Source organism: Sphingobacterium sp. HMA12 (assembly GCF_002933815.1).
Lineage (GTDB): Bacteria > Bacteroidota > Bacteroidia > Sphingobacteriales > Sphingobacteriaceae > Sphingobacterium.
In genome coordinates, this window is sequence record NZ_BEYR01000007.1 from 288,357 (window position 1) to 338,537 (window position 50,181).

The 50,181-nt window shown below is 40.4% G+C and carries 40 protein-coding genes (1 of these 40 cut by a window edge); 22 read left to right on the forward strand and 18 right to left on the reverse strand.

Annotated elements, in window-relative coordinates:
• From alaS to HMAT_RS25180, 6 genes are all read left to right on the forward strand, one after another.
• Nucleotides 1-91: the end of an alanine--tRNA ligase gene (alaS, locus tag HMAT_RS25155; protein WP_104385581.1), read on the forward strand. It extends 2,525 nt beyond the left edge of the window; only the last 91 of its 2,616 coding nucleotides appear in the window; its start codon lies off the left edge, out of view; its stop codon occupies nucleotides 89-91.
• A 273-nt stretch (nucleotides 92-364) separates the two neighbouring features.
• Nucleotides 365-1,462 (forward strand): redoxin domain-containing protein, encoded by a 1,098-nt coding sequence (locus HMAT_RS25160; protein ID WP_104385637.1) that lies wholly within the window; start codon nucleotides 365-367, stop codon nucleotides 1,460-1,462.
• Between the two features lie 102 nt (nucleotides 1,463-1,564).
• Entirely contained in the window at nucleotides 1,565-2,260 is a 696-nt protein-coding gene (locus HMAT_RS25165; protein ID WP_104385582.1) for a response regulator transcription factor, read from the forward strand.
• A gap of 207 nt (nucleotides 2,261-2,467) precedes the next feature.
• On the forward strand, nucleotides 2,468-3,805 hold the full coding sequence (locus HMAT_RS25170) for a dihydroorotase (RefSeq protein WP_104385583.1): 1,338 nt from the start codon (nucleotides 2,468-2,470) through the stop codon (nucleotides 3,803-3,805).
• A gap of 11 nt (nucleotides 3,806-3,816) precedes the next feature.
• A complete protein-coding gene (locus tag HMAT_RS25175) occupies nucleotides 3,817-4,872 on the forward strand; it encodes an LD-carboxypeptidase (RefSeq protein ID WP_104385584.1) in 1,056 nt (351 codons plus the stop codon).
• Between the two features lies 1 nt (nucleotide 4,873).
• A complete protein-coding gene (locus tag HMAT_RS25180; protein ID WP_104385585.1) occupies nucleotides 4,874-6,289 on the forward strand; it encodes a M14 family zinc carboxypeptidase in 1,416 nt (471 codons plus the stop codon).
• Between the two features lie 48 nt (nucleotides 6,290-6,337).
• Here the strand turns inward: HMAT_RS25180 and HMAT_RS25185 are convergent, their stop codons facing one another.
• The 4 genes from HMAT_RS25185 to HMAT_RS25200 form a co-directional block, all read right to left on the reverse strand.
• Nucleotides 6,338-7,825, reverse strand: coding sequence for a RagB/SusD family nutrient uptake outer membrane protein (locus HMAT_RS25185; RefSeq protein WP_104385586.1), 1,488 nt, complete (start codon nucleotides 7,823-7,825; stop codon nucleotides 6,338-6,340).
• A gap of 18 nt (nucleotides 7,826-7,843) precedes the next feature.
• Nucleotides 7,844-11,056 carry a TonB-dependent receptor gene (locus tag HMAT_RS25190; RefSeq protein WP_104385587.1) on the reverse strand — a complete coding sequence of 1,071 codons (3,213 nt, stop codon included), beginning with the start codon at nucleotides 11,054-11,056 and terminating at the stop codon, nucleotides 7,844-7,846.
• A 213-nt stretch (nucleotides 11,057-11,269) separates the two neighbouring features.
• Nucleotides 11,270-12,325, reverse strand: coding sequence for a dipeptide epimerase (locus HMAT_RS25195; RefSeq protein ID WP_104385588.1), 1,056 nt, complete (start codon nucleotides 12,323-12,325; stop codon nucleotides 11,270-11,272).
• A gap of 6 nt (nucleotides 12,326-12,331) precedes the next feature.
• On the reverse strand, nucleotides 12,332-13,558 hold the full coding sequence (locus HMAT_RS25200; protein WP_104385589.1) for an NlpC/P60 family protein: 1,227 nt from the start codon (nucleotides 13,556-13,558) through the stop codon (nucleotides 12,332-12,334).
• Nucleotides 13,559-13,880: 322 nt separating this feature from the next.
• On the opposite strand from HMAT_RS25200, the gene HMAT_RS25205 reads away from it, so the two are divergent.
• Complete coding sequence (locus HMAT_RS25205; protein ID WP_104385638.1) at nucleotides 13,881-14,912, forward strand: N(4)-(beta-N-acetylglucosaminyl)-L-asparaginase; 1,032 nt, start codon at nucleotides 13,881-13,883, stop codon at nucleotides 14,910-14,912.
• Nucleotides 14,913-15,185: 273 nt separating this feature from the next.
• Nucleotides 15,186-15,701: a peptide-methionine (S)-S-oxide reductase MsrA gene (gene msrA, locus HMAT_RS25210; RefSeq protein WP_104385590.1), complete on the forward strand. Its 516-nt coding sequence runs from the start codon at nucleotides 15,186-15,188 to the stop codon at nucleotides 15,699-15,701.
• Nucleotides 15,702-15,887: 186 nt separating this feature from the next.
• On the opposite strand, the gene HMAT_RS25215 is transcribed toward msrA, so the two are convergent.
• The 5 genes from HMAT_RS25215 to HMAT_RS25235 all read right to left on the reverse strand — a co-directional run bounded on the left by HMAT_RS25215 (nucleotide 15,888) and on the right by HMAT_RS25235 (nucleotide 22,194).
• Entirely contained in the window at nucleotides 15,888-18,620 is a 2,733-nt protein-coding gene (locus HMAT_RS25215; protein ID WP_104385591.1) for a DNA gyrase/topoisomerase IV subunit A, read from the reverse strand.
• Nucleotides 18,621-18,763: 143 nt separating this feature from the next.
• Nucleotides 18,764-19,312, reverse strand: coding sequence for a GNAT family N-acetyltransferase (locus HMAT_RS25220; protein WP_104385592.1), 549 nt, complete (start codon nucleotides 19,310-19,312; stop codon nucleotides 18,764-18,766).
• A 27-nt stretch (nucleotides 19,313-19,339) separates the two neighbouring features.
• Nucleotides 19,340-20,017, reverse strand: a complete 678-nt coding sequence (locus HMAT_RS25225) for an ATP-binding cassette domain-containing protein (RefSeq protein ID WP_104385593.1) — start codon at nucleotides 20,015-20,017, stop codon at nucleotides 19,340-19,342.
• The gene (locus HMAT_RS25230; RefSeq protein WP_158656141.1) at nucleotides 20,014-20,928 is read right to left on the reverse strand and encodes a hypothetical protein; all 915 of its coding nucleotides are present in this window, start codon (nucleotides 20,926-20,928) and stop codon (nucleotides 20,014-20,016) included. Before HMAT_RS25230 ends, HMAT_RS25225 begins: the two co-directional genes overlap by 4 nt.
• A gap of 102 nt (nucleotides 20,929-21,030) precedes the next feature.
• A complete protein-coding gene (locus HMAT_RS25235) occupies nucleotides 21,031-22,194 on the reverse strand; it encodes an MFS transporter (RefSeq protein ID WP_104385595.1) in 1,164 nt (387 codons plus the stop codon).
• A gap of 264 nt (nucleotides 22,195-22,458) precedes the next feature.
• Between HMAT_RS25235 and HMAT_RS25240 the strand changes: the two genes are divergently transcribed.
• Nucleotides 22,459-22,842, forward strand: a complete 384-nt coding sequence (locus tag HMAT_RS25240; RefSeq protein ID WP_104385639.1) for a VOC family protein — start codon at nucleotides 22,459-22,461, stop codon at nucleotides 22,840-22,842.
• Nucleotides 22,843-22,864: 22 nt separating this feature from the next.
• Here HMAT_RS25240 and HMAT_RS25245 read toward each other — a convergent pair whose 3' ends face one another.
• Nucleotides 22,865-23,614 (reverse strand): RNA methyltransferase, encoded by a 750-nt coding sequence (locus tag HMAT_RS25245; RefSeq protein ID WP_104385596.1) that lies wholly within the window; start codon nucleotides 23,612-23,614, stop codon nucleotides 22,865-22,867.
• Between the two features lie 8 nt (nucleotides 23,615-23,622).
• Between HMAT_RS25245 and HMAT_RS25250 the strand changes: the two genes are divergently transcribed.
• A complete protein-coding gene (locus HMAT_RS25250; RefSeq protein ID WP_104385597.1) occupies nucleotides 23,623-25,974 on the forward strand; it encodes a BamA/TamA family outer membrane protein in 2,352 nt (783 codons plus the stop codon).
• A gap of 67 nt (nucleotides 25,975-26,041) precedes the next feature.
• Here the strand turns inward: HMAT_RS25250 and HMAT_RS25255 are convergent, their stop codons facing one another.
• Both HMAT_RS25255 and HMAT_RS25260 read right to left on the reverse strand, forming a co-directional pair.
• Nucleotides 26,042-26,569, reverse strand: a complete 528-nt coding sequence (locus HMAT_RS25255) for a hypothetical protein (RefSeq protein WP_104385598.1) — start codon at nucleotides 26,567-26,569, stop codon at nucleotides 26,042-26,044.
• Between the two features lie 231 nt (nucleotides 26,570-26,800).
• Nucleotides 26,801-27,682, reverse strand: a complete 882-nt coding sequence (locus HMAT_RS25260; RefSeq protein WP_104385599.1) for a hypothetical protein — start codon at nucleotides 27,680-27,682, stop codon at nucleotides 26,801-26,803.
• A 375-nt stretch (nucleotides 27,683-28,057) separates the two neighbouring features.
• Here HMAT_RS25260 and HMAT_RS25265 point away from each other — a divergent pair, with 375 nt between their 5' ends.
• Together HMAT_RS25265 and HMAT_RS25270 are read left to right on the forward strand one after the other, a co-directional pair.
• Nucleotides 28,058-29,062, forward strand: a complete 1,005-nt coding sequence (locus HMAT_RS25265) for a YhcG family protein (protein ID WP_104385600.1) — start codon at nucleotides 28,058-28,060, stop codon at nucleotides 29,060-29,062.
• Nucleotides 29,063-29,432: 370 nt separating this feature from the next.
• Nucleotides 29,433-29,693 (forward strand): hypothetical protein, encoded by a 261-nt coding sequence (locus HMAT_RS25270; protein ID WP_104385640.1) that lies wholly within the window; start codon nucleotides 29,433-29,435, stop codon nucleotides 29,691-29,693.
• A 246-nt stretch (nucleotides 29,694-29,939) separates the two neighbouring features.
• Here the strand turns inward: HMAT_RS25270 and HMAT_RS25275 are convergent, their stop codons facing one another.
• Both HMAT_RS25275 and HMAT_RS25280 read right to left on the reverse strand, forming a co-directional pair.
• On the reverse strand, nucleotides 29,940-30,353 hold the full coding sequence (locus HMAT_RS25275) for a hypothetical protein (RefSeq protein ID WP_104385601.1): 414 nt from the start codon (nucleotides 30,351-30,353) through the stop codon (nucleotides 29,940-29,942).
• Nucleotides 30,354-30,420: 67 nt separating this feature from the next.
• Nucleotides 30,421-31,035 carry a SprT-like domain-containing protein gene (locus HMAT_RS25280; RefSeq protein ID WP_104385602.1) on the reverse strand — a complete coding sequence of 205 codons (615 nt, stop codon included), beginning with the start codon at nucleotides 31,033-31,035 and terminating at the stop codon, nucleotides 30,421-30,423.
• A gap of 461 nt (nucleotides 31,036-31,496) precedes the next feature.
• On the opposite strand from HMAT_RS25280, the gene recN reads away from it, so the two are divergent.
• On the forward strand, nucleotides 31,497-33,158 hold the full coding sequence (recN, locus tag HMAT_RS25285) for a DNA repair protein RecN (RefSeq protein ID WP_104385603.1): 1,662 nt from the start codon (nucleotides 31,497-31,499) through the stop codon (nucleotides 33,156-33,158).
• Between the two features lie 67 nt (nucleotides 33,159-33,225).
• Here the strand turns inward: recN and HMAT_RS25290 are convergent, their stop codons facing one another.
• Together HMAT_RS25290 and HMAT_RS25295 are read right to left on the reverse strand one after the other, a co-directional pair.
• Complete coding sequence (locus tag HMAT_RS25290) at nucleotides 33,226-33,681, reverse strand: hypothetical protein (protein ID WP_158656143.1); 456 nt, start codon at nucleotides 33,679-33,681, stop codon at nucleotides 33,226-33,228.
• A 138-nt stretch (nucleotides 33,682-33,819) separates the two neighbouring features.
• Nucleotides 33,820-36,345: an ATP-dependent Clp protease ATP-binding subunit gene (locus HMAT_RS25295; protein WP_104385605.1), complete on the reverse strand. Its 2,526-nt coding sequence runs from the start codon at nucleotides 36,343-36,345 to the stop codon at nucleotides 33,820-33,822.
• A 185-nt stretch (nucleotides 36,346-36,530) separates the two neighbouring features.
• Here HMAT_RS25295 and ettA point away from each other — a divergent pair, with 185 nt between their 5' ends.
• The 9 genes from ettA to uxuA all read left to right on the forward strand — a co-directional run bounded on the left by ettA (nucleotide 36,531) and on the right by uxuA (nucleotide 47,167).
• Nucleotides 36,531-38,213, forward strand: a complete 1,683-nt coding sequence (gene ettA / locus HMAT_RS25300) for an energy-dependent translational throttle protein EttA (protein WP_104385606.1) — start codon at nucleotides 36,531-36,533, stop codon at nucleotides 38,211-38,213.
• An 8-nt stretch (nucleotides 38,214-38,221) separates the two neighbouring features.
• Entirely contained in the window at nucleotides 38,222-39,412 is a 1,191-nt protein-coding gene (locus HMAT_RS25305) for a PAS domain-containing sensor histidine kinase (RefSeq protein ID WP_104385641.1), read from the forward strand.
• A 19-nt stretch (nucleotides 39,413-39,431) separates the two neighbouring features.
• Nucleotides 39,432-40,499, forward strand: coding sequence for a response regulator (locus HMAT_RS25310; protein WP_104385607.1), 1,068 nt, complete (start codon nucleotides 39,432-39,434; stop codon nucleotides 40,497-40,499).
• 213 nt (nucleotides 40,500-40,712) lie between these two features.
• On the forward strand, nucleotides 40,713-41,132 hold the full coding sequence (locus tag HMAT_RS25315; protein ID WP_104385608.1) for a lactate dehydrogenase: 420 nt from the start codon (nucleotides 40,713-40,715) through the stop codon (nucleotides 41,130-41,132).
• The gene (hemN, locus tag HMAT_RS25320) at nucleotides 41,129-42,499 is read left to right on the forward strand and encodes an oxygen-independent coproporphyrinogen III oxidase (protein WP_233789601.1); all 1,371 of its coding nucleotides are present in this window, start codon (nucleotides 41,129-41,131) and stop codon (nucleotides 42,497-42,499) included. The genes HMAT_RS25315 and hemN overlap by 4 nt, the downstream gene beginning before the upstream one ends.
• Before the next feature lie 8 nt (nucleotides 42,500-42,507).
• Nucleotides 42,508-44,901 (forward strand): heavy metal translocating P-type ATPase metal-binding domain-containing protein, encoded by a 2,394-nt coding sequence (locus tag HMAT_RS25325; protein ID WP_104385610.1) that lies wholly within the window; start codon nucleotides 42,508-42,510, stop codon nucleotides 44,899-44,901.
• Nucleotides 44,902-44,915: 14 nt separating this feature from the next.
• Entirely contained in the window at nucleotides 44,916-45,068 is a 153-nt protein-coding gene (ccoS, locus tag HMAT_RS25330) for a cbb3-type cytochrome oxidase assembly protein CcoS (protein ID WP_371412063.1), read from the forward strand.
• A 107-nt stretch (nucleotides 45,069-45,175) separates the two neighbouring features.
• Nucleotides 45,176-45,994, forward strand: coding sequence for an SDR family oxidoreductase (locus HMAT_RS25335; RefSeq protein ID WP_104385612.1), 819 nt, complete (start codon nucleotides 45,176-45,178; stop codon nucleotides 45,992-45,994).
• A gap of 12 nt (nucleotides 45,995-46,006) precedes the next feature.
• Complete coding sequence (uxuA, locus tag HMAT_RS25340; RefSeq protein WP_104385613.1) at nucleotides 46,007-47,167, forward strand: mannonate dehydratase; 1,161 nt, start codon at nucleotides 46,007-46,009, stop codon at nucleotides 47,165-47,167.
• 130 nt (nucleotides 47,168-47,297) lie between these two features.
• On the opposite strand, the gene HMAT_RS25345 is transcribed toward uxuA, so the two are convergent.
• A complete protein-coding gene (locus HMAT_RS25345; RefSeq protein ID WP_104385614.1) occupies nucleotides 47,298-48,320 on the reverse strand; it encodes a LacI family DNA-binding transcriptional regulator in 1,023 nt (340 codons plus the stop codon).
• Nucleotides 48,321-49,295: 975 nt separating this feature from the next.
• Complete coding sequence (locus HMAT_RS25350) at nucleotides 49,296-49,652, reverse strand: hypothetical protein (RefSeq protein WP_104385615.1); 357 nt, start codon at nucleotides 49,650-49,652, stop codon at nucleotides 49,296-49,298.
• Nucleotides 49,653-50,181: the final 529 nt, after the last annotated feature.

The window sequence follows — 50,181 nt, forward strand, 5'->3', positions numbered from 1 at the left end:
CGGCGGGCAACCTTTCTTTGCGACAGCAGGGGGGAAAAATTCTGCGGGATTAAAAACAGCCATTGAGCGTGCGAAGGAATTTTTAAGTTAAATTTGCGTATTTAGATCGGAGACTTGGGATACTTACTTGAATAAGTTTCAAGCTTATCGGAAGTCTCTCCGAAAATTCTATGATATAAAACTATCCTATTTATCCCAACCGAGTGTGAAGAGGTCATAAATTTGACTGAAGAGCAATTTATGAATGAATAATCACAAGGGAAGAGAGTAATAAATAGGATAATTTCTTCAATTTAAAAGGAAACCGAGTGCAATTAACATCTAGTTATAGATGGACGTGGAGCGCTCACAAAACGATATACAGATGAAAAAGGCAATTTTTTTAGTAGTTGGAGTGGTTGGATTGATGTTTGGTTGCCAGAATAAAGAGCAGTTTACCATCGAAGGAAATATAGAAAACCCCGGTAATATAAAAGTTGTCTCCTTGTACGAAGGGGATACCAAGCTGGATTCTATGTTTTTTGGCGACAATAACAAATTTCAGTTTGTACGTCAGGCCAGTCAATCTAGGCTGTTGTCATTACGTGTTGGTAAAAATCGTTATGACCTGATCGCTTCTCCGGGTGAGACAATTTCATTTAAAGCAGATTTGCATAAGGACGTCAACGATTATCTTGTTGATGGATCTGAATTGTCGAAAACGATACAACCATTTGCTAAGGAACGAAACCATCGCGATCATGTGCAAGATTCTCTTCAAGCTGTCTTTTCCAAACTAACGGCGAATTCGACTGCTGACGAAATAGAAAAACTTCGTGCAGAATATAAAGCCAAATTTGCGGATGAACTTCGTAATTATACTAGTAAAGCAGTTGATTTTTCCAGTAAACATCATGATCTGGCTGGATTTTACGCCATCTCAACATTGGATCCTGAAGTAGCAGAAGCAGAAATTATAGCTTATGCAGATAAAATTAAAAATGAATTTACGGAAAACAGATATGTGACGCAGTTTAAGGAGGAAACCCAAAAACTGAAGAAAATGGCTATTGGTCAACCAGCACCGGAATTGATCTCCTTTACACCTACTAACAAAGAAGTGAAACTATCCAGTTTCAAAGGGAAGTATACTTTGGTTGACTTTTGGGCTTCGTGGTGTATGCCTTGCCGTCAGGAAAATCCAAACCTTGTCAGATTATATAATGCTTACCATACCAAAGGCTTCGATATTTTATCTGTTTCATTTGACGATAATCCGGGTTCGTGGATGCGGGCTATTACAGATGATAAGCTGACCTGGACTCATGTATCCGATTTAAAAGCCTGGAGTTCGCCGATCGTAATAGACTATCGTGTGAAGGCTCTGCCAACATCGTATATCCTCGATCCCAACGGTATTATCGTTGCAAAGAACCTGCGTGGCGAGGAGTTGGCCGATTTTCTGAAGAAAACAATTAAGTAATCAATGTGTTATTGTTAATTGAAATATTACTTAATAATTTGGTAACATTAGATTAACCGATTGTTATCATTTTGTTCATATTTTAGCAAAAAAATAAGACAAATGAGTTCTTCGAAACAAAAGATTTTAATTGTTGATGACGAAAAGGATATCTTGGATTTAATTGCATTCAACTTAAATCGTGAAGGTTATCAGGTCTCTACAGCGCAAAATGGGGAAGAGGCAATACAAGTTGCCAAGCAAGTAAACCCCGATCTGATCATCTTGGATGTGATGATGCCTAAGATGGACGGTATTGAAGCTTGTCGCATCATGCGCGCGATGCCTGAATTCAAAAGCACCTTTATGGTGTTTTTGACAGCCAGAAGCGAAGAATATTCGGAAATTGCCGGATTTCATGTTGGAGCGGATGATTATATCGCTAAGCCAATTAAGCCGAGAGCGCTGATGAGCCGTATCAATGCGATATTAAGAAGAAATACGTCGGAGGAGTCTGATTCTTCAGCACAAGATAAAATCGAGATTGCGGATCTGGTTATAGACAGAGATTCCTTCTTAGTCTACAAAGGAGAGCAAAAGATTGTGCTTGCTAAAAAAGAGTTTGAATTACTCTACTTGTTGGCATCCAAACCCAATAAAGTTTTCACAAGAGAACAGATCCTAAAAAGTATCTGGGAAGACTCAGTGGTTGTCACCAACCGTACAATAGATGTGCATATTCGGAAGCTCCGTGAAAAAATAGGCGACGATTATGTGACCACTGTAAAAGGAGTGGGGTACAAATTTGATAAAGAATAATAGAAGAGGCTTAGGCCTCTTTTTTATTTCCAGCCAAGATTCTTTGTGCTTCTTTTAGTAAAAGCAGTTACGCCTACGATCCGTTAGGCATAAGGATGGGTGTTCTCTGCTTTTTGTCGCCTTATTTAAACAACTCTTTGAGCAGATAACTTGATATCACGGCAACAAATCTTTACTTTTGACAGATACCAAAGTAAAGAGATCAACATGTCATCTATTCTTATAAAATCTGCGCAACTTGTTAACGAAGGTAAAGTTGAGGCTGCTGATGTATATATCAGTAATGGTCGAATCGAAATGATCGCACAGGAGATTAATCATCCTGCGGATCAGGAAATCAATGCTGAGGGGCTACATCTGTTTCCGGGATTAATTGACGATCAGGTTCACTTTAGGGAGCCCGGATTGAATTATAAAGCAGATATATGGCATGAAAGTCGCGCTGCAGTTGCAGGTGGGACAACCTCATTCATGGAGATGCCGAATACGGTTCCCAATACCTTGACACAGCAACTGCTTCAGGATAAATATGATATTGCAGCAAAGAATGCATTAGCCAACTATTCCTTCTTTATGGGAGCAGCTAACGATAATCTGGAAGAGGTCTTGAAAACCAATCCACGTGATGTCTGCGGTATTAAGATATTTATGGGATCATCCACTGGAAATATGCTGGTGGATAATGAGAAAGCATTAGAAGGTATTTTTGCCAACGCTCCCACATTAATTGCGACACACTGTGAGGACGAAGCAACGATCAAGGCCAACCTGGTAGCATTCAAGGAAAAATACGGTGAGGATGGATTGAAGATTGAGATGCATCCGTTGATCCGCTCTGCGGAAGCTTGTTATTTGTCTTCATCCAAGGCTGTGGAACTGGCTAAAAAACATGATACAAGATTACATATTTTACATATATCAACAGCAAAGGAGATTGAGCTATTTCGGAATGATATTCCATTAAAGGACAAGAAAATCACGGCCGAAGCATGTATCCATCACCTTTGGTTTTCTGATCAGGATTACACGGCAAAGGGAAATTTTATTAAGTGGAATCCGGCTGTTAAAACGGCCAATGATCGCGATCATATTCTTAAAGCGGTATTGGATGGGCATATTGACGTGATTGCAACAGATCACGCGCCGCATACGATCGAAGAAAAAATGCAGCCTTACAGCTCAGCTCCAAGTGGTGGCCCTCTAGTCCAACATGCTTTACAAGCATTATTGGATATGGTTAAAGCGGGTAAAATGACCTTAGAACAATTGGTTCAAAAGTCAGCACATAATACGGCAACATTATTTCAGGTCGAAGATCGCGGTTATATCCGTGAAGGTTATTGGGCGGATCTAGTGCTTGTAGACCTAAATAAACCATATCGCGTTTCAAAAGAAAATATCCTTTCTAAATGCGGATGGTCACCATTTGAAGGACATACGTTCAGTTCAACGATCGAGCATACCATCGTATCGGGTAAAGTCGCGTTTTCCAAAGGACAAATCATTGAGCAGGGGGCCGGTGAGCGTCTGTTGTTCAATAGGTAAGTTGGGGTAATATGGAAAAGAGGACTTTTATAAAATCAATTGCTTTGGGCGCATTGGCCATTCCGGTATTGGGGGCTGGGCGCGTTACAGAAACCGTGGCAGATTTAGCAGGACCGGTTACTTTGCTGGCAAAGAAGCTGCAGCTCGGGGATACGATCGGATTGATAACTCCCGCAGGCGTATTGGACGATGAGGAATCAATTGTTATCGCTCGCGAGATCTTTGAAGCATTGGGTTTTAAAGTGAAAGAAGGAAAACATATCCGTAGCCGTTATGGCAATTTGGCGGGGACAGATCAGGAGCGTATTGCCGATATACATGATATGTTTGCTGATAAGACTGTCAAAGCAATAGTCTGTGTAAGGGGAGGCTCGGGAACTTCCCGGCTTCTGGACAGGCTTGATTATAAGATGATCGCCCAAAATCCTAAGATTTTGTTGGGCTATTCGGACATAACGGCGTTAATTCTGGCTTTGTATGCGAAAACCGGACTTGTTGCTTTCCATGGTGCGGTCGGTATAAGCACATGGACAAAGAAGCTCGCCGATGCATTTAATGCGCAATTTGTAGCGAATAAACCTGCGGTATTTGAAAACCCTAAATCAAAGGGGGATAATATTGTACAGACTAAAGACCGTATTGCAACAATTTCTACGGGTACTGTCGATGGTGTACTGCTCGGTGGTAATATGACCGTCTTGACCGGATTGTGTGGTTCGCCTTATCTACCCGACTTTAAAGATAAGATCCTTTTTATTGAGGAGGTGGACGAAGATATGGAACGCGTTGACCGTATGTTTTGCCAGCTAAAAAATGCAGGGATATTAGCGGTGATCAAAGGTTTTATTTTTGGGAAATGCACCAATTGTAAGCCGTCGGGAGGCTATGGTTCTGTGACATTGGATCAGCTGTTCAATGATTATATCAGGCCCTTAAAGGTACCTGCTTATAGCGGCGCTGTCATTGGGCATATTGCAGATCAATTTATCCTTCCGGTAGGTGTAAAGGTGAGAATGGATGCATCGCAAGGAACGATTACCTTACTTGAGGCAGCCTTAAAAGATTAAGATGAATTTAGTAAAAGAAGATTTTCTCAAAGCCTTTTCTTTATATGAAGAAAAGGCTTTGCAGCATAGACGATTTAAACATGCTGATATCTTGCCACTTTTGCAAGGAAAAGAGAGCAGTAAGCAATTTACTGTTGAAGAAATTGGACAGTCAGTGGAGGAACGTTCGATTTTTAGATTGAAATATGGGCAAGGGGAGATAAAGGTTTTATTATGGTCGCAGATGCATGGGGACGAACCCACGGCAACAATGGCGCTATTTGATCTGTTTAATTTCTTAAATGGTGGGGCGGATGGCTTTGATACCTTACGAAAGGAGATCGCCGAGAAATTGACCTTATACTTTATTCCGATGCTGAACCCAGATGGCGCTGAGCGTTATCAGCGGCGGACGGCCATGAATGTGGATATGAATCGGGATGCGCGCTCGCTTGCAACTGTAGAAGGGGCCCTACTGAAAGCGCAGGCGATGCAATTAAAGCCAGACTTTGCTTTTAATCTCCATAATCAGAATAATTACTACAATATTCCCGGCACAGCCACACCCGTAACGATTTCTTTGCTGGCGCCAGCCTACGACTATGCGAGGAGTGTGAATGTAGTTCGGGCAGATGCCATGCGGGTAATCGTGGGTATAAATAAGATATTGCTACAATTTATACCAAATGCTGTCGCGAAATATGATGATGAACATACCCCGCGTGGTTTTGGAGACAATTTTCAAAAATGGGGTGCGCGTACCATTCTGATTGAGTCAGGAGCCTATGCTGGTGATCCTGAGAAACTGGAAGTGCGAAAATATAATTTCATTGCGCTCTTATACGCCTTTCAGGAAATCGCTTCGGGATCCTATCTGGTACATGATATTGCAGATTACAACGCTATTCCTTTTAATGATGAAAAGCTTCATGATGTTTTGATTCGAAACTTATCCATCGAAAAAAATGGTAAAAGGATGTTGGTGGATGTGGCTATTCGACAAAATGAAAAAACGGTTGCGAACGACTATTACGTAGAAGGAGTGATTGAGGATATCGGTGATTTGCAGGATTTCTATGGATATACCGATATGGATGTCGAAGGACTCCGATTTATTCCCGCAAAAATGTATACAGATCGGATATTTTCATTGGCGGAATTAACTTTGCCCATTGTGATTGAGTTGTTGAAACAGGGCTATGGGGCGTTACGGATTTCTGATAGGCCCAAGGGTGCACTAATGCATGCTTTTCCTATTCAGATCTTAACAGATGTTGATTTTCAATGTGCGGGCAGTACCTTCCCAGGAGATCAAGCTGACTTTTTTATCGGCTCGGAAGATGGAATTCGATTTGCATTAATCAATGGTTACTTATTGGATCTAACGGTTAATTTAGCTGAGCAAAATTGTAAAAATAAACTTTATCAAGCTAATTAAATACATTCAAAAAGGCCAATTATAGTGGCCTTTTTGAATGTATTTAATCTAGTACCCGGGGTTCTGCTGGTCTTTCAACGTTGGATTGGCATTAATCTCAGATTGTGGGATAGGCAAGATCGCTTTATCAAAAGTTCGGTCAATTTCCTTCGGACGCGTTTTGATCGTTAATCCCTGAAAGTCATCATTGAATGTGATTTTCTTATTGAGCCGGATCATATCCCAGTACCGATGCCCTTCACCGAACAGCTCTTTGCTTTTTTCATTAAGGATGGCATCTTCGTTGACAGTGGCTGAAGAGAATGCAGGACGGTTCGGAGCGCGTTTGCTGATGGCATTTAATAGTTCTGCCGATTTTGCAGGATCTGCACTTGGCTTTTTTAATGCTGCTTCCGCGGCGATGAGGTAAATTTCAGAAAGCCTGATTACCTTGATATTCACAGCCGTATTATTTGTGTTTCCTTTGTCCCCAAGTGAATTGAGTGGTAAGGAGGTATTGGTATTTACACTACCTAGATTTTTATAAACGGCACCCATGCGTGTTGCCGAACTTTCGTCTCTTCCCAAAATTGCCCAGCGCACATCGCTGTTATCTTCTTTCATGCGATTGAGGTAATAATCACTTGCGTAGAACATTCCGCCCTGTCCACCTGTTCTCCGCATCAGGTAATAACCCAAGCTTGCTGTACCTAAGTCAGCCTCACCTTCGTTAATACCGAGTTCATAGATAGATTCTGTGCCATACATGCTCGCCCAGGAAGATGCCCATTTCTCATTTTCATACAATTTATAGGTACCGCTTGTGATCACCTCATTTGCTTTTGAATAAGCATTTTCATAATCTGCCATTGTCAAATAAACCCTGCTTTGTATGGCTAAGTTCGCATAATAATTGATATACCCATTGTCAATAGCTTTATTTGCTCCAAGCAGCTCCTGGCCGGTTTTGAGATCTTTTAGGATCTGGGTATATACTTCCGCTACAGTTGCTCTGGCTGGTTTATTGTTATAGGATGCCGGACTGATAACGATGGGAACCCCTCGAGAAGCTTTGTCCTGTGTATATGATTTTCCATATAAACGAACGAGGTCAAAATAAAATAAGGCCCGTAGGGTAAGTAACTGCCCCTGCGCATTTGTATATTGCGCTTTGGAATCTGTAGCTACTTGGTCAATTTTTTCTAATACGTCATTTGTCTGGGCGATACAATAATAAATCTGTGACCAGAAGCCTGAAAAGTTGTTTGTTTCTGCATCTTGATTAAATGAATACAGTTGATCAAGCCCTCTTCCTTGGGAATAAACCGTTAGATCGCCACCTTTGACCTCTCCATACAGTTCGAAATTTCGACCGTAATAACTTGAAGAAGCAATCAGTCTGCTTAGTCCATTGATCCTATTCCGGGCATCACTGGCTCCATTGAGTGCTGTTCCTGCATCAACGGAATTGCCTGGCTCAACGTCTAGAAAATCTTTGCAGCTGCTGAAAGACGTTAACAGGGCTGCGGCTATAATAGATATTTTAAATATTTTCATTTCTTAAAAGATTAAGGATTAAAAACCCAGTTCTATACCAAATGTGTAGGTCTTCCCTAGCGGTGTTTCCCAGCCGCGTGTTGCGTATTGACCAACCTCAGGATCGGCAATTTTATATTTTGATGCGGTCAATAGATTAGTTCCGTTGAAGTATACACGTGCATTGCTAAATCCGATTTTGTTCAAAACAGTTTTAGGCAATCTGTAGCCAAAATTGATATTTTTTAATCTGAGGAATGAAGCATCGTGTAATTGTCTGGAGCTATATTTTTGAGGGTCGGTCAAGTCGTTTCCGTCTAATTTCGGTAAGGTGCCAGATGTATTGTTTTCGGTCCACATATGCTCAAAGGCATATTCCGAGCGAATCCTTTCCCAATAGTAACCATCGTCGGCTACATCTTTGAACGCTCCATCATATAGTTTGCCACCAAGTTTATATATGAAATTGAACCCAAGATTGAAATTTTTGTACTCAAAATCAGTATTTATACCACCGCTGACATTGGGAATACCATTTCCGATAATTGTATAATCGGCTTGGTTAAAGTCATAAGTTGCTTTTCGGCCATTGTAATCAAATATACCCGAACCTGTGTTGCTGTTATTTGTATAATAGACGTTTTTGCCATTGGTCGCATCAACGCCTGCCCATTCGTAGCCATAAAATGCAAGCGTCGACTGTCCTTCCCTATAAATAAATTGTGCACGGGCATCACCGCTCCCTTTGGTATCATTACCCACTGAGCCAGTAGGGTCATACCAGATAATATCTTGGTTGTCATTTAGCTTTTGGACTTTTGAATTTATGAAAGCTGCATTTACATTGGCACTCCATCTAAAATCATCTTTTTTGATGATGTCGCCAGCTAATTCAATTTCAATTCCTTTGTTATTGATTTGTCCTACGTTTCTTAATACGGTGCTGAATCCAGTTGTTTGTGAAGTTGGGACATCCTGTAATAAGTTTTTAGAGCTGCGATTGAAGTATTCTACTGACCCCGTGATTCTGTTGTTTAAGAACCCAAATTCCAGTCCGGCGTTCGTTGTGTAAGAGGTTTCCCAGGTAATATCCGGGTCTGGGTTGGAGACAAGGTTACCCCCCGGTTGTCCTTTATAATTGAAGTTGTTAAAGGATACTAGTCTTCTCCATCCAAAATTGTCTGTTGGTAAGGTTCCATTGACACCGTAAGAGGCCTTGAGACGTAATGTACTGATGGCATCGTTATCGCGTAATGATGGAAGGCTTTTTAGGCTATATGCACCCGATATCGACCAAAAATCTCCCCAACGGTTTTTGGGACCTAGTTTCGAAGAACCATCACGACGATAAGAAGCTGCTAAAAAATAAGTGTTGTCATAATTGTATTCCGCTCTTCCCAAGAATGACATCAGATTATATCCCCAGCTATATGCATTCGCTTCAAACTTACCTGCCGAAGAAATGTAAGGAAGTTCGGCGGACCCCAAATTGCGGCCTGTTGTGCGCATAAAATCCGTCTTATTTTTTTCGGCTTCAAACCCCGCAAGTAAGTTTATCGTGTGTTTGTCAAAAGATTTATTATAATTTATGGTATTTGAAGTTACCAATTTCAGCATATTCGTGTTAAATTGATGCACTACACCTCCGTCGCTGATACCATTGAAATGTTTAGCGCTATAATACAGGTAGTCCTTCATATCCGTATAATCATACGAGAATACAGTTTTTGCTGTTAATTCGGGAAGAATTGTCCAGGTCAGGTTGCTGATGACGCCTAGTTTATTTGTTTTCGAGTTGTTGTCCCATTGTTGGTCATAATAGTCGGCATTATAGGCATAGCTACCATAGCGGTCTGTCCAAGCCTCACCCGTTTTATAGTTTGTAGGCCAGTATAAAGGCCACAAGAGATTTCTGGATTGTAGAAAATAATTCGATCCTGTATTGCGGGTATCGTTAAAACCTTTTTTCTTGTTGTGACCGATATTGATATTCGTTCCAAATTCCAGGTTATCAACGATTTTTTGTGTTAGATTGAGACGGCCTGAAATACGTTCGAAATCATTGACCCTAATCCTGCTTTTATCTGTTGTGTAACCTAAAGAGGAAAAGTATTTCGTCGACTCAGTTCCACCTGAAAGTGAAAGATTGTTGTCCTGATAAATCCCCGTGCGAAACAGCGCTTTATCCCAATCGTAATATTTGCCTTCACGGTTTTCAATTCCATCAGTCATTCCCAGAATGCTGACATTGCTCATTCTTAGGGGATCGCTGACTTCAAAACGATAACCATGTCTGTTAAATTTAGTATTTAGCTGTCCAAGGGCGTAAGTACTGGCATCCGCATCGGTATAATTTACACCAGTTTTTGGATTGACGTTTGACGTGCGGTAATCATGAAATATCTGATACAGCATATTAACTTGATCCTGAGGCGAAGCTGTTTCGTAATTGTCTGTTGCCCAGGTTGGCGTAAAGCCGATAGAGCTTTTAAAATTGACCGTGGGTTTTCCCGTTTTGCCTTTTTTGGTCGTTATTAAGATGACACCATTTGCTGCTCTGGAACCATATAGGGAGGAGGCCGCCGCATCTTTTAGTACGGTAATCGTTTCAATATCATCGGGATTGAGATTTCCCATAACATTGTTTGATGTGTAGATATAGTCCCCCATTTGACCACCCGAACCGGAATTGGCAGGAACACCATCTATGACATAGAGCGGTTCGTTCGAAGCATTCATCGATCCTACGCCCCGAATACGAATGCTAGGTGTTGAGCCTGCTTGTCCAGAGGGAGTAGAAACTGTCAGACCCGCAACGCGTCCACTTAAGGCACTTTCAAATGAGGTTGTGGGAACATTATCTATATCTTTGGCTTTTACTATTGCCGCAGATCCAGTATATGTACTTTTTTTTGCTGTACCATAAGCGACAACCATGACCTCATCTAAAGCCTGTTCGCCACTTGTAATAGTGATACTGATTGTTTTTCGGCCATTGATCTGAATCTCCTGCGCTTTATACCCAACAGCAGATATCAGGAGCGACGCATTCGAATTCGCATGAAGGGTGAATAAGCCTTGTTCATTGGTCGATGTTCCCTGGCTCGACCCTTTGATATTTATGGTAACTCCGCTGATGGGATTTCCATTGCTGTCTGTAATTTTTCCAGCAATCTGAATCTGTTGTGCATATAGAGACTGCATCGAACTACAGGCTAGGAGACACAAGGTTGTGAGCACATGTTGTTTCATATGAAAAAGATTTGTCTTTATAGGTCATATGGAATATCCAGTCGAGTTACATCGGTGTTACACTTTTCAAACGTGGATATTTCATAAAAGCTATGAATTGATTAATTTAGTTTGTTAATGTTTTGGTTGCTATCGCCTTTGTTTACAATTGCTATAGCGAAATCAATGCAATGTTCTTTTTATAAGACAAAAAACATTGCATTGAATATAATCTTATTTTCTTAAAATTCCAATTCCCGGACGGTTCGGTAAGATGCAGTTGCCATCAATTACCGTCATACCATCATAGATATCGTTGTCGATCAGGAGTGCCCCATCTAAATCTGCCCAATCAGTTAGTGGTGCTAATTGTGCTGCTGCACTAATAGCACAAGAAGTTTCGGTCATACAGCCGATCATTACTTTCATTTCGAGGGAACGTGCAAGTTCGGCCATCCGTTTGGCTTCACGCATACCGGTACATTTCATCAGCTTGATATTGATACCGCTGTATACGTCTTTTAATGCAGGTACATCAACCAATCGTTGACAGCCCTCATCCGCGATTGTGGGTATTGGACTATGTTCAGTCAGCCAGGCATTATCGTCAATCTGTTCTTTGGGCATCGGTTGTTCGAGAAAAGCGACGTTTCGCTCGGCCAGCCAATAGGCCATTTCCAATGCTTGTTCCCGAGTTTTCCAACCCTGATTGACATCGGCACATAAAGGACGATCAGTCACCTGGCGAATGGTGTCAATAATCATTTTATCGGTATCCAGTCCCAATTTTACTTTTAGAATCTTAAACTGATCTGCTTCAGCAACCTTTTTGCGGATCATGTCCTCCGTATCGATACCGATGGTGTAGGAAGTCGGCGGGATAAGATCGGGGTTTAATCCCCAGATTTTATAGAAAGGCTGGCCCATAATCTTACCGAGCACATCGTGCAATGCAATATCTATCGCTGCTTTGGCGGCTGTATTCTTTGCTGCTACTTGATCTACATAGTGTAGGATCTCTTCGGTTTGGAATGGAGAGCTGAATCCCGACAAATCAATTTGATTTAAGAAAGCAATAACACTTTCCTGTGACTCACCAAGATAAGGTGGCATGCTGGCCTCACCGTAACCGATAATACCGTCGTACTCCAGCTCGGTCAATACAACAGGTGTTGTGTTTCGACTGTAGGAAGCGACGGTAAAAACATGGCGTAGTGTTAGGGTATATGGACGGAACCTTAGCTTAAAGGCCCCAAAATCCTTGCTGATCCATTCAGATTGATTGCTCATTATGGTTTATTTGTTGATATAGTAATTGCTTTCAGCGATTTTTTGAATTGCAGAATCCTTGGCACCTAAATAACGGCGGGCAGCAACAACGGTACGTGTCTGAAAATCGTCGTAATCAGCAGCATCTTTTAGCATGCTGTTAATGCGGACCAATCCTGCAGCATGGATAAAAGTGCCATTGCCAATATAAAGCGCTACATGGGTTACACGTGCGTTGGGATTACTATTTTTGCCTGCAGCGAAGAAAAGTAAATCTGCTGGTTTCAGGTTTTTGAGCGCTTTGTCAGGGTCAAAATGCCCCTCGCTGTCCAAAATATCTATCTTTTCGCCCGCTAAAACCTGCTGTGATGCATCTCTAGGGATAACGAAGCCATTCATAAAGAAGCTTGTTTTGGTAAATCCGCTACAGTCGACCCCTTTGACCGATGTGCCGCCCCACAAATAAGGTAATCCTAACATAGTCTTTGCACTTGCGATAATTTGATCAGCGGTAGGATTACGTGTATCTAGCCAATTTTTTAACGTTAGGCCTTCGGATTTCTTGATATAACCTTTGCGGCCATCGGGATAAGCGATTTCATAAAAACTCGCTTTTTGTCCGGTTAATTTCAAGATATCTCCGTATACGAGATCCGATACCCGTTGGCTTTTCTCATTGGGTTCGGAATAAGATTTTCCGAATTCAGTGGTGTAGATCAACTTTTCTGATTGTCTCCAGTTATCAATCTCGGCCTGATCCATGACAGCTATTGAAGATGCTGGCACCCAGGCAATATAACCATCAGGTGTACGTACCCGGTATTCACCGCTTTTCTTCTGTAGCAGGTCTACTTGTGTGCCCAATAAAACTTGGCTTGTCAGTTCCGCGGCGTTATCCGGGGACGTACGCATGTTGGCAACTGAAAGTCTGATTACCCCCATAGTTTTTCCATCAACACTGGCGTCCGGTAAGAGTTGAACTTGGATATTCGCGGATATTTCTTTTGCTTTTTGTTCGAGAACGAACTTAGCATCTTTTTCTGTTGTTTCGAGGATATATAGATTTTGGGGAACATCCGCTTTTTGAATAGCCACGATTTTCGTTCTTCGATCCGGTGCAAATTCACGCTTTACGTTTTCTTGCAATTCTTTGATTTTGAAATAAGTGGTGGAATCTACTTGCTGTGCATGGCCATGACTTGTGCCAATAAGACTTGCACATGCTAAAATAGCGAATTTTAGTGTGTTTTTCATGCTGATTAGTTTGTTTCTAAAGATAGGATTAATTCACAATATAAATCAATGTTTGTTGTCGATTTTTGAGTGATTCGAGTACTGTGTTGCTAAAAAACGAACCTTTGGGCTTAATTTTAATTAATTTGTCTATTTGCTAAAACCATTTTGTATTATTGCTTATTGATCGCAAAACCATTGATTGTTTTTGAATCTCACTACCAAAAAGCAGGTTGGCGATTATGGGCTAGCGTAATGGACATTCAAAAAACGAATTATTCATGCTTGTAAAATGCCGGATTGTGGAGGCAGACAGGTTATTAAAAAGACAAATAGTTTATATATGAGTTCTAGACGTAATTTTATTAAGCAAGGTTTTATGGCTGCTACAGCTATAGGTACTTTGAGTGCATTTGATACAAAAGGGCTGACAATTGCATCCGATGATAGGTTGAAAAAATATCCGATTGTCATATCCACTTGGGATTTTGGGATAGCAGCAAATAAAGCGGCCTGGGAGATCTTATCCAAAGGCGGAAAAGCTCTTGATGCTGTCGAACAAGGGGTACGGGTACCCGAAGCAGACTTAAAAAATATGACCGTAGGCAAAGGCGGTTACCCGGATCGTGATGGACATGTGACCCTAGATGCTTGCATTATGGATGCGGATGGTAATTGTGGTGCTGTGGCTGGTATGGAAAAAATCGGACATCCGATATCGGTGGCCCGCTTGGTTATGGAGAAAACACCACACGTCATGCTTGTTGGTGAAGGTGCCTTACAATTTGCATTGGAAAACGGTTTTCAAGAAGAGAATTTATTGACACCTGAGGGAGAGAAAGCTTGGAAAGAGTGGTTAAAAGAGAAGAAATACAAGCCAGTCGTTAATATCGAGAATAAAACTTTTGCTGCGGAGCGTCTACCGGGCAATCAATACAATCACGATACTATTGGTATGTTAGCCCTGGACGCCAACGGAAATATCTCCGGAGCCTGTACAACAAGTGGAATGGCATTTAAAATGCATGGCCGGGTGGGAGATAGCCCGATCATCGGAGCGGGATTGTATGTAGACAATGAAGTCGGTGGGGCCACTTCGACCGGGGTAGGTGAAGAAGTTATCCGAAATGTAGGCAGCTTTTTGGTGGTCGAATTAATGCGTCAGGGTTACTCCCCCGAAGATGCCTGCAAGGAAGCGGTGATGCGTATTGTGAAGAAAAAGCCTGCAATTGCCAAAGAGATACAAGTCGGATTTTTGGCGATTAACAAAAAGGGAGAGTATGGCGCTTTTGCATTGCAGGAGGGATTCTCTTACGCTGTTTGTGACAGTAAACAGCAGGATTTATTGATCAAAGGAAAACATTATTATCAGTAATTAGATATGAGATTTTAGATCTGAGATTGAGACAAAGGATCTAGGACTGAAAAAAAGGGTATGCCCAGGGCTTATAAAACCAAAGTTTAGATACTTACTACTCAATACGCACTATTAAATAGAGAATACAGATTTAGATAGAAGTATTAAATTTATTATTGATTATCTTTGTATAAGCGACGTTAGCGTGAGAAAAATGAGATAACAAGTATGCCAAGGGCTTAAAAATCACAGTCTAAATACTCAATACTCATTACTAAATACTATAAAAATATGAAAGCAACTTTTGGAGGTGGATGTTTTTGGTGTACGGAAGTGATCTTCCAAAATACCGAGGGAGTGACATCCGTATTGCCTGGATATATGGGAGGTCATATAGACCATCCTACTTATGAGCAGGTCTGTACTGGAACAACGGATCATGTAGAAGTGGTGGAGTTGGAGTATGATGATGAGTTGGTCAATTATGAGGAACTGTTGAAAATTTTCTTTAAGACACATAATCCGACAACATTGAACCGTCAGGGTAATGATGTGGGTACACAGTATCGTTCTGTGGTCTTCTATCATAACGAAGAACAGGAGATCTTAGCGAAAAACTTTATTGATGAATTGGAAAATGAGGATATCTATGAAGATCCAATTGTAACAGCGGTGGAACCAGCGTCAATATTTTGGCTTGCTGAAAATTATCATCATAATTATTTTAATGATCACCCTGAGAACCCGTTCTGTTCGGTGGTCATTGCGCCGAAACTCCAAAAATTTCTAAAAGAATTTAAAGCTTAAAAGCTTTATGTCAGGAATTTTGTATCAAGCACAGCAAATTGACTGTGGGCTGTTTATTAGAGGGGGGGAGGATTGAAGCAAGGCCGTGGTGACCTTTGAAAACTACCTGCTATCAATAATAATATAAAAGGCTCGAATATGATATTCGAGCCTTTTCTTATGCGGATTATTTATTGGAAAATGCTGTTAAAACATTTCCATTTGCCCCTTGTCATCAATTTGGATGTCATCAGGATTAGTAATCTCTAATTTGATGTCATCTTCTTTTTTATCATTGGATGCGTCTGTTGCTGTTTCAGCTGTTGAAACCTCCGCCTTTGTCTCATCGGATTTTGTTTCGCCACCTTCTGTCGTAACTTCTGCTTTCTTCGTTCCCTTTTCACTTAGGTCTTCGTCTGCTGTAATTAGGGCTACCGATTTTACGGTATGGAAGGAAAGACGATTCCCCTGTGCCTTTATGCCTTTGACATCAATGATTTCTGTCAATGGTTGTTCCAGCGTTTCCTCGGTTTGAGATTTGCCTTTCAAAATATCCAATTTGACCGTAGGCTCAGCGGCATTGCTCATAAGTACTAATTTTGAACCGGGTTCTTCATTGATGAACGAAATGCGTTTACCAATAGGCTGGTCATCAAATTTAAAACGTTTGACAAAATAGGTACCGCTCTTACCATCTTGATGTACTACGGTATAAACATGTTCCGGATAGAATTTCTCAATACGGATCATTTTCTCATCAAAGTGGTTGCTTAGGTCGAAGTTCGATAACTCGTAGCTACCATCGGAAAGCACAACCAATATTTTATCATCACCATCAAATTCCCCTAAATACTGACCACGTTCATCCGCATTTAAGCGTTTCATGATGCTGTCGTACCAAATTTTTCGGCCCGCAAGCGTTGAAATACCTGAGCTTTTGAAGGCGATTTTCTTGACTGGATATTTGGAGACAATATTTCCCTGGGACGCACGACCTTTAATGGCAATTTCAGCGAAATCCATATCGAAATTCAGTTTACGCAATTTCGTGTGTGGTTTGAGCTGTATATTGACCACTTCGGCCTCGCCATTTGGATTAGCAGTGAAATACAAAACTTTAGATCCTTTAGATCCTTTGGATACATCGTACTCCTTATCGCGGGTAACGCCAACAACAGAAAAACGTTTGATATAACTTGTGCCGGTTTCGCCTTCTTTATAGATGACATTGTATATGGTACGTTCGTCACCTTTTTTGAAGACCGCTACGTGGATAATCCCTTTTCCAACAAATACTTTATCCTGAATCTTGCTGACGACATATTTGCCATCTTCACGGAATACAATGATATCGTCGATATCTGAGCAATCACAGACAAATTCATCCTTCTTCATTCCGGAGCCGATGAAACCTTCTTCGCGATTGACGTATAGTTTAGCATTGGCCAAAGCAACTTGTGTTGCCTCAACTTTATCAAAGATGCGTAATTCAGTCTTGCGCTCGCGATCTTTACTGTATTTTTCGCGTAGTTTTTCATACCATGCAATGGCATATTCTGTCAATTGGCGCAAATGCCGCTTCACTTCCTTGATTTCATTTTCGAGCGTCTTCATCGTTTCGTCTGATTTTTTTACATCGAAACGCGTGATACTACTCATTGGTTTGTCGATCAGTTTCTTGTAATCCTCAGGAAGAATTTCACGATAAAACTGTTCAAAGAATGGCTCAAACAAACGATTTAAAACCTGCACTACAGTGTCAAAGTCACCGGCATTTTCATAATCGGCGTGTTTGTACATCCCCTCTTGGATGAATATTTTTAATAGACTATTGAAGAATATTTTTTCCTGAAGATCATTTAAACGGATCTCCAGTTCCCGCTTCAATAGATTTTTGGTGTTTTTGGTGTTTTCAATCAAGATGTCATTGACACTCATAAAATGAGGTTTCTCATCCTTGATGACACAGGTATTTGGCGAAATGGAAACCTCGCAGGCTGTGAAAGCGTACAAGGCATCGATCGTCACATCGGGAGAGATTCCTGGTGCTAAATGCACGATGATTTCAACATTTCCAGCGGTGTTGTCTTCGATTTTCTTGATTTTGATTTTGCCCTTCTCATTGGCAGTCACTACACTTTCGATCAAGCCGCCTGTAGTAGTGCCAAAAGGAATCTCCGTGATTGCCAAAGTCTTTTTATCCCGCTCCTCGATTTTAGCGCGCACACGGATCTTTCCGCCACGTTGACCTTCGTTGTAGTTGGACACATCGGCCATACCACCTGTTGGAAAATCGGGAAGAATATTCGGACGTTCGCCGTTCAGTACCTGAATTGAGCCATCAATGAGTTCAATAAAGTTGTGCGGCATAATCTTGGTTGCTAAACCCACAGCAATACCTTCTGCTCCCTGTGCCAGAAGCAATGGAAATTTAACAGGTAAAGTGACTGGCTCACGGTTACGGCCGTCGTAGCTCTGTTGCCATTCGGTCGTTTCGGGATTGAAGACAACTTCATTCGCAAATTTAGAAAGCCGCCCCTCAATATAACGTGGCGCCGCAGCCGAATCACCTGTAATCGGGAAGCCCCAGTTACCCTGACAATCTATCAAAAGGTCTTTCTGTCCTAGCTGAACCATGGCATCTCCAATGGAGGCATCTCCATGCGGGTGATATTTCATGGTATTACCAATGACATTGGCAGCCTTATTATATCTTCCATCATCCATTTCCTTTAGAGAATGGAGAATACGACGTTGTACGGGTTTTAAGCCGTCATTTATATGGGGTACAGCTCTATCCAAGATCACGTAGGACGCATAATCCAAAAACCAGTTCTCGTACAGTCCAGATAAAGGTATTGTCTGACTTCCGCCTTCTGTTTTTCCTGCTCCTAATTCTTCTTGATTATCTTCCGTTGGGAAGTTTGTTTCGTCACTCATTTACTCAGCAATAGATTAAATTGTACAATACAGAAATGTTCGAAATCTTATTTTATTCGAACGTGTAAAAATACAAAACCATTTTGTTTTATCCCAGTGAAACTATGAAAAGTTAAAAAAATTAGTTTTAAAAGCTAACATAATTAGTTTTGTTTAGTATCTTCGACCAAATCATACCAAAAACAACGGATATCCCAATGGTCGAAATAAAACTCTTCGGTGACCTGAAACCCCACTTTTTCCAATACATGCCTCGATCCTTGGTTGTCTGTATGGGTGATGGCATGGAGCTCGAAATGGGTCAGGTGTTTGCGATAATACTGCATACAAGCCGATGCCGCTTCAGTGGCATATCCTTTGCCCCAGGATTCTACCCTGAAACGATAACCGAGGTCCAGGAATCCTATACGTCCATTTTCCAATTCATCAATATATTTAAATCCCGTCCAGCCGATCCATTGATTGCTTGATTTTTCAATTACTCCCAGCCGGCCAATACCGTATTTTTCATATTGTTGCTGAATGAGAGCGATCACTTTTTCCATTTCTTCGATGGATTGAACTGGCTCTTTATTGAGGAAGGTATGTACCTCAGCCTGTGAATCCATGGCAAAAAAATGGTCCTTATCGCCCATGCTTATCGGACGGATGATTAGGCGTTCGGTTTCTAACGTTGGTAGGTATTTTTCCATCTGGTGTATCTTAGGTTTTAACGGGTTTTAAAGCCACAGTTTATCAATATCTTTTTTCAATATTTTCTCTTTCATTTCTTCTTCAAAATCACCGAACTGTTCTTTTTTGACAGTCTTGCTGATCCGACCTCCTTCTAGAACGAGTATCTCATCACAGGTATCCTTTAATGTCGAAAATATATGCGATGAGATCAGGATGGTTTTACGCATTGCTTTAAGACGTAGTATGATTTCGGTCAGGATAATACTACTTTGTAGATCGATTCCGTTAAAAGGTTCATCAAGAATGTAGAAACAGTTGTCCTGGAGCAGTGTTGCAGTTAGTGCCAATTTCTTTTTCATCCCTGTAGAATACGAGCTCGCATACTCTTTTAATGGCAGTTCGAAGAGATTTCTTTCATCGAGGTTTTTAATGCTTTTCCCACGGGCATCGGTAAGGAGATAAATATACTCTTCACCTGTCAGTTTTGACAAAAAATATGGATCTGATGTGAGGTAGCCCAGATGGCTTTTAAGTGGTTGTATGTTCGCATTAATCTTTCCCGAAGCTGTTTCCAGACCTGCTATACAACGGAATAATGTTGTTTTTCCAGCGCCGTTTTCGCCTACGATGCCGTAGACTTTTCCATCCTCAAAGGTAAAGGAGACCTCATGCAAGACCTGATGCTGGCCAAAGGATTTACTGATATGAATAAGCTCGATCATAAATAGTTCTTTAGATTTTTGAGGGCTTTAAAGTAATAGAAAGGTAATAATGCCAATATCAATGGATAGAAGCTGAAACATAACACCAGCGCAAAAACCTCCGGAAAATTGATCTCTCGAGGATAAGCGACATATTTTAAGGTAATGGCAAAAGGGAGTAGAAATAGTATACCGCCCAAAACGATTACTGCATTAAACCATTCTGATGAAAAAATAAAGGCGTATGTCAGTAGGAGCGGAAAGGCAAATAAAAGGCATTGCAGTATCCCACGCCTAAATTTCCGCAAGAGAAATCTGGCCGGTGACTCTCGGCTGTTCCAAAGATAAAATATAGGTTCCGGTAATTGATAGTAGAATACAGCGGTAAGTGAAATACCAGCGATACAAAATAGAACGAGGTTAGGGTTCATTACATAGAAGCCGATTGCTCCGAGTATATACAGAATGAAAATTAGCAGGTAACTCCTTCGGAATCCAATAATAAATTCAAATGGTTTCTTTGTAAACGGAGTTGGGATAGATTTACCAAAAGCTTTAAAGATCAAAAAAGCAAATACAACAGCCAGGGCAATGAGCGCCACGCCATATAACCATAGTCCTAGGAATAGAAAAATAAGCATGGATGGTAAAATCACAAGGCCATTTTCCAGTAGCCTGATCGTGTAAAAATCCTTTGTACTAAAGGTGTTTTTTAGAAAATCGTTCCTGTTTTTTTCGGTCAGGAGAAAGAGTAATTGAAAATTGCTAAGCAGTAAGGTATAGCTTCCAAAAACAGGATACTGGAGCAGAAGGTAATGGGCAAGATAACAGACTCCCAGTAACAAAAGTGGCGCAACCGCTATCGGAAGGCCAGTCGCCTTAAAATGGCGCGTCAACAATTTATATTGAAGCTTTAAATAATTGTTCATCATTTGCTATCTGTTTATAAATAGTCATGTCGGCGATGCTATCGTGACCTTGTTAGTCTGCCGTTAGATTACTCCAATCTAATGACTACAATCGAATAGCTAAAGCTAAGATTTTCTTTGCCAATTCAGCATATAGAGTAAAGCAATCACTAGCACCACGGCATTGGCATACATAATTTGCGGAATGCGAAGGATGACATCTGCATAATACAGTCCAGCGAGGAGGGCGCCAAGCCCAATACCTGCTTCGAGGGAAATATACATGGTCGCAACCGCTTTGCCCCGATGTTCGGGGATACTCAGGTCAATGGTCCAGGCATTAACCGCGGGAGATAATATACCAGTTCCGATACCATAGATGCTCGCTCCAATCATCATACCGATAAAGCTATCCTCAAAACCAATGACCACCAAAGCAATAGCAATAATCACCAAGCCCGTAATAATAACTTTTGGCCTCCCGTAGCGATCGGAAACTTTTCCCGAGACAAAACGTATCATAACGGATGCGATCGTAAATGCCAGGAAGAAAAGACCTTTATTTTTTAATCCAAGGTGCTCACTCCAATCCGGTATAAGGGTCAGGATCACACCGTATGCCGTATAGGACAGAAAGGTAACTATTCCAGCAGGGACTGCACGCCATTCAATGATGTCATTTCGGTTTATTTTGAGCATGGAAAGGTTAAATCTCTCCTTTTTAACCAAAGTTTCCTTCATATTGATGACGATGAGGATTGATAATAATGCCATGAAGGAAGAGGAATAGAACATGACATTAATTCCAAAAGCGTCAAAAATTGCGCTCCCTATCGCTGGGCCTACTGCAGTGCCGACACTAAATGCAAGACCATGCATTCCCAAGGCTTCACCCCATCTTTTTTGGGGCACAAGATCCGCAACATAAGCCGAGGTAGATGTCGGTTTAAAACCGGTAGAGAATCCATGGATCAACCGCAGGAACAAAAAACCAGCGACAGAAGTTAAAATCGGATAGAGAAAACCACAGATAAAACAGACGATGGATCCGATGGCCATGACCGGTACACGGCCCCAACGATCAGTCAGCTTGCCGCTGAAAGGCCTTGAAATTCCGGCAGTTAATGTAAACAATGCGATGATCAGCCCCTTATATTCAGCCCCACCCAAGCTACTCAGGTAATTAGGGAGCTCTGGAATAATCATATTGAAACTCGAGGAGAATAGGAGTGAGCTCAGGCAGAGTAAAATAAATTGAAGCGTATAGATGGATTTCTGTTCAGATGGCATTTTAAAACAATTGTCGTGCATGAATAATTCTTCAAGTATGCAATACCGTGGAAGATACCTGTACTTTTTGAAGAATAGGTCAAATGTACAGCTTTTGAAACGATTAAACTTTTTCTTTTGTTCGAAATTTTTAAAATCCTTTCAATGGTAACATAAAAATAATCATCCGGAAATCCAGTTGAGGCAAATTTGTATATTTGGTCTTCGCTGATGAGAGGAAACCTCTTTTATTGGCCGAACTTTAAGAAAACTCCAATTAATCGTATGTCAAAAGAAAAAAGAAATCCAGGAGTCTATTTTGAGATTCCAGTACTGAATATGGACCGCGCTGTTCGTTTTTACAGCGCGCTATTTTCCTTTTCCTTTGATCAGGAAGAGTTTGATGGAATTCAGATGGCTTATTTCCCTTTTGAGGAAAAGCTGTCGGGGGTTACTGGTGCGCTGGCCAAAGGAGAAATTTATCAGCCTACGCATCAAGGGATAGTGCTTTATTTGCATACCGAAGATCTGGAAGAGACGTTAAGAAAAGCAGAAAACACGGGTGCAAAGGTATTATATCCTGCGACCTTTCATAAAGATCTAGGCTTTGCAGTCGCTGAGATTGAAGACTCCGAAGGCAACCGGCTCGGCCTTCATCAACGGCTATAGAATTCCTTTAAAAATAAATTCGCTAAACCAATTGCCGTCGGGCGATCTCACTACAGAATATCGTTGTTGCGACAGCAACATTCAGCGATTCCGCTTGGCCGATACGAGGTATGGTCACTGCCTGATCTATTAAAGCTATTACTTCTGTACTGATGCCATTGCCTTCATTTCCCATGACGATCAATCCTTCTGTGCTCCATTCGGTCTGATAAATGGATTGCCCATGAAGTAGCGCGCCATAGACCGGTAAGTCTGTTGAAGAGATAAATTTAGGGAGATCGAGATAATGTACCTGTATTCTTGCCAATGAGCCCATTGTCGCCTGCACAACTTTTGGATTATAGGCATCTACTGTGCCAATGGAGCAAATGATATGCTTGATCCCAAACCATTCGGCTGTGCGAATGATGGTTCCCAAATTACCCGGATCCTGTACATCATCCAAAACGATATTGTAGCAATTTCTCAGATCATTTACTTCAATTTGTTGCTGTTTGGGGAGCTTGACCAAGGCAAGGATGCCTTGCGGAGATTTTAGGGTACTAATCTTTTGAAATTCAGCCTCCGTCAGTTCATGAGATTTTATATTATGGGAGATTTTACCCACTTTTGTGTTTGCGTCGTCTGTATAGAAAATGGAATCGACCTGGTAGCTTGATGAGATAAATTCCTTGACGGATTTTATGCCTTCAACGATAAATAAGCCATGTTGTTTTCTATACTTTTTGTTTTGTAGAGACGTTATTAGACTGATTTGCGCTTTTGACAACATTTTTATTGATGATTAAGTACCCTCGTTTTATCGGATTTGCAAGTATAATGCTTTTGACGCTATTTTTTGCATCTTGCCGATCTTCAAAATATATAGATGACGACCAAGCCTTGGTTACAAAAGTACAGATTTCTGGCGTTTCACCAGCACTGAAAGAGTCTTCCGAGACCTATATCTCCAATCAGATCAGACCTAATTCACGGGTAAACCTATTTATTTATAATACCTTCAACACAAAAAAAGGTCGCTATAAGACCAAGAAGATCAGAAATGTTGGTGAGCCACCCCATTTGCTTGACTCAGCAATGGTTGACCTTTCCGCTAATCAGATCAGACGTTTTTTGTTTACTAAGGGATATTTTAATGCCAAAGTCAGTCCTGAGATTACAGTTAGAAAAAAAAGGGCGCATATCAATTTTAATGTCGATGAAGGAAATGCATATCAGATCAGAAACATTGAACGTAAATTTGAAGACGCGGATGCAAAATGGTTATTTGATCGGGATATCCTACCAAAAACCAAGGTAAAGCCCAATACACAATACGATGCGGCCAAATTGCTGGATGAACGGGAAAAATTATATGTTGTTATGCGTAACAATGGGTATTATGACTACTTGAGGCAATATATGCGTGTTGGTATTGACTCTACATTGAGTGGAAACTTGATCGATTTAAAAATAAATGTAGAAAATCCCAGTGATTCAACGATACATAAAAAGTATCAAATTGACAGTGTATATATGACTATTAGGAATTATGGGGCAATGTCAAAGAAACCAGCTCGTCGTATAACTGATTCTGTAAAACGACTTCTTTTTGTGGATGAAACAAATAGCTTTCGCTGGAAACCATTGGAAAGGTATATGTACCTACGATCGGGAAATTATTATTCGTTGGCCGAGGAAAATAAGTCTTATGATCGGCTTTATGAGATGAACGGTTTTCGGTCTGTAAAAGTGCAGTTTGTGAAAAAAGATTCCAATAAACTCGATGTTCATTATGATTTCGTCCCGCGACCACGAATGGGTAACCAGATTGAAGGAGAGTATACTTTTAGTTCGGGGATGAGCGGTTTTAATATTGGAAATACATTTTCACAGCGAAATATTTTTGGCGGTTCTGAACAGCTGGAAGTAAAACTCCGCTATGGGGTGTTGTTTGATCCACGTTTGGCCGGTGGGCTTTCCAGTAAAATATTCAATAATGATTTTCAGGCGGGGGTAAATTTGGTAATTCCGAGACTCATGGTCCCTTTTCATATTAATCCAGGAGGGAAATTTGGTTTGCCAAAAACGACCTACTCTATGACCCTTCAATTATTTGATCAGGATCGGACTTACTCCAACCGCTATTTTATTACTTCGCTGAATTACTCCTGGTATGAAACGGAGAACAAGTACCATAGTTTTACTCCAATCGTATTGGAATATCGGGACGGAAGATTAGACTCAAATTTTAGAAAAAATCTGGAACAGGAAGGGTATCAATTGTACGTACGAAGCAATGATCGTCAATATTTCGGATTGGGTACACAATATACTTTTATTCTGAATGGCAAGAAACTCACAAGCAAGGAAGATTTTCAATATTTCCGCGGAACAGTGGATGTCAGTGGTAATGTGTTGGATCTGATCAGTAGCATTGCCAAATTACCGGCTAATGCCGATGGGGAGAAAAAAATCTTTGGAGTTCCTTTCTTGCAATATGCGAAAACTGAATTTGACTATCGTTTGTACCGAAATTTTGGAGGAAACAGACAATTTGTTTTCCGGTTTAATCCGGGGATAGCCATACCATATGGGAACAATTCGAAGTTATTGATATTCGAAAAGAGTTTTTACAGTGGAGGGATGAATGGTATACGGGCATGGCAGGCACGTACGCTGGGGCCAGGGGCCTATAACAGGCAAAACCTGAGTGAGGACCTCCGATTGAACTTACGGAATTTAGATCAGTTGGGCGAGATCAAATTGGAGGCAAATGCTGAGTATAGATTTCGTATCTTAAATAATTTTCTGGGGGCCAAGATGAACGGTGCTACTTTTGTTGATATGGGCAACGTCTGGCGACTTAAAAAAGATGATGAATTAAATCCTGGCGGTGAATTTAAATTCAATAAGTTTTTGGGCCAGGTAGCTATCGGTACGGGTTTTGGGCTACGTTTTGATTCTGATTACTTTGTGATCCGTCTGGACGCAGGACTAAAGGTTAAAGATCCGCAGTTTTCGGGGAGCAACCAGTGGGTAATCAAGCATTTCTTTGACTCAAAAGAATTTAAAGAGCAATACTACCAGGACCATAGACCTGACCGCTATAATTTTATACAGTACAATTTTGGGATCGGGATGCCGTTCTAGTAAACACTAATTTTTTATAAATAGTTCGGTAAGCTGAATTACGATTTTAATGTAATGATATTGCGTGCTAGCCTATGAGATTCTTTAGACTGGAGAAAATTGACTCAAAGATTTTGCTCAGATCCAGCCCCTGTGAGTGATTGAATATAAAGAAAACGATTGCCAATGCAATGGCTGTCATAATCACTTTTTTGAACATATAGGCGATACCCAATACGATGGCAGGGATAATCAAAAACATCAGTCCGCTGATGGCAAAGGGAGAAAGTCCATTATCTGTCTTGTAGATATAAAACAGCCTGCCTTTGGATTTCTCCTGGTTTTTGTGGCTAAAAAATACAAAGGTAGATGATTCGATTTTTTGAGCCGGCACAGCTACGCCATCGTGAAATTGGAGTGCCTGAGAGAAACCGTTGATGGTAAACAGGTAGTTCCCATTGATAGTCTCATTGGTATTGCCTATTGAATCCAAAGCGACGACCGCAAGTTTTCCATTTTTGGAAAGATTCTCTTTTATTACAAAGTCTTGGATATTCTGCTCCTGAGCACTTGCCCAGAAAGGTATCAGTAATAGAAAAAATATAAACTTTTTCATCTTATTATAAGCGTTAATTTTAGCCCATTTGTAGCAATAGATTTGACTTATTTGCTTATATTCCTTTCTACAAGCCAAGGCAAATTCATGTTGGCGATGTCACAATAGATCTCGTCGAAATGAGCATGCAATTTTAGGAATTTTAATTTTCTTTTGGAAATCTTAAATTATTTGGGGGATGATTCTAATCGAAAACTTCAATGTCAAAAAATCGATATCGGCAAATTCCTTTTATTGTTTCAATAAATCTTCGATCAGTTGAAGCTTCACATTTTCCAAGATCCCTTTTGGATCATCAATGACTACTTTTCCAAAGATATCCTTTTTAATAGACGCATGGTTTCCATTGTTATCGCTGGCTTCATAATTTCCAAATATATCCTTTCGTACAGAAACACGGCTCCCTTTGTTATCTTCAATTGTTTTGCCTCCCAATATGTCGGTTCTAATGGTTGTGTGTTTACCAGTGTTACTTTCAATACTAAGGTTTCCTAAAATATCCTTTGATACGCGACTGCTATTGCCTTGGTTGTCACGAATGTCTAAGCCACCAATAACATTTTTAGATACAGAGGTGTGGTTGCCGCTTGCATCACGGATATCTAAACCGCCGAAGATATTTTTTGAAACAGTCGTGAGGTTGCCGTGACTGTCACGGATTTCCAAATTATCGAGGTTATTTATGGAAGCAGTGGATGGACTCCCGTCCTGATCAGGAATATCAAAATCCCCACTTATATTTTTTCTGACCGATTTTTCTTTTCCGTCGTTATATTTTACGACTATATTGCCGGAAAAATCTTGTTTTATCAATGTTTTAAGTCCGTTGTTATCTTTTTTTGTATATCCGTCCCAATGGTCTCTACTGTATTTGACACTTTTACCCCAGTTGTCTGAAACGGTTACCTCTCCCCAGCTATTAGTTTTTATTTTAATGGAGCCTTTATCTAAGCCCTCCGAAACAGCTAATTGCGTGATATATTTTCGGATATTATCAGAAAGCGTATCAGTCAACTGCTTTGAATAATTTTTATTGGAAGAAAGAGTTGCTTTTACTGTCGCTATTGAAGAGAATAATAGTGCAAAACTAAATAGGATATATAAGCGTTTCATGTGGCTGTGATTTATGATTAAGATACACTTTTTTTTGACAAGAATAAATTTTGCCGCATCACATTTTTATTTTATCCAATTTCGCTGCTGCTTTCATTTCGCTGTCTTCTTGTAAGGTGAAGTTAAATAAATTTTATGCTGTAGCAGCCATATAAACCTATTAAACGATTGACTTATTTAATGTGTCTTGGTGGGAAGGCGATGGAGGGATTTATGCTTCTGTTAATTGTTGTATAATAGGTTTTTAAGGTGTTGCTCTAGGCTTAATAAGAAGTATTTAAAAATAAATTTTACTAAAATAATTAGTATTTAATTTGTGTTTGACTATATTTGTACTACCCAATTACAGAAGTAATACCAATTAAATAGATCAATATGTTATCGGATCAAACTTTAATATCGGACATAAAGGCGATTATTTCCAAATCCAGAGACAACGCAATTCGTGCTGTCGATCATCAGCGCACATTGATGTATTGGCATATTGGCAAACGTATTTTTGAGCAGGAGCAACAAGGTAAGGATAGGGCTGATTATGGGAAATATCTAACTGGATATGTCGCTAAAGAATTGGAACCCGAATATGGTAGCGGTTTCTCAAGAAGACAAGTTGAATTGTTTAGACAGTTCTATCGTGTTTTTCCAATTGCGAACGCACTGCGTTCGCAATTGAGCTGGACACAATATCGCTTATTGATGCGGCTTGACTTAGAGGAGCAACGGGAGTTTTATATCGCCGAAACCATTAAAAATAACTGGACATCACGGCAGTTGGAACGACAGGTCTTTAGTAATTTATATGAACGCCTGTTACTTAGTAACGATAAAGAAAGTGTCTTGGCCATAGCAAAAAAAGAAAAGCTGCCTTCTGATGCCAAAGAGATTATCAAGGATCCGATGGTATTGGAATTTTTGGGTTTGAAACGCGAAAGTGCCTATTATGAAAAAGATCTTGAAGGCGCTATTATCAGCCATCTGCAGGAGTTTTTGTTGGAATTAGGGAATGGCTTTTCCTTTGTTGCCCGCCAAAAACGTATTCATATCGAAGGGGATGAGTTTTTTGTTGATTTAGTCTTTTACAATCGCCTATTACAAAGTTTTGTGATCATTGAAATTAAGACACATAAATTGACCCATCAGGACATTGGTCAACTGCAAATGTATGTCAATTACTATGATCGTATTGAAAAACTTCCACATGAGCATCCCACGATTGGCATTTTACTCTGTGCGAGTAAAAACGATGCAGTTGTGAAATTTACACTTCCGGCGGATCAAAAACAGATTGTTGCCAGTCAATACGAGCTTTATCTGCCTAGCGAACAGCAATTGTTGGATGAGGTAAACAAAGAATTGGACAGTTTTGTAAGTAAAGTGTGAGACCGATGAAATAAATTTTCATTTATTTCATCGTATCGTCAAAAGTAGCAGTCCTTTTTTTTAAATATTTATAAAAAAGATATTACAAAAACAACATGAGAAAAACTAATTATTGTTTTGGAGAATAACCACAAGAAGCATACCTCGTTCGGCATAAGTTTTTAACATCATTATTAAGGGATGAAGTCAGCGAATAATCATCCTGTTAAGCAATAGTTTATAGCGTATAAAAAAGTGTACGATTCTTATCAAAAGAGATAGAAAATTGCATCTTTTCATTTTCGAATTTCGAACGTTAATGGTTTTTTCAATTTTATTTTTCAAACATAGAATATTTTGTACATTTGTATCGAATAAAATCGAAATAGAAATGGCAGAAACTGTACAACCAAGAGCTCCAAAGACAACTGATAATAATGCGAATCAAACTCATTACTACAAAACATTGGTAGTAGCTATCGCTTTAGGTTTAATAGGCACATTTATCCGTTTTGTACCGGATGTATGTACTGCACTGGGACAACAAACATTCTTGTTCTCCGCGATAGCAAATATCTCATTGATCGTAGGTGCTCTTATCGCATTTAAAACTGTTTTCGGTATTTTGGGATTTGGAAAAAATCGTGACTAATTAAAGGTCTTTTAAATATGGGAAAGCCTCAGTTTTGCTGAGGCTTTTTTTGTGCTTATCGTGCTAATTTAAAACAAAGAAAATAACGCTTTTGAATGCGTTTTTAACGATCGGACTAAAATGATTTCCTCGTAAGGGGCCTGAATTTGGTAATAAAGTAAAGCTTTAAGATCAATAAGGGATAAGCATAGTAAATAAAAAAGGCATCAATTAAACAATTGATGCCTTTTGCTATGATTGATAAGTCTATGCAAATAATGACCATGTACCCCATGGAATACGGGCAAGCATCAGGATTAAACCGATGATGTAGAAAATCACAACAGTTTGATTTGCTTTTCTGGAATTTTCCATCTTTTTAGCTTTTGAATAACCGATGGTGATCAATACAATGGCAATGATCATTGTCAATGGGTGCTCAATGATTTTTAAACGTAATGTCGGATCTTTCATCACGCTGCCAGAGATCATCGAAGGGTACTTCAAAACGAAGTATAAAATCAATCCCACTAATAATTGAATATGCGATACGATAAAACCTAATAAGGCAATTTTACGGTTGTAAGGTTTGTTGCCTAAATAGTTCATTAAGGTGATCACAATAGATATCACCAGGGCCAGCAATAAGACAATTGCTATTGTCGAGTGTAAGTGTAACATAAAAGCTCTCTTTAATTGTTTCCTAAGTTAGCAAAGATAAAAATATAATGAATGTATTTGTTAAAAATCATTGTTCTAACAAAAATACCTCAGCAATTGGGTTAAAAAGGTACATACGTTTGCTGGTCAGCTCCATACATTTGTAGCGTTTCCGTATTTTTTCGATTCGCTGAAAAGACCGCCCATTCTTCAATTTAAAAAAATGGCCATCCTCCAATGCTTCTACCGTCAGTGCATTGCTTTTTGCTTTGTCATAAGCTTTTAACGTACGGAATAGATGAAGATCGGTACAGCTTGATGCTGCAGGATTTTCCATATAGCTGTGTATTGCACTATTGATGTCCGCTGGAAATATATCTAATTTTAAAAAGGGTTCCATTAACTCTTTGAAATGTTTTTTCCATTCGGGCCCATGTGGTCTGACAAGGTGCTTATGCTTATTCCAGGTCTGTAGATGAGCAAATTCATGTATAGTTGTGATCAGAAAGGAATAAGGATTTAAATCATGATTGACTGAGATACGATGTGGACTGCCCTTAAAAGGAGCACGATAATCGCCCAATTTACTGCTTCGGGCACGGGAAATCTTAAACAGGCACGCTGTATGATTGATCCAGTTAGATATGATCGGCGCCGCTTCCTCAGGCATGTATTTTTTAAGGGTAGCACTGTAATCTTGCATGCTGTAAAAATAGTTATTTATTTATGCTTACCTAATAAGGGCTGTACATTATTTTGTCACAACCAAACATGATACTGTCAAAAGATAAGATTTATATGTTTATAGTCGAAGTAGCTACTTGTCGTATATTGCTCTTGATAAGATCAAATCATTGTATTAAGGGGGCTAATCTGCGTAATCACTGGTAGATAAAATACCATTGATGATTTTTTAACTGTTAGTTTTTAGCTATTATAATTAGTTTTATTTGGAATTTTGATATTATTTTTAGTATTTAGCGGTATTGAATTAATTAAAGCACTAGATGTTTAAACCCGAAACAATTTTTTTTGAAACAAAATGCATTGAAAACGTCTGATTTTTAGGTAAATTACCTACTAAAGAAAGGACCATAAAAGATAAGATACAATCCGGATGAGGAACGGTTTTCCTCCCAACTGTAACAATAGACCTTTAAGCATATGCTAGATACCTTACATATTAAGAATTACGCCCTGATCAACGAATTGGAAATCCAATTTGATAAAGGGTTGAATATGATTACTGGGGAGACTGGAGCGGGTAAATCCATTATTATGGGAGCACTTTCCCTGATTTTGGGTAATAGGGCGGAGGGAAAACACTTTTTTGATCCGTCTAAAAAATGTGTAATCGAAGGGGAGTTTAATATCGGAGCTTATCAATTAAATAGTTTCTTTGAGCAGAATGACCTTGACTATGCGGATCATACGATTATCCGACGAGAAATTACACCAGATGGTAAATCCCGTGCCTTTGTAAATGATTCTCCGGTTACATTGGCAATACTTAAACAATTGGGCGAGCAATTGATCGATGTGCATTCACAGCATGCGACTTTACAGGTCAATACCGAGGAATTCCAGTTTTTGGTAGTCGACAGTGTAGCCGGGACATTTGCGTTGAAACAAAGCTATAAGGAGAGTTATATTGCCTATAAAAAAGCAAAGCGTGAACTGGAAGAATTGAAAGAAACGGTTAAGAAGGCGGCGATAGAGCTGGATTATTTTCAATTTCAATTTGATGAGCTAGATGGGGCGAAGCTCGTGCCTGATGAACAGGGAACACTAGAGCAGCAACAACGGCAATTGGAGAATGCCGAGGATATCAAACGGTCCTTAAATGCGGCCTCAAGTCTGTTAGAAAACGAGGATATAGCCGTATTGACACAATTGAAAGATGCTATGTCGCAGATCGAAGGAATATCTTCTTTTCTGCCCGAAGCGGCCGATCTAGCTACACGGGTGAAGAGTACCTTGATCGAATTAAAAGATGTGGCTGCGGAGTTGACTTCGCTCGAAGAGGATACTCACTTGGATGAGGGTACCTTACTGGAGATCAATGAGCGATTGAGCTTACTATATTCGTTGCAGAAAAAACATCATGTCGACTCAGTGGAGGAACTCATTCAATTAAGAGATGATCTGGAAGCAAAACTATTGGCCATCAATTCCTCCGATGAGCAGTTGGAGCGTCTGGAAGCAGAGGTGATAGAGAAGCTGAAAGTTGCGCTAAACAATGCGAAAGAGCTTTCAAGCGCACGCAGATTAGTATTGGATACAATAGCCGGGGAGGTGCAAAATACGCTGTTGAATGTTGGCATGCCAAATGCGGTACTTCAGGTTGTATTAGAGCCACTGAAAGAGGGCGAGATGCGTGAGTCTGGAATAGATACTATTCAGTTCCTGTTTTCTGCCAATAAGGGGCAAGCCTTACAATCTATTCATCGTGTCGCTTCAGGCGGAGAGCTCTCCCGTGTGATGTTGGCCATAAAATCACTCGTTGCTAAGACTTCGGCTTTACCAACGATTGTCTTTGATGAGATCGATACTGGGATTTCGGGAGAGGTCGCATTGCGTGTCGGTGAGGTCATGGAGAATTTAGCTGCAAATATGCAGGTGATTGCGATTTCGCACTTGCCGCAGATTGCATCTAAAGGTGCTGCACATTTTAAAGTATATAAGGAAGATAGAGCTAACCGTACCATATCAAATATCGTACGTCTGGATCAATCCGGTAGGGTCAAAGAGATCGCACAAATGCTGAGCGGAGCAAATCCAACGGATGCTGCATTAGAGCATGCAGAGCTGTTGCTGAAAGGGTAGGAAGAAAATAATGTATAGTAAAAAAGCCTCCGAATAATTATTTATTATTTGGAGGCTTTTTTATGTATTACTGATCGCCGTTATCGGCATCAGTTAATGTAACCTTTGCACGGAATGGAGGTGGGGGAGTAGCAGTACCTGTACCAAGGTAATCAGCATAGATATTTAAATCTCCATCTATTTTACCATCATAAAAGGAGTATTCTACCCGGAAATTATATGGACCAGATGTTGTGGGAATATTGTTTCCATTAAGATTGATATAGAAATCAGGATTACTATTAAAAGCAATAGCTACTGCTACCTGTCCATAATCAAAATATTTAGAATCGATTTCATTGAACGGAACCGAGATTACAAAAGTTCTTGGATTTCCTTCAGTCTTCCATTGATAATTATCCCCAGGTACTGCAAATTTATAGGTAACTCCCGGTAAGTAATTTGTAACATACTCCTTCTTACAAGAAGAGAATGAAACCAAGGCTGCGGTTCCAATTAAAGCTGCTAATAAAAGTCTTTTCATATCGTTTGTGTTATTTGTGACAGTTTTTTTATTATAGGACGATAAAATAGTGTAAAAGTTTAACGTCACTCTTCTTTACAACAAAAAATGCACCATTATGGTGCATTTTCATGAATTTATTTCGAGTACAGCAAGCGATTATTTCTCGGCTGTATCTTTTGAAGACTTCGGATCTGAGCTAGAGACCTCAATATCTTTGGTTTCCGGATTGATACTCACCGTTAAAACTGAGCCTGTTTGCACATTTCCTTTCAGAATTTCTTCTGCAATTGGATCCTCAAGATATTTCTGAATTGCACGTTTTAAAGGACGCGCACCGAAATTACTATCATAGCCTTTATCTGCAATAAAACCTTTGGCCTCATCTGTCAAATTAATGGTATACCCCAGATCTGCGATACGTTTAAACAATGACGTCAATTCGATATCAATAATTTTAAAGATATTTTCTTTTGTCAACGAATTGAAAACAATAACATCATCAATACGATTTAAAAATTCCGGCGCAAATGCTCTTTTTAATGCAGTTTCGATTACTCCACGGGAATGCGCATCTGTTTGTTGCGATTTTGCCGCGGTCGTAAAACCAACACCCTGACCAAATTCTTTCAACTGACGTGCGCCAATGTTGGAAGTCATGATGATAATCGTATTACGGAAATCTACTTTACGTCCCAAACTATCGGTCAACTGACCTTCATCCAATACCTGCAACAACAAGTTGAATACATCTGGATGTGCTTTCTCAATCTCATCCAAAAGCACTACAGCGTAAGGCTTACGACGTACTTTCTCTGTTAGCTGTCCACCTTCTTCATAACCGACATATCCTGGAGGCGCTCCTACAAGTCGTGATATCGCAAATTTCTCCATGTATTCACTCATGTCAATCTGAATCAGTGCGTCCTCAGTATCAAACATAAACCGCGCTAACTCTTTTGCCAATTCTGTCTTACCAACACCAGTAGGACCCAAGAATATAAAGGAACCGATCGGTTTTTTAGGATCTTTCAGTCCGGCACGTGTACGTTGAATGGCTTTTACCAATTTGCCAACAGCATCGTCCTGACCAATGATTCTTCCCTTCATCAATTCTCCCATATTCAACAGCTTTTGGCTGTCAGTTTGGCTGACACGTTGTACCGGGATACCGGTCATCATTGCTACAACTTCCGCTACATTTTCTTCGGAAACAGTATATCGCTTAGATTTGGTTTCTTCTTCCCACGCTATCTTTTCTTTCTCCAATTCCTCGATAAGCTTTTTCTCTGTATCGCGTAACTTAGCAGCTTCTTCATACTTTTGACTACGAACTACCTTGTTTTTCTCCAATTTGACTTCCTCGATTTTATTCTCGATGTCAATAATGGATTGTGGAACATGGATATTATTCAAGTGTACACGTGAACCAGCCTCATCCAAAGCGTCAATCGCTTTATCGGGTAGGAACCGATCCGTAATATATCGTGTTGTCAGGGACACACAGGCTTCAATTGCATCCGGAGTATAAGTCACATTGTGGTGATCCTCATATTTCTCTTTGATACGATTCAAGATCTCTACAGTTTCATCATGTGTAGCAGGTTCAATCGTCACACGTTGGAAACGACGGTCTAAAGCGCCATCTTTTTCAATATATTGACGGTATTCGTCCAGTGTAGTTGCACCGATACATTGTATTTCTCCTCTTGCCAAAGCTGGTTTGAACATATTGGAAGCATCCAAAGATCCTGAAGCACCGCCAGCGCCAACAATGGTATGGATTTCGTCGATAAACAAAATGACATCCGGTGATTTTTCCAGTTCATTCATGACCGCTTTCATACGCTCTTCAAATTGACCCCGATATTTCGTGCCAGCAACCAATGAAGCCAAGTCTAAAGTAACCACACGCTTGTTGAACAAGACACGGGATACTTTACGTTGCACAATACGGAGTGCTAATCCTTCCGCTATCGCTGATTTACCTACGCCAGGTTCACCGATTAACAACGGATTATTCTTTTTACGACGTGACAAAATCTGTGATACACGTTCGATTTCTTTTTCACGACCTACAATTGGATCCAATCTACCTTCCTCAGCAGCTTTGGTCAGATCTCGACCGAAGTTGTCCAATACGGGGGTTTTGGATTTGATATCCGAAACCTTCTTCGGTTGGATATATTGATCATCCTCAGCAAAGTCATCATCACCGGTAGGAGAGCCCGGAGCCTCATCCTTGATGGTGGTTTTATTTTGCTCTACTTCCGCTTTGAAGATGTCATAGGTCACATTATATTGCTGTAAAATTTGCGAAGCGATATTATCTTCATCCCGTAAGATAGCCAATAATAGGTGCTCGGTCCCGATAATATCGGATTTGAAAATTTTCGCTTCCAAATACGTTATTTTCAGAACTTTTTCAGCTTGTTTAGTTAACGGCATGTTGCCAATAGGTGCACGTGATACAGATGCCCCCTTCACTGCGTCTTCCACAGATTGACGTAGGGCAGTTGTGTCAATGCCTATGTTTTTAAGGATTTTGATCGCCATTCCATCGCCCTCACGAATCAAGCCGAGCAACAAGTGCTCTGTGCCTATATAATCGTGACGCAATCTCAAAGCTTCCTCTCTACTGTACGATATGACATCCTTTACGCGCGGTGAAAATTTTGCTTCCATTGAATACCTTTCTGTTTTATATTAAGGATATATAAATGTAGTAAATTCTACATTTCAAACCTTAAAATTATTTTAAATAATGTCATCAACAATTAAGCCATGACCATTATACGTCCAAAATGTCAGTATAAAAGATTACATTTGTATGTTAATATAACAAGAGTTTTCCAATTTTTTTAAATTTTATGTCAGACGAGAAGATTATTTTTTCGATGGCGGGTGTCAATAAAATCTATCCGCCTCAAAAACAAGTTCTAAAAAATATCTATTTATCTTTTTTCTATGGTGCCAAGATCGGTGTAATCGGTTTGAACGGATCCGGAAAATCTTCACTATTGAAAATTATTGCGGGTTTGGACAAATCTTATCAGGGTGAAGTGGTGTTTTCTCCGGGCTACTCTGTGGGCTATCTGGCACAGGAACCCCAATTGGATCTCGAAAAGACCGTTCTTGAAATTGTACAGGAAGGTGTTGCTGAAATCACAGCAACCTTAAAAGAATACGAAGAAATCAATGAGAAATTCGGCTTGCCTGAGGTCTATGAAAATCCTGATGAGATGGATAAACTGTTGGCTAGACAAGGCGAACTGCAAGATAAAATCGACGCAACAAATGCTTGGGAAATTGATTCCAAATTAGAAAGAGCAATGGATGCCTTACGTTGTCCGGAACCGGATGCTAAAATTGTCAATTTGTCAGGTGGTGAGCGCAGACGTGTAGCATTATGTCGCTTATTATTACAAGAACCAGATGTTTTGTTGCTCGATGAGCCGACCAACCACTTGGACGCGGAGTCTATTGACTGGTTAGAACAACATTTGAAACAATATAAAGGAACCGTTATTGCTGTTACCCACGACCGTTATTTCTTGGATAATGTCGCAGGATGGATCTTAGAGCTGGACCGTGGTGAAGGGATTCCTTGGAAAGGAAATTACTCCTCTTGGTTAGATCAAAAGGCTAAACGTCTGGCGCAGGAAGAAAAACAGGAAACCAAACGTCAAAAAACATTGGAGCGTGAGCTGGAATGGGTACGTATGGCTCCAAAGGCTCGTCATGCCAAATCTAAGGCCCGCCTTCATAACTATGAGAAATTGGCTTCTGAGGAAACCAAAGAACGCGAAGAGAAATTGGAATTATTTATTCCGCCGGGACCGCGTTTGGGTAACTCTGTCATCGAGGCAACCGATATTTCCAAAGCTTATGGCGACCGTATCTTATTTGAGAATTTAAGTTTCATGTTGCCTCCAGCGGGTATTGTTGGGATCATCGGACCAAACGGTGCCGGTAAAACAACTTTATTCCGCCTGATTACAGGACAGGAAACACCGGATACCGGATCGTTCAAAGTAGGAGAGACTGTCAAATTGGGGTATGTTGATCAGATGCACCATGACCTTGATCCTGAAAAATCCGTTTGGGAAAATATCACTGGCGGTAACGACAACATGATCCTGGGCAATCGCTCCGTGAATTCCAGAGCTTATGTCTCCAAATTTAACTTTAATGGTGCCGATCAGCAAAAGAAAGTCGGTGTGCTTTCCGGTGGGGAACGTAATCGTGTCCATTTGGCGATCACGCTAAAAGAAGGGTCAAATGTGCTTCTGCTCGATGAGCCGACCAATGACATTGATGTCAATACATTACGTGCTTTAGAGGAAGGTCTGGAAAATTTTGGTGGCTGTGCTGTGGTCATCTCCCACGATAGATGGTTCTTGGACCGTATCTGTACGCATATTCTTGCTTTTGAAGGCGATTCTCAAGTGTATTTCTTTGAAGGTAACTATACCGAATATGAGGAAAACCGTAAGAAACGCTTGGGCGATGTAACGCCGCATCGTATTAAATACAAAAAATTAGTGAAATAGCGATGATCATGGAAGGCGGAAGGCTTTTAGCGGCCATAATAGACCATGCAATTGATGGAATTATTACCATAGACAACAGGGGGAATGTCGAAAGCATTAACCCCGCTGCCTTAGAATTGTTTGGATATAACGCTGATGAAGTAATAGGACATAATGTGTCGATGTTAATGCCTGAACCCGATCGGGGTAATCATGATAATTATATTCATAATTATCAAACGACTGGGCATAAGAAAATTATAGGGATCGGCCGGGAGGTAATGGGGCTAAAGAAAAGCGGAAAGACATTTCCGTTTCGTTTGGCGGTGAGTGAAGTATGGCTTAAAGACAAAAATATTTTTACAGGATTTATCCATGATCTCTCACGTGAAAAGGCTGCAGAAGATATGCTGAAACAGCATGCTGCTGAATTGGAACATAAAGTCAGTGAAAGGACACGTGATTTGATATCGCTGGTTTCAGAACTGGAAAAAGCAAAAGCAGAAGTTTCCAAATCTCTGGAGAAAGAAATTGAACTTAACCAGCTTAAATCCAGGTTTGTATCCATGGCTTCACATGAGTTTCGCACACCGTTGAGCTCTGTGCAATTGTCTGCTTCACTGATTGAGAAATATGCGGACCGCCCCGATGATAAGGCAAATATTATCAAACATACCAACAAGATTAAAGGGGCAGTGCAGCTTCTCACAAGCATATTGAATGATTTTCTGTCACTGGAAAAATTGGAAGCCGGAATTGTAGTCATGAATAAACAGTATATTAATCTGGTTGAACTGGCGGAAGAAATCACCGAGGAAATGCAATTGATCTGTAAGAAAAATCAGCATATTGTCTACCAGCATACGGGTGAAATCGGACATTTTTCGCTGGATCCGAACCTGCTAAAAAATGCGTTGGTGAATTTGATTTCCAACGCCATCAAATATTCGGGTGAAGATACTTTAATAGAGTTTACAACCTGTATCGATGATGAGGGCTGTTCAATTTCTGTTAAGGATAATGGTATCGGTATTCCTGAAGAGGATCAGGTGCATTTGTTCGAGCCTTTTTTTAGAGCACATAACACAGGAAATATTCCGGGTACTGGACTGGGCTTAAATATCGTAAAAAGATATATCGAACTTATGGAAGGTAAAATGGAGTTTGTTTCCGAGGTGCATAAAGGAACATCATTTAAAGTTAGTTTTGATAAGGTATAATTGACGGATAAATAATAAGATGAAAAATAAAAAGACAATTCTGATCATTGAGGATAATATTGACATTAGAGAGGGGACAACCGAGATTTTAGAGTTGACAGGACGGTATGAAGTGATTACAGCTGAGAATGGTCGGATAGGAGTTGACTTGGCAACCCGGCATATTCCTGATTTGATTCTCTGTGATATCATGATGCCTGAATTGGATGGTTATGGTGTGCTATTTATGTTGAGCAAGATAGAAAGTACCTCAAAAATTCCTTTTATTTTTCTGACCGCAAAAGCCGAACGCGCAGATATGCGTAAGGCAATGGAGATGGGTGCGGATGATTACCTGACCAAACCTTTTGATGATGTGGAACTGATGAACGCTATTGAGGTTCGCCTGAAAAAACATGAGCAATTATCTGCAGATACGGTTGAAGAATACGATTTAAACCTGAGTGAAGAGGAACAAGTTTTATTGCTACAGGAATTGCTCGCCAATTCACGTGTGAAAACCGTAAAAAAGAAACAGTCAATCTTTGAGAAAGACGATTCACCTACTTATGTTTATTATGTCAAATCGGGTCAGATTCGTAGCTTTAAGTCGTACAAAGATGGACGGGAACTATCGACAGGGATTTTTATACAGGGAAATTATTTTGGTTATGCTTCTGTGCTGTTGAATGAAAATTATGAAGATTATGCGGAAGCTGTTGAATCCAGCGAAGTTATTTTAATCCCAAAAGACGCCTTTTTGGAGCTCCTATGGAAAAAACCTGCTATAGCTAGTAAGTTTATTAAATTACTTTCTGTAGACCTTCGTGAAAAAGAAGAGCAATTGTTGGGTTTTGCATATCATTCTGTCCGCAAACGTGTGGCCAATGCACTGATCAGTGTCGCCGAAAAAAGCGGAATTAATATCAATGAGGTCAATGCCTGTACAATTGATATTACCAGAGATGGGATTGCTTCGATAGCAGGTACGGCAAATGAAACAGTTTCACGTATGCTTTCCGATTTTAAAGAAGAGAAGCTGATCTCGAAGGAAAAAGGAAAGATTTATATCAATTCGATCAAAAATCTAAGGGATGTAAAACAGTAACACAAATAAATTGAATAGTCAGTGAGCTTTGCGCTTGCGATACTTAATATCAAGACAAAAGGGGTCTGTCCGAGCAATTCGGACAGACCCCTTTTTGTATAATTGTGATATATATCATTGTCAGGCATGGTCTTGTATCATGTTTTTGGGCGTAACTATGATTTAATTTTGTTTCTAGGATAAACTTATACGTGGTTGATTGTAGAATTCAAAATGAAAGTAGTTGTATATAATGTGAGGTCATTTGAAAAAGAGTTTTGGGCATTGGCCAATGCAAAACAGCATGATCTAACTTTGATTTCAAACGGATTAAATGCCGAAACGCAAAATTACGCGCGCGGGAAGGATGCGGTTGTCATCTCTGGAGGAGATATTTTGGATGATAAAATGCTACTTAATTTGAAGGAATTGGGGATCAATAAGATCATGACAAGGAGTAAAGAAACATCCCATATTGATTTGGTGAAGGCAGGCACACTGAGCATTCAGATTGCTAATGCGCCTTTTGAGGATCAAAGCCCAAAAGGACTCGCAGAACAGACTGTTCGGAATCTCAATCTCTGGGGAATGGAAAAATGTGTTGGTAAAGCATGTTGTTGTTTAAGTGACTGCGCAAAAAATAATTTTCAATGAGTACACAAGACAGGACTATGGCGGAATTGGTGCAAAAATACAATGTTGCGGCACCACGGTACACCAGTTATCCAACGGTCCCATTTTGGGACGAGAAAACGTTTTCTACCAACGGCTGGATGGATCAGGTATACCGTACTTTCAAACAGTCAAAAGATAGGGGGCTAAGTCTGTATATACATCTTCCTTTTTGCGAGAGCTTATGCACATACTGTGGCTGTAATACGCGTATTACGAAAAATCATCAGGTTGAACTGCCCTATATTGTGGCCCTTCTGAAGGAATGGGAGATGTATCGGGCTGTTTTTGAAGGCGAGAAACCGCTCGTGTCAGAAATACATCTAGGCGGCGGTACACCGACATTTTTTCAACCCGAGAACCTGAAATTGTTGATAGAGGGAATTCTTGAACATGTCGATGTCACAGCAGATCGCTCTTTTTCATTTGAAGCGCACCCTGCTAATACCACAACCGAGCACCTACAGATTCTTTTCGACCTAGGCTTCCGTCGTCTCAGCTTAGGGATACAGGATTTCGATCCTTTGGTGCAGTTTATGATCAATAGACAGCAGACCTTTGAGGAAGTAGAAGCGGTGATGTTGAATGCCAGAGAGATCGGTTTTGAATCCATTAATTTCGATTTGATCTACGGATTGCCTAAGCAGACCCAGGCATCTGTACAGGATACAATTGAAAAATCTATGCTGCTCAAGCCAGACCGTATATCTTTTTATAGTTATGCCCATGTCCCTTGGTTAAAACCCGGGCAGCGGCATTATACCGAGGCGGATCTGCCGAAGGGGACTGCCAAACTAGCGCTTTATAATCTCGGGAAAAAGATGATTCTGGCACAGGGATACGCAGATATCGGGATGGATCATTTTGCGAAAAAAGATGATGAACTTTATTTGGCTTTCCAAGAGGGACGCTTGCACCGTAATTTTATGGGCTATGCGGATCGGTTTAATCCCTTATTAATTGGCCTTGGTGTGTCTTCGATCAGTGACGCCTGGGGTGGTTTCGCACAAAACGTGAAAACAGTTGAGGAATATCATAAGCTGATCGCATCGGGTGTGTTGCCCGTAGTGAAAGGACATATACTTCATGCGGAAGATCTTGTCATAAGACGTTATATCCTTGATATGATGTGTATAGGTAAAGTACAATTGGATCCTACATCGGATTTAACTGAGCAGATTAAAGATGAATTGTCAACATTGGTCCAAGACGGCTTAGTCAGCATAGAAGGAGATCTGATTCGATGCACTACTATCGGACGTTCATTTCTACGGAATATATGTATGGCTTTTGATCAACGTTTTTTAAAGCTGCGTACAAAAACGCAGTTATTTAGTGAAGCAATTTAATAGGGGATATGGCGGTAACTAAGGAACAAGTACAACGAATCGAAAAATGTTTCCACTGTGGAGACAAAATCGAAGAAACGGGTTACCATCTCGATGAGCATGATTTTTGCTGCCTGGGATGCCAAACGGTATATCAGGTTTTGCAGGATGGAGGGATGCAGCAATACTACCGTTATAATCAGCATCCGGGAAAATCCAATAAAGAAAAGCAAGCGGATTTTTCATACTTGGATGAACCTCAGATCGCTGCTAAATTAGTTGATTTTAGGGATGATAAAATTACTGTTATTACTTTTTATATTCCCGCTATCCATTGTAGCTCATGTATTTGGCTATTGGAAAATCTCTATAAGCTAAATCCAAATGTACTGCAGTCTCGGGTGGACTTTATGAAAAAACAGGCTAGTATCACCTTTAACCATACTTTACTTCCCCTGAAAGATTTAGTTTACCTTTTGGTGAATATTGGCTATGATCCCAAAATAACTTTGCAGGATGTCGTTAAAGAGGGGAATAAGAATAATCTGAACCCCTTGGTTGCCAAGATTGCAGTAGCTGGATTCTGCTTTGGAAATTCGATGTTATTTAGCTTTCCGGACTACTTTGGTATGGGGGCCTTTGAAAAGGAGTATGCGCGTTTTTTCGGTTACATCAATTTAGCTTTTGGGGTGCCGGTTTTGTTGTATTGTGCTTCAGATTACTTTAAGTCTGCGTATGTCAGTTTGAAACAAAAAAGATTAAACCTGGATGTTCCGTTGGCCTTGGGAATATTGGTCCTGTTTCTACGTTCGACATTTGAGGTAATGACCCAGACAGGAGCCGGTTTTACAGATACTTTATGTAGTTTGGTGTTCTTTATTCTTATCGGAAAGTGGGTACAGCAGCGCACTTATTACCACATTTCTTTTGAAAGGGATTATCGGAGCTATTTCCCCGTTGCGGTAACCGTGCTTACTGAAAATGGAGACAAGCCTGTACAATTGGCGGATATTCATACCGGCGACCGTATCCTCGTTCGTAATAATGAGATTATTCCGGCAGACGCCATACTATTAAAAGGCGATGCGGCAATTGACTTTAGTTTTGTAACCGGCGAATCAAGCCCGGTGAGCAAAACCTTAGGGGAAATTATTTATGCAGGGGGACGTCAGATAGGGGAGGCAATAGAACTGGAAGTCATAAAGCCGATTTCACAGTCGTATCTGACCAAATTATGGAATAATGAAAACTACAAAGATTACGATAAGCATTTTCAGACTTTTGTGAACTTTATAAGTAAATATTTTACTGTTGTTTTATTGGCGATCGCTTTTTTAGCGGCGCTATATTGGGCTGTGGATGGTAGTGCCAATAGGGCCTGGGGAGCTTTTACGGCAGTGCTGATTATCGCATGTCCTTGTGCATTGGCGTTGAGCTCTCCATTTACCCTATCTGCGGCATTAAGTATTTTCGATCGAAACAAATTCTATGTTAAAAATACCGCTGCAATCGAACAGATGGCAACGATAGATACACTCGTTTTCGACAAAACAGGAACTATTTCTTCGCCCAAAGCAACTTCCATTTATTTTGAGGGAAAACTTACCACAGATGAAAAAAAGCAACTCAATGCAGTATGCCGAAACTCTAGTCATCCGTTAAGCCGGGAGATCGTGAAATGGCTGAATGTATCATCGGATATTCCGGTGAGAAATTTCAAAGAGTTTCCCGGAAAAGGAATGACGGCCGAGCTTGCTGGGCAGGTTGTTAAGATCGGTAGCGCCAATTTTTTGAATATAGGGAACATCAAGACCGACGGATCTGTCGTATTCATATGCGTGGGTGAGGAACTGAAAGGATATTTTACCATGGAACAGGCATGGAGAACTGGCCTGTCGGCGTTGATCGAAGATTTCAGACCTCGTTACGACCTGCATCTTATATCGGGAGATAATGACCGACGTCTGGATGCACTAAAATTGATTTTTCCCTCAGAGGCTTGCTTGATGTTTAACCAGTCACCAATGGAAAAACTGGGTCGTATTCATAGATTTCAGCAGGACGGAAAACATGTCTGTATGATCGGTGATGGATTGAATGATGCCGGAGCATTGCGTAAAGCTGATTTGGGAATTGCCGTCAGTGATGATATCAATAACTTTTCACCTGGCTGTGACGCTATTCTTGATGGCGAATCATTTTCAAAACTATCCGATTTCTTTGCTTTCAGTAAAGATGCTGTAAAGGTGATTCACATGAGTTTTGGAATATCTTTACTTTATAATATAATCGGGCTGAGTTTTGCCATTCAGGGGATTATGTCGCCTTTATTTGCAGCAATTTTGATGCCTATAAGTACAGTTACGATCATCTCATTTACCAGCATAATGACAAGATGGTATGCAAAACGTCATAAACTATAGTTGTTATGGAAATCATGTATATTCTAATCGGTTGTAGTGTTCTATTGGCTTTGGTATTTTTATGCGCTTTCTTCTGGGCGAATAAGTCAGGCCAGCACGACGATACTTATACCCCTTCAGTAAGAATTCTGTTTGATGATGAAATAATAGAAGAAGAGGAAAAATAGATTAGTGTTAACTAAAACGTTATCGTAATTAAATCAATTACTTTTTTTTGTAATTAAGGTTATTATCAATAAAATTGGGGGTAAATACCAATTTGAAATAGAAATACATGAGTAATAACCCATTTTCATTAAAAGATAAAGTTGTCGTTATCACGGGCGGTACAGGAATTCTAGGTGAGGCATTTGTGGAAGCGCTGGCTGAAGCGGAGGCAAGAGTTGCTATCCTTGGACGTAATCAGCAGATCGGAGCGGAGCGTGTGCAGCAAGTGGAATCCCTTGGTGGGGAGGCCATATTTGTAGAAGTAGATATTATGGACGAGCAGGATGTCGCCAGGGCAAAGGATGAAATCCTCGAAAAATGGGGACGAATAGACGGTCTGGTGAATGCTGTCGGCGGAAATATCCCGGGCGCAACAATAGGAGCTGACCAAGATCTGTTTGCAAGTAATATTCAGGACACCATCAAAGCGATCGAGCTGAACCTCTATGGAACAATTATTCCTACACATATTATTGGTCGTGTAATAGCAGAAAGCGGAAAAGGAGTGATCGTTAATATTTCCTCCCTGACTGCAAGCCGGCCCTTCACACGTGTACTAGGATATACAGTGGCTAAACACGGTATTGATGGTTATACAAAATGGATGGCAACGGAACTTGCGCAACGTTACGGTGATCAAGTTCGCGTCAATGCAATTGCTCCGGGCGTCTTCCTGACCAAACAAAACAAAAATCTATTAATAAACTCCGACGGTAGCTATAGTGAACGAACCAAGCGGATACTTAGCGGAACACCTTATAATCGGCTGGGAAATCCGCGGGAATTAAAAGGAACTTTAATCTATTTGTTGAGCGATGCCTCAGCATTTGTAACTGGAGAGACGGTTTTTGTGGATGGTGGCTTTAATGCATGGTGTGGCGTTTAACGAAATTTTGAGATGAATAAATTAGAACAAACATGGCGTTGGTACGGCCCCAACGATCCGGTATCCTTACAGGATGTTAAACAGGCCGGTGCAACGGGCATTGTGACGGCACTTCATCATATTCCCCATGGGGAAGTTTGGCCTCTGACCGATATTCAGGAACGAAAACGTATTATCGAAGATGCAGGCTTAGTTTGGTCGGTGGTCGAGAGCGTGACGGTTCATGAAGAAATTAAGACAAAAGGACCGAAAGTTGATGAGTATATCGCTAAGTATAACCAGACATTAGCCAACCTTGCCCAATGCGGTATTAAAACTGTCTGCTATAATTTTATGCCGGTATTGGATTGGACCAGAACACAATTGGATCTATTGATGGCGGATGGTTCAAAGGCGCTTTATTTCGACTGGATCGACCTGGCACTTTTTGATATTTTTATTTTAAAAAGAGTCTCCGCAGAAAAGGATTATGCAGAGGATATCGTAAAAAGGGCGACTGTGCGTTTTGGTGAAATTTCTGAACAACAAAAAGATCGGTTGGCAAATGTTGTGCTGATGGGGATTCCGGGAGAAAAAAATGTTGAATTGGATGCATTGAAGGCTAGTATTGATACCTATAAACATATTGGAAGAGAAGGGTTGCGTAGAAATCTTGTCTACTTTTTAAATGGAATTTCTGCCATATGTGAGGATAATGGTATCCGTATGACCATCCATCCGGACGATCCACCATATCCGATCTTAGGTTTGCCTCGTATTGCGAGCAATGAAGAGGATCTAAACTATATACTGAACGAAGTGCCTCAAGAATTTAACGGCATCTGTTTTTGTACAGGTTCTTTAGGTGCCAGTCAGACCAATGATTTGCCCACGATATTGGAGCAAGTCAAACAAAGGGTAAACTTTGTTCATTTACGGAATGTAAAGAAAGATGCTATAGGCAGTTTCTTTGAAGCAGACCATTTGGATGGAGACGTGAATATGTATAAGATTATGCAAATCCTAGTCGCTGAGAACCAATTGAGATCCGCAGCAATACCTTTTAGACCAGATCATGGGCATCAGATGCTGGATGATCTTCATAAAGTCACAAATCCAGGCTATTCTGCTATCGGTCGCTTAAGAGGTTTAGCTGAATTGCGGGGATTGGAGTATGGAATCATGGGTGAGTAACGATCGTATCAAAGTGTTTAACTAAGGAGCATACTAACAAAGAAAAAATACAGTCGGGAGATAATGAGCATTTGCGATATTTTCCAACTGTATTTTTTTATTCAATACCCAATAGAAGTGTAGAGAGAGCCTATAACGAAGATTTTCTTACAATAAGCTGTGTCGGAAGTTCGATGGTTTCAAATTCGTAAATTGGTCTTGTCTGATTGATGGTGTCAACCAGTTTTTTCGTTGCTATTTCTCCAATTTCAGTTGCGGGTTGCACGACTGTTGACAGTGCAGGATTTAATGACGCTGCGATTTGGGTATTGGAGAATCCTATGACAGCGACTTGGGCTGGAACTTCTATCTGAAGTTCAGCCAGAATTCCCAATGTTCTTGTAGTGATAATATCCGTTGCACCAAAAATTGCATCGATGTTTTTGTAATCAAGATATTCCTTGATGATAATTTCTTTTATCGTTTTGTCCAAATCAACGACACTGTTAAAACTACATTCAATGTAATGTTTTTCATTAAAAGGGATACCTGCATCGGAAAGGGCGGCCTTGAAGCCATTTAAACGTTCTACTGCAACCCCTAGGTTTTTCCCCGTAACATGTAATATATTTCGTTTTCCTTGTTGAATGAGGTGTTGGGTCGCATTGTATGCTCCCTGGAAGTTATTAACCCCTACTTTGAATGTATCCAATTTATGGTTGATCCGGTCGAATATGACAACAGGTATTTTAGCTTTAATAAGATCTTTAAGCTCTTCAATATTCGATCCAGACGACACGGGTGCGATCATTAGACCGTCTATACCGCGCATTCTTAATACGTCTATACAATTTTTCTCGATACGTTCATCCTCTCTACTTTGCATGAATATAATATCGTAGATGGTTTGCTGAGAGGCAATCTGGATTCCATCGAGAATCTGTGACACGAAGGTATTGCTGATATTGGAAACAATAACTCCAATGGTATTTGATTTTCCAATTTTTAAACTCCTTGCTAATTTATTTGGATGAAAATTATGCTTCTTGGCATATTCCTGAACCAATTTTTTCGTTGCTTCACTGATTTCGTAGCTGTCTGACAGGGCTTTGGAAACGGTGGAAACAGAAATGTTGAGTTCTAAAGCTATATCTTTCAGGGTAGTTCTGCTCATCACGTTGGAGGTTATTATGAGAAGATAAATCTACATAAAAAAATAGACAAACAAGCTTTTTTTGATAATTATCCAGGGTTTACGTTGTAACAATAATATAAGTCCGGTGTATAGCAGTTTTATGTTTAACAAGTTCAATTTTTATGTGTTTCTTTTCCGAAAAACTCCATTTCCAGTGAGTCTATCTGGGTGTTTGGCCTATTTTGAAGTTTTTTAGGCTGCGGTTCGGGAGCGATCCCTCGCTGCATCAGGCTTTAAGTGTACCTGAATGCAGATGTTAGCATGGTCTGTTCCTCCTGCGAATGAGGTTCTAGCGTGTTTAACTCGGAGTCACTACAGACTCAACGTGGAAAGAGTACGGATTCATCCTGAAGCGGTCCCGACTGAGATACGAAGCTGTCCCGAGGTTTATCCCCTGTGCAGCCGATTGAGCCGGGAGCTACACAAGGAATATTATATATTAACCTGCTGGTTATATCGTTTGGTCCTTGGCTGGGGACGAGACTGGTTTAATACGAGGGGAGTGAAATCCCAAGTATTCCCTTTGATTCAAAATAAAAGGAATCTCCTGGTATTGCCCATTTTTGGTTGGATCTCCTAACGGCCTTTTTTTGATCCGTGTTCGGATATCGCTCGTCCCCGCTTCGCCGATATTCGGGATTTTCCTATAGATTCTCTACCGTTTCCCTATCGTTTGGATAGGTAATGGATGGTTAAATGGTCGAGAAAAGCCGAGGAAGATAGCGGGAAGGTGCGAACAAAGCCCGCAAGCAGGATACTTTTGCTTTTAGGGAGACCAATTCTGGTATTTTTTAGGTATAAGTCAAATATTAAATAAGTATAAGTCAAATATTAAAGTAGCAATAACCTACTATTAAGTTAGGGTACAGTTAGGTATTGGCTAGGTTTTAGCTAAACAAAACCTAACCAATACCTAAACAAAACCTAAATAAACCCTAACTAAACTACGAATTTCTACTGACCTTGATGACACGCTTTTGTCTTGTTTTTCTGCGGTCTCCTAGGTTTGTTTGCAGCTGCGGTTTTTATGCCTGTCCATGATCCGATCTGCCGGTTCATCGGCTTTTTTTCTGGTCGTCTATCTTTCCGGGATGTTCGCTGCTGTGGGCATAGCGGCTTTCTGTCCCTACTGCGGCGTGTTGGTAGGGAGCCCTTGCGGACGCGACTGTTATGTTTAGCATCCCTCTTTTCGCTCCGGTACACTTTTTCCCATGAGTTCCCCGTTTCCATAACCTCTGCGCCCATTGTATCTACTGCCGTGCCGGATTCTCCGGTTCCTCCGTCCATGTTCCTGCGGCCTTTCCACAGCATTTTCCCGTATAACTGTCTATTTTGCTCCCCGGCGCCCTCCGAGATGCTGTTTTACAAAAAGAATCCACCAAGTTCACAGCGAGTTACAGACATATTGAAAGAAAATAAAACAAAAGGCTTGGAAGTTTGTTAGTAAACTCCCTATCTTTGCACCACTCCGCAAGGGAGGCAGGGTTACTTCGAAAGAGGGAACCGATGAAAAAAGAAGGGTTTAAGTGAGTTCGACAGGATTTAAAATCCCGCCCAGTTTATTTTAAACGCGCAAATCGGAAAAAAGAAAAAGAAAAAAAACTTCAGAAAGTTTTTGGAAGTTCAGAAAAGATTTCTACCTTTGCAGTCCCAACGGAAACGGAGGGAAAAACAAAAAAGATAAAGAGGAGCCTGGTGCTCATCGGAATATAGCGGATACGGAAGTTGAAGCGAGAGAAGTTCTTTAAGAAAATACAATCATGTAAGCGTGACGAGTAGACAAACGAAAGTCATGAACAAATTCAAGAATAGGTTCAATTCGGTCCAAGATCAGAGATAT

Bases quoted from the DNA above. Each gene is read 5' to 3' on its own strand.
- HMAT_RS25160 (WP_104385637.1), top strand. From the start codon at position 365: ATGAAAAAGGCAATTTTTTTAGTAGTTGGAGTGGTTGGATTGATGTTT.
- HMAT_RS25165 (WP_104385582.1), top strand. From the start codon at position 1,565: ATGAGTTCTTCGAAACAAAAGATTTTAATTGTTGATGACGAAAAGGAT.
- HMAT_RS25170 (WP_104385583.1), top strand. From the start codon at position 2,468: ATGTCATCTATTCTTATAAAATCTGCGCAACTTGTTAACGAAGGTAAA.
- HMAT_RS25175 (WP_104385584.1), top strand. From the start codon at position 3,817: ATGGAAAAGAGGACTTTTATAAAATCAATTGCTTTGGGCGCATTGGCC.
- HMAT_RS25180 (WP_104385585.1), top strand. From the start codon at position 4,874: ATGAATTTAGTAAAAGAAGATTTTCTCAAAGCCTTTTCTTTATATGAA.
- HMAT_RS25185 (WP_104385586.1), bottom strand. From the start codon at position 7,825: ATGAAAATATTTAAAATATCTATTATAGCCGCAGCCCTGTTAACGTCT.
- HMAT_RS25190 (WP_104385587.1), bottom strand. From the start codon at position 11,056: ATGAAACAACATGTGCTCACAACCTTGTGTCTCCTAGCCTGTAGTTCG.
- HMAT_RS25195 (WP_104385588.1), bottom strand. From the start codon at position 12,325: ATGAGCAATCAATCTGAATGGATCAGCAAGGATTTTGGGGCCTTTAAG.
- HMAT_RS25200 (WP_104385589.1), bottom strand. From the start codon at position 13,558: ATGAAAAACACACTAAAATTCGCTATTTTAGCATGTGCAAGTCTTATT.
- HMAT_RS25205 (WP_104385638.1), top strand. From the start codon at position 13,881: ATGAGTTCTAGACGTAATTTTATTAAGCAAGGTTTTATGGCTGCTACA.
- msrA (WP_104385590.1), top strand. From the start codon at position 15,186: ATGAAAGCAACTTTTGGAGGTGGATGTTTTTGGTGTACGGAAGTGATC.
- HMAT_RS25215 (WP_104385591.1), bottom strand. From the start codon at position 18,620: ATGAGTGACGAAACAAACTTCCCAACGGAAGATAATCAAGAAGAATTA.
- HMAT_RS25220 (WP_104385592.1), bottom strand. From the start codon at position 19,312: ATGGAAAAATACCTACCAACGTTAGAAACCGAACGCCTAATCATCCGT.
- HMAT_RS25225 (WP_104385593.1), bottom strand. From the start codon at position 20,017: ATGATCGAGCTTATTCATATCAGTAAATCCTTTGGCCAGCATCAGGTC.
- HMAT_RS25230 (WP_158656141.1), bottom strand. From the start codon at position 20,928: ATGATGAACAATTATTTAAAGCTTCAATATAAATTGTTGACGCGCCAT.
- HMAT_RS25235 (WP_104385595.1), bottom strand. From the start codon at position 22,194: ATGCCATCTGAACAGAAATCCATCTATACGCTTCAATTTATTTTACTC.
- HMAT_RS25240 (WP_104385639.1), top strand. From the start codon at position 22,459: ATGTCAAAAGAAAAAAGAAATCCAGGAGTCTATTTTGAGATTCCAGTA.
- HMAT_RS25245 (WP_104385596.1), bottom strand. From the start codon at position 23,614: ATGTTGTCAAAAGCGCAAATCAGTCTAATAACGTCTCTACAAAACAAA.
- HMAT_RS25250 (WP_104385597.1), top strand. From the start codon at position 23,623: ATGATTAAGTACCCTCGTTTTATCGGATTTGCAAGTATAATGCTTTTG.
- HMAT_RS25255 (WP_104385598.1), bottom strand. From the start codon at position 26,569: ATGAAAAAGTTTATATTTTTTCTATTACTGATACCTTTCTGGGCAAGT.
- HMAT_RS25260 (WP_104385599.1), bottom strand. From the start codon at position 27,682: ATGAAACGCTTATATATCCTATTTAGTTTTGCACTATTATTCTCTTCA.
- HMAT_RS25265 (WP_104385600.1), top strand. From the start codon at position 28,058: ATGTTATCGGATCAAACTTTAATATCGGACATAAAGGCGATTATTTCC.
- HMAT_RS25270 (WP_104385640.1), top strand. From the start codon at position 29,433: ATGGCAGAAACTGTACAACCAAGAGCTCCAAAGACAACTGATAATAAT.
- HMAT_RS25275 (WP_104385601.1), bottom strand. From the start codon at position 30,353: ATGTTACACTTACACTCGACAATAGCAATTGTCTTATTGCTGGCCCTG.
- HMAT_RS25280 (WP_104385602.1), bottom strand. From the start codon at position 31,035: ATGCAAGATTACAGTGCTACCCTTAAAAAATACATGCCTGAGGAAGCG.
- recN (WP_104385603.1), top strand. From the start codon at position 31,497: ATGCTAGATACCTTACATATTAAGAATTACGCCCTGATCAACGAATTG.
- HMAT_RS25290 (WP_158656143.1), bottom strand. From the start codon at position 33,681: ATGAAAAGACTTTTATTAGCAGCTTTAATTGGAACCGCAGCCTTGGTT.
- HMAT_RS25295 (WP_104385605.1), bottom strand. From the start codon at position 36,345: ATGGAAGCAAAATTTTCACCGCGCGTAAAGGATGTCATATCGTACAGT.
- ettA (WP_104385606.1), top strand. From the start codon at position 36,531: ATGTCAGACGAGAAGATTATTTTTTCGATGGCGGGTGTCAATAAAATC.
- HMAT_RS25305 (WP_104385641.1), top strand. From the start codon at position 38,222: ATGGAAGGCGGAAGGCTTTTAGCGGCCATAATAGACCATGCAATTGAT.
- HMAT_RS25310 (WP_104385607.1), top strand. From the start codon at position 39,432: ATGAAAAATAAAAAGACAATTCTGATCATTGAGGATAATATTGACATT.
- HMAT_RS25315 (WP_104385608.1), top strand. From the start codon at position 40,713: ATGAAAGTAGTTGTATATAATGTGAGGTCATTTGAAAAAGAGTTTTGG.
- hemN (WP_233789601.1), top strand. From the start codon at position 41,129: ATGAGTACACAAGACAGGACTATGGCGGAATTGGTGCAAAAATACAAT.
- HMAT_RS25325 (WP_104385610.1), top strand. From the start codon at position 42,508: ATGGCGGTAACTAAGGAACAAGTACAACGAATCGAAAAATGTTTCCAC.
- ccoS (WP_371412063.1), top strand. From the start codon at position 44,916: ATGTATATTCTAATCGGTTGTAGTGTTCTATTGGCTTTGGTATTTTTA.
- HMAT_RS25335 (WP_104385612.1), top strand. From the start codon at position 45,176: ATGAGTAATAACCCATTTTCATTAAAAGATAAAGTTGTCGTTATCACG.
- uxuA (WP_104385613.1), top strand. From the start codon at position 46,007: ATGAATAAATTAGAACAAACATGGCGTTGGTACGGCCCCAACGATCCG.
- HMAT_RS25345 (WP_104385614.1), bottom strand. From the start codon at position 48,320: ATGAGCAGAACTACCCTGAAAGATATAGCTTTAGAACTCAACATTTCT.
- HMAT_RS25350 (WP_104385615.1), bottom strand. From the start codon at position 49,652: ATGCTGTGGAAAGGCCGCAGGAACATGGACGGAGGAACCGGAGAATCC.